Consider the following 56,227-nt stretch of genomic DNA (forward strand, 5'->3'; position numbering starts at 1 on the left):
GCGGCGCGCTGCGCGATCAATGCGGGCAGCGTGTTCACGCTGGGCCGGTTGCTGGACGAATTCCTGCAGGTCGACTTCACCGGCGTGGTGGACTTCCCCATCCCGGTGGTGATGTTCATGGGCCGGCACGACTACACCACGCCCTCGGCGCCTACCGCCGCCTGGTTGGCCCAGGTGCGTGCGCCCTACAAGCAGGGCGTGTGGTTCGAGCACGCCGCCCACATGATTCCGTGGGAGGAGCCGGGCAAGACGCTGGTGAGCCTGCTGGAGCACGTGCGGCCGCGGGCCATCGACACGCCCGCGGAGCAGGCGGTGCGGTAGGTCAGCGCACCACCGCCAGGCGCCGCGGCGGCGGCTCTTCGCGCTGGAACAGCACGCGTTCGGGACGGTGCAGGGCGTAGCCTTGGCCGTAGTCCACGCCGAGCGAGCGCAGCGCGTCGCCGATCTTCGGGCTGGCGACCCACTCGGCCACGACCTTCAAGCCCCGCTGGTGGCCGATCTGCGCGATGGCGCTGACGATGGTGCGGCTCATCGGGTCGGTTTCGAGATCGCGGATGAAGCTGCCGTCGATCTTGATGAGGTCGGCGGGCAAGTTCTTCAGGTAGCCGAACGAGGACATGCCGGCGCCGAAGTCGTCCAGGGCGATGCGGCAGCCGGCGCGGCGCAGGCGTTCGATCACCGCGACGACCTTCAGCAGGTTGCGCACGGCGACCGTCTCGGTGATCTCGAAGCACAGGGCCTGGGCCGGCACCGCGAATTCGGTGATGCGCGCCAGGATGAAGTCGGCCAGCCCCTCGTCCTCGATGCTGGCGCCGGACAGGTTGATCGCGCACGTGCCCAGCCGCATGCCCGAATGGTGCAGCTCGCCGAAATGCGCAAGCGCGTTGCGGATCACCCAGCGGTCGATGGCCGGCATCAGCCCGTAGCGTTCGGCGGCGGGAAGGAACGCGCCGGGCAGCACCACGCCGCCGTCCTCGTCGCGCAGCCTGAGCAGCAGTTCGATGCTGGGCGCGGTGTCGCGGCCGTCGAGCGGCACGATCTCCTGGTAGTCGAGCAGCAGGCGGTCCTGTTCCACCGCCCATCTCAGGCGGTTGGCCCATTCCATTTCGCCCTGGCGGCGCGTGGTCTCGTTGTCCTCGCGGTACAGGTGCACGCGGTTGCGGCCGTTCTCCTTCGCCAGGTAGCACGCCGTGTCGGCCCAGGCCAGCAGGTCCTTCAGGGTCGGTTCCTGCTGGTCGATCGCCACCACGCCGATGCTGGCGCTGACCGTGTAGGTGCGGTCCTGCCAGACGAACATCAGCGCTTCGATGCATTCGCGCAGGCGTTCGGCGAGTGCGCGCGCGCCCTCCGCGTCCACGTGGAACGCCATCAGGCCGAATTCATCGCCGCCCAGCCGCGCCAGCACATCGCCGCCGCGCAGCTGCTGGCGCATCGCCAGCGCGAGCTGCGCGAGCAGCTGGTCGCCTGCCATGTGTCCGGAGACATCGTTGATCAGCTTGAACTGGTCCAGGTCGATGTACAGCAGCGCGCACGGGTCGCACGCCGCGCGACCCTTGCGTTCGTTCAGGGCCTCCTCGATGCGGCGCTCGAACTCGCGGCGGTTGCACAGTTCGGTCAACGCATCGTGGGTAGCCTGGTAGCTCAGGCGTTCGGTCAGTTCGCGCTGCTCCGAAATGTCGGTGGCGACCATCAGCAGGTGCGCCTCGCCGTCCATGTCGACCTGCGCGATGGAGGCGCTGGCCCAGAAGGCGCCGCCGCCGGGGCTCAGCAGTACCGCTTCCAGGTTGCCCCAGTCGTTGCCGATGGCCGCGGCATCGCGCGCGCGCGCCTGCAGCTGCGGATCGGAGAACAGCGCCGACAGCGGCAGGCCGGTGGGATCTCCCAAGCGCATCCGCGCCGCCTGGTTGGCGTAGACGATGCGGCCATCGCGCACGTCGGCCAGCAGCACCAGCGCCGGCAGCAGTTCGTTGAGCGCGCGGAAGCGCAGTTCGCTCTCGCGGTAGCGCCGGCTCATCTGTTCGCCCAGCGCGACCGCGCGCCGCCGCGTGGTGGCCAGCGACCACGCCAGCGCCGCCAGCAGCAGGCTGATCACGCCGCCGCCGGCCAGGATGGCCTGCAGGCGGCCGGCGTCGAGGGGTTGCGGGCGCGGCTGCAGTTCGAGCCGCCACTGGCGGCCACCGAAATCCATGCGCCGTACCTGCGCGGGCAGGCCGGTGGCGATGGGCGTGGCGGAGTCGTAGAACGGATGCGCATCCGCGGTGGCGTCGTAGAGGCGCACGCGGAAGCCGTCCAGGACCGAGCCGGCCATCGCGGTTTCCACCAGCGGCTGCAGCCGGATGCCGATGGCCAGCGCGCCGATTTCGCGCGCACGCCGCTGGTTGGGCGTGGTCGGCGTCGGGCCGTCGGAGTACACGGGCAGGCGCAGCGTCACGCCGAGCGGGTTCTGGCCCGCCGGCGTGGTCTGGCGCAGCGGGAACGGCGCCGAGATCACTACCGTGTCGGTGTCGCGCGCGCGCAACAGGGCGGCCAGGTTGGCTTTCTGCGTGACCATGTCGAAGCCGATCAACGACGTGTTCGGCTGGTACGGAGCAACGAATTCGTAGCGGTACGAGACCTGGTCAGCCAGCGGCTGGTCGGCGGGCGAGCGGCGTGCGAACGCCACCGAGGTGTAGGCGCTGGGTGCGAGCGGGCTGCGCAGGCTGGCGTGGTACTGGCTGAAACGTGCCTGGTCCATCTGGTCGTTGGCCAGGTACACGGTCTGCATGGCGCGCAGCATCGACGCCGCCTGCTCCAGCGGTACGCGCAGTTGCGAGACCCCGGCATCGGCCAGCGCCCGGCGGTCGTCCTCCGCCCGCTGCTGCAGGTCGTCCCATTCCCGGTGGGCCACGATCGACGTGCACGCGATGCCCAGCAACAGCACAGCCGTCGCCCATACCAGCGGCGGCAGGCCGCCTCGGCGGGGGGGCGGTGCGGGCGTCGCCGGAGCGGCGCCGCGAGGGGCAAGGGTGGAATCCACCAGCGGGCCTTGATCCTGCGTGAAGGGAGGGCGGTAGGTCCCGGCCTGTTCCCGGGAGAAGCAGGCTTTGTGCCAAACCGTCCCGTTGCCGGAACACCGGATCTTCTGGCCTTCCCACGGTGCGCGGCGGTCCGTGCGCCGTCGGGAGAGACCGTATGGGTCACTATCGGCCCTGCCGGGGCGTACTTGACGTGAATGCGCGCGTCGAAAGCGGGTAAATGCGTTTAGCCAAGGGGATGGATGGGCAAGGGTTTCGGACGCCGCAGCGCGGCCGGCGTCGTCGGTACCTGCCTCCGCGCAAGTTCGTCCAGCGCCTGCTGCAGCAATGCCAAGTCCTGCAGCACGCCCAGCTGGTCGACCAGTTGGGCGACGTGCCGCAGGGTCGCGGCATCGGCTCGCCCCGGCTGCGCGTGGACCCGCAGTTTGCGCAGGGCCGACAGCTGCATCCGCAACCGGCGTGACCGTCGCCGCCAGGCATGCAGATGCTCCAGCCTGCCCGATGCCAGCGCCGCCGCCTGCGCGTTCGCCTGCCGTCGCATCGAGCGAAGCACGGCACGGCGCAGGTCGGCGGCACTCAGCTGGTGCCACGGCAACACCCGCAGCCGGTCGGCGTGGCGATGCGCCTGCGCCTGGCGCTGCATGAAACCGGGATCGTCGCGCAGTGCCGCGGCAAGGACGTGCTGCTGGCGTTCGGCCAGCAGCGGCAACAGTGCCTTCCAGCTATGTGCCTCGGCCTTGCCCTCCGCGTCGCGCGCGCATGCCCGTGCGGTGTCCTGCACGACCTGCGCGTCACGCAGGGCGGACAGGCCCTTGGCCAGCGCGCGGAGTTCGACATCGATCGGATCGATCGCGTCCTTGCCCAGCGCACGCCGCGCGAGCGCGAGCAACGAGCGCAGGCGACGGATGGCCTTGCGCGCTTCGTGCACGCCCGACGGATCGACCGGCGCGATGGCCAGCGCGGCGGCAAGGGCGCGGGCCTCCGCGACCGCCAGCAAGGCGGCGCGTTCACCCGTGCGCGGGGAGGCGGTTCGAGGAGGCATGGCATGCCGTGGCGGTGGAACACCGACAGTCTAGGTCCGCATGCCACCCCCGCTGCGTGCCGTCCCGCCTGAATGCCTGCCGCTCGTCGGCAGACGCCGGGCTTGGCAGGGCGGGGATAAAAAGGTATAAATCGTTTATACGATTTACGGGTGAGCCATGGTCAAGTCCCGCAAGACGCGCGACGCCGGCATGGCGGCGCAGGCGCCGCCGGCCAAGCTGGTGCGCGACAGCTTCACGATGCCGGCGGACGACTTCGCCCTGGTGGCCGTGCTCAAGCAGCGTGCGCTGCAGATGCAGCGGCCGGCGAAGAAGAGCGAGTTGCTGCGCGCGGGCCTGCAGGCCCTGTCCGCACTGTCGCCGCAGGCGCTGGCGAAGGCCCTGGACGCGCTGGCGCCGGTGAAGGCGGGCCGCCCGAAGAAGAAGTAACGCGCCGCGAGGTCGGCGTTCTGTCCCTGTCGCATGCGGGTGCACGCCGCGTGCGCTGTCCCTGTACTGGATGTGTTGCCGATGAACGTGTTCTCCCTGTTCCGCCGCCATCGGCTGGCGGTACTGCTGTCCCTGCTGTTGCTGGCGCCGATGCTCGTCGCCTCGTCGCATGCGCCCGTGCGGGCGGGCGATCATGTTGAGCAGCGCGCGGGCTATCGCGTACAGGACCTGGACTGGGTGGATCCCGTGCGCGGACGCGCGGTGCCTGTGAAGCTGTTCTGGCCCGACAACGCAGGCCGCGGCAAGGTGCCGCTGGTGGTGTTTTCGCATGGCATCGGCAGCGCGCGCGACGGTTACACCTACCTGGGGCGCTACTGGGCGAAGCACGGCATCGCCAGCCTCCACGTGCAGCATGTCGGCAGCGACCGCACGCTGTGGGAAGGCAATCCCTTCACGCTGGTATCCCGCTTCCAGCACGCGGCGGGCGACGCCGAAGCCATCGATCGCGTCCGCGACCAGCGCTTCGCCCTCGATCGCGTGCTCGCGGGCGAATGGGGAGCGAGCATCGATCCCGCGCGCATCATCGCGGCCGGGCATTCATACGGCGCCAACACCACGCTGATGTCCGCCGGCGCGCGGGTGGTGCGCCATGGGCAGACGATCCAGCTACGCGATCCGCGCATCCGTGCGGCGATCGTGATCTCCGCGCCGCCGTTCTATGGCGACCAGGATTTCCGCCCGATCCTGTCGGGCATCACCGTCCCCACGCTGCACGTCACCACGGCCGACGACATCATCCGCATTCCCGGCTTCGGGTCGGGCGTGGACGACCGGCTCAAGGTGTTCGACGCGATCGGCGGCGCGCACAAGGTGCTGGCGGTCTACCGGCATGGCACCCACAACGTGTTCACCGATCACCGTTATTTCGATTCGCGCGAGGTCAGCGAGGACGTGAAGCGGGCCACCGAATCGCTGTCGCTGGCCTTCATCGACGGCACGTTCGAGGATTCGCCCGTCGAGCTCGCGCAGTGGCGGGCCAGCCACCGCGCACTGCTGGCGCGCTACGAGACACGTTGACTCAGGTCGCCGACCACACGGCCAGTTCGTAGCCGTCGGGATCGGTGAACTGGAAGCGTCGTCCGCCGGGGAAGGCGAAGATCGGCTTCGTGATGCGCCCGCCGGCGGCCTGGACCTTCGCCAGGCTGTCTTCCAGCGCCGTCGAATACAGCACGACCAGCGCGCCGCCCGGCTGAGGCGCGTCGTGGGTGAATCCACCGGTCAGCCGACCATCGCGGAACTCGCAATAGTCCGGGCCGTAGTCCTGGAACGTCCAGCCGAACGCATCGCCGTAGAACGCTTTCGAGGCGGCGATGGAGGCGACGTTGAACTCGATGTAGTCGATGCGGTGGTGCTGGTCGGCGGTGCTCATGGCGGGTGTCCGTGGAGGAGGCCGTCAGTCTGGCCGAGTCGGTGCGCCCTGTCTTGGCGAAATCGGACAGTCAGCCCGCGACCTCTGCGAGCAATTGGGTGGGCGTGAGGCCGGTGAGCCGGCGCGCATCGCCCGCCAGCTGTGGGGCGTCGTAGTAGCCCGCGTCGAGCGCGGCGTCCAGCAGGTTGGCGTGGCGGTGCCGATGCTGCAGGAAGCGTTGCAGCCGCAGGATGCGCGCCAGCAGCTTCGGTCCGTAGCCGAACGCCTCGTCGCACCGTCGCAGCAGGGTGCGTTCGGTGAGGCCGAGATCGCGCGCGAGCTGGGCGACCGAGTCGGGCTGCGGGCAAGAGAGTCGCGCATGCACGGCCTGCATCGCGCGGTCGCGGAGCGGCGTGTCGACCAGGATCCGCTCGGCGAGCCAGGCCATCGCATCGCCCTCGCGCTCCGCCATGCGGTCGGCCAGCGCGCTCAGGCGCGGACGGCCGAGGTCGCGCAGGTCCACGCGCTGGTCGGCGAGGGCATGCAAGGGAACACCCATCCAGCGTGCGGCGGCGGTCGGCGCGAATCGCAGGCCCTGCAACCGTCGACTCGGCGCGACATGCGCGTACTGCGCCTGCGTATCCGGTCCGGCGATGCTCAGGCGCGCGCCATCCCACAGCAGGTCCACGCAGGCATCGGGCAGGACCAGCGCGGGCGTGGCGTGCGCGCCCTGCAGGTAGTCCCAGCGGCAGAGCAGGGGCAGGCCGGGGGCAAGGTCGTGTTGTCGGTAACGGCCGCTCATGAAGTAGGGCGTCAGCGTTCGGAATGGCCGCTCTCATCGTAATCGCGACGCTCGAACAGGTGGGGCTGGATCAGTTCGATGAAGGCACGCGCCTGTGGCGACAGGAACTTGCCCTTGCGCACCACCACACCATAGCTGCGCGACGGAAACCATTGCGCCAGCGAGCGCGCGGCGAGCCGGTCGCGGTCGGCGTCGGTCAGGCAGATCGAGGCGATGATCGAAATGCCCATGCCCATGCTGACGTACTGCTTGATCACTTCCCAGCCGCCCACCTCCAGCGCGACGGTGTAGGGCACGCGTGCCTGCTGGAACACCAGGTCCACCAGCCGGTAGGTGATCAGCCGTTTCGGCGGCAGGATCAGGCCATGGGGCGAGAGATCCTCCAGCCGCAGGTCGCGCTTCTTCGCCAGCGGATGGTCGGGCGGCGTGATCAGCATCGGCTCGAAGCGGTAGACCGGCGCGTAGCTGAGATCGGCAGGCACATCGAGCACGGAGCCCACCGCCAGGTCCACGGCATCCGAGCGCAGCAGGTCGGTGCCGTCGGCGGTGGCGGCGTTGTGCAGGGTCAGCTTCACGTCCGGGTGTTCCTGGCGGAAGTGCTCCACGATCTTCGGCAACAGGTAGAGGATGGTCGAGCTGTTGGCTGCCACGTTCAGTTCGCCGGCTTCCAGCCCGCTGACCTTTTCCCGGAAGGTCGCGTCCAGCCCGTCCAGCCCCGCCACCAGCGGCTGCGCCAGTTCGTACAGCACCTGGCCTTCCCGGCTGGGGGTCAGCCGGCGCCCGCTGCGCTCGAACAGGGTGATTCCCAGGTCCCGTTCCAGTGCCTGCAGTTGCAGGGTGATGGCGGGCTGGCTGACGAAAAGCGCCTCCGCGGCCCGCGACACCGACCCCAAACGGACCGTCTGGCAGAAGGCGCGCAGCGGCTTCAACCGGTCGGATTTGTAGGGAAATCGCGGAGTTGGCGCTTCTTTAGAGCTCACGTTCTAGTCAATTATAAGGCAGGCTTATTTAGTGCATTGACAAAACTGTTTTGTCAAATAATTCGACACGGGAGCACTGTGCGTCTCCAGCAAGACGCCAGGAGACGCCCATGTCCGCCAACGCTTTCGCTCTGCCGCCGCGCGATCCGCGCGCCGACCGCCCCACCCCCGGCATCGCCCTGACCGCCAATGTGGCGGGCCAGGACGCCCTGCTGCCGCCCGGCGCGCTGGCCCTGCTCGTCTCGCTGCACCGTGCGATCGAACCGGAGCGCCAGGCCCGGTTGGCGGCCCGTCGGTCGCGACAGGCCTTCTTCGATGCGGGCGGCCTGCCCGATTTCCGCGAGGACACCCGCGGCATCCGCGAGGGTGACTGGGCCGTCGCCCCGGTCCCGGCCGCCCTGCAGGACCGCCGGGTGGAGATCACCGGCCCGGTCGACCCGAAGATGGTCATCAACGCGCTGAACTCGGGCGCGAAGGTGTTCATGGCCGACTTCGAGGATTCCACCTCGCCGACCTGGCAGAACCTGCTGACCGGCCAGCGCGCGCTGGTCGGCGCCGTGCAGGGTGACCTGGCCTTCACCTCCGACGCCGGCAAGCACTACACGCTGAAGCCGCAGAACGAGCAGGCCGTGCTGCTGGTGCGCCCGCGTGGCTGGCACCTGGACGAAAAGCACGTGCTGATCGATGGCGCGCCGATCGCCGGTGGGTTGTTCGACATCGCCGTGTTCGCCTGGCACAACGCCCGCGCGCTGCAGGCCCGCGACCGCGGCCCGTACTTCTACCTGCCCAAGCTGCAGAGCATGGAAGAAGCCGCGCTGTGGGAAACCGCGCTGTCGCATATCGAAGCCGCACTGGGCCTGCCGCATGGGCAGATGAAGGTCACCGTGCTGATCGAGACGCTGCCGGCCGTGTTCGAGATGCACGAGATCCTGCACGCGCTGCGCGACCGCATCGTCGGCCTGAACTGCGGCCGCTGGGACTACATCTTTTCCTACCTGAAGACCTTCCGCCGCCACGCCGACAAGGTGCTGCCCGAGCGCGGCCAGGTGACGATGACGCAGCCGTTCCTGAAGGCGTATTCGGAACTGCTGATCCAGACCTGCCATCGCCGCGGCGCCCATGCGATGGGTGGCATGGCGGCGCAGATCCCGATCAGCAACGACGAGGCCGCGAACGAACAGGCGCTGGCCCGCGTGCGCGCCGACAAGTTGCGCGAAGTCACCGCCGGGCACGACGGCACGTGGGTGGCGCACCCGGCGCTGATTCCGGTCGCGAAGATGATCTTCGACGAACACATGCCGCAGCCGAACCAACGCAGCGTGCAGCGCGAGGACGTGGCGGTCACGCGCGACGACCTGATCCGTCCGTCCACCGGCACCATCACGCGTGCCGGCTTCGAGGGCAACGTGGAAGTCTGCGTGCGCTACCTGGCCGCGTGGCTCGATGGCAACGGCTGCGTGCCGATCCATTGGCTGATGGAAGACGCCGCCACCGCCGAGATCTCGCGCACGCAGATCTGGCAGTGGCTGCACACCGCGGACGTGCACCTGTGCGACGGCACCCAGATCGATTACGCGCTGCTGCAGCGCACGCTGGCCGCCTTGCCCGCGAAGCTGGGCGACCACTCGCGGCTGCCCGGTGGCGAGCGCATCTCCGAAGCCATCGCGCTGCTCGACCACCTGAGCCGCGCCGACGAGCTGGCCGACTTCCTGACCTTGCCCGCGTACGACCGCATCGACTGACGCATCGACCGACCACCCCCACCACGACGCCCCACGACGAAAGAGAGCCCGCCATGAGCACCAAGCAACAGCAGATCGACGCCATCCAGAAAGACTGGGACAGCAATCCGCGCTGGACCGGCGTGAAGCGCGACTACGCCGCCGCCGACGTCGTCCGCCTGCGCGGCAGCCTGCAGCCGGAATACACCCTGGCCCGCCGCGGCGCCGAGAGGCTGTGGAAGCTCGTCAACGGCGAAGCCAGGAAGGGCTACGTCAACGCGTTCGGCGCGATCAGCGCGGGCCAGGCGATGCAGCAGGCCAAGGCCGGCCTGGAGGCCGTCTACCTGTCCGGCTGGCAGGTGGCCGCCGACGGCAACACCTCCGAGACCATGTATCCCGACCAGTCGCTGTATGCGTACGACTCGGTGCCGACGATGGTCCGCCGCATCAACAACACGTTCCAGCGCGCCGACGAGATCCAGTGGAAGAACATCTGCGACGGCAAGGCGAACGAAGCCGATGCGATCGATTTCTTCCTGCCGATCGTCGCCGACGGCGAGGCCGGCTTCGGTGGCGTGCTGAACGCCTACGAGCTGATGAAGAACATGATCGTCGCCGGCGCCGCGGGCGTGCACTTCGAAGACCAGCTGGCCGCGGTGAAGAAGTGCGGGCACATGGGCGGCAAGGTGCTGGTGCCTACGCAGGAAGCCGTGCAGAAGCTGCAGGCCGCGCGCCTGGCCGCCGATGTGCTGGGCGTGCCAACCATCGTGCTGGCGCGCACCGATGCCGAAGCCGCCAACCTGCTGACTTCGGATTTCGATGCCAACGACCAGCCCTTCGTCACCGGCCAGCGCACCGCGGAAGGCTTCTACCGGGTGAAGAACGGCCTGGAGCAGGCGATCAGCCGCGGCATCGCCTACGCGCCGTACGCCGATCTGGTGTGGTGCGAAACCGGCACGCCGGACATCGGCTTCGCCCGCGAATTCGCCCAGGCGGTGCACGCCAGGCATCCGGGCAAGCTGCTGTCGTACAACTGCTCGCCCAGCTTCAACTGGAAGAAGAACCTGGACGATGCGCAGATCGCCCGCTTCCAGGACGAGCTGTCGGCGCTGGGCTACAAGTACCAGTTCATCACCCTGGCCGGTATCCACATTAACTGGTTCAACACCTTCAAGTTCGCGCACGACTATGCGCGCGGCGAGGGCATGAAGCATTACGTCGAGCAGGTGCAGGAAGCCGAGTTCGCCGCACGCGAGAAGGGCTACACCTTCGTCTCGCACCAGCAGGAAGTCGGCGCCGGTTACTTCGACGACGTCACCACCGTCATCCAGGGCGGCAGCTCCAGCGTCACCGCGCTGAAGGGATCCACCGAGGAAGAGCAGTTCTACGAAAAGGAAAAGGCGGCCTGATCGCCGCCCGCAGGGATGCAGACGAAGAAACGCCGGCTTGCGCCGGCGTTTCTCGTTTCTGGCAGGGCGGGAAGCCCCAGGCTTACTTCTTCACTTCCTGCGTGTGCCGCTTCAGCGCCTCGGACAGGCCGAGGACGCCATCGGCGCCGGTCGGCACGCTGATGCTGGAGCCCGTCAGGTCATTGCCGATCTGTTCGGCACGACCGCCCAGGCACTGGGCGAGGAAGCCTTCTGCCACGGCGTTGAACGCCTTGTTGTTCTCCGGCCGCGCGAAGCCGTGGCCTTCATCGGGGAACAATACGTAGGTCACCGGGATCTTCTTCGCCGTCATCGCCTTGACGATCTGGTCGCTCTCGGCCTGCTTCACGCGCGGGTCGTTCGCGCCCTGGCCGATCAGCAGCGGCTTCTTTATCTGGTCGGCACGGGTCAGCGGCGAACGTTCGGTCAGCCACGCCTTGCCGGCGTCGGTGCGCGGGTCGCCCATGCGCTTGGCGAGCTGCTCGAAGAAGCTGGCCCAATACGGCGGCACGGTGCTGAGCAGAGTGTTGAGGTTGGACGGGCCGACGATGTCCACGCCGCAGGCGAACGCGTCCGGCGTGAACGTCAGGCCGGCCAGCGTGGCGTAACCGCCGTAGCTACCGCCCATGATCGCGACCTGGTCCTGGGTGGTCACGCCCTGCTTGACCGCCCACTGCACGGCGTCGATCAGGTCGTCGTGCATCTTGCCGGCCCACTCGCCGTTGCCGGCGTTGGTGAAGTCCTTGCCGAAGCCGGTGGAGCCACGGAAGTTGACCGACAGCACCGCGTAACCGCGGTTGGCCAGCCACTGGTTGTAGCCGCCGTAGCCGTAGGAATCGCGTGCCCACGGACCGCCGTGGACCAGCAGTACCAGCGGCACCGGCGCATCGGCCTTGCCGTCGTTGTTCGCATCGGCACTGCGCGGCAGGGTCAGGTAGCTGACCAGCGTCTTGTTGTCGCGCGAGGCGATTTCCACCGGCCACTGCGGCACCAGCGGCTTGCCTTCCAGCTTCGGGCGTGCGGAGAACAGCTTGGTCAGCGTGCCGGCCGGGCGGTCGTAGCGGTAGTAGACCAGCGGGGCTTCGGCGGCGGAGTACGCGACGATCCAGGTCTTGTCGTCCAGCGTGCGGGTGTTGACGGACACATCGCCCGGGCCGATCGCTTCCAGCTTCTCCAGGTCGGCGCGGATCGAGGGATCGACGATCTTCCACTCATCGCGCAGGTAGTCCACCGACACCGCCTGTACCTTGCCCGTCGCCGGATCCGCGAGGGTGCCGCCGACGTCGGCGCGTGCGTCCTCCAGCACCAGCGAGCGCTTGCCGCTGGCCACGTCCACCGCGAACAGCGCGGCGGTATTGCGGCCGCGCGAATCGGTGAAGTACAGCGTCTTGCCGTCCAGCGTCAGGCCGCCGGGGCTGGTGGTCAGGACGTCTTCGAACGGGATGTCGTCGAACTTCTCCCACGCTCCGTTGGCGCCGCGCTTCAGCACGTCGGCGCCGCCGTCCGGGCGCGAGCGTTGTGCGTACCTGAGCGTGTAATCGGCATCGGCGATGTAGCCGGCGATCTTGGCATCGTTCTTCTCCAGCAGCGTGCGCGTACCGGTGGCGAGGTCGACCTTGTAGAGGTCGTGCCACTGCGCGTCGCGATCGTTCATGCCGACCAGGATCGTGCCTGGATGCCTGGGGCTGACGCCGGCCACCTGCGCGGTGGTCTTCGGGAAGGGCGTCAGGTCCTTCGCCTGGCCCGTCTTCAGGTCGACGGCATACAGGTGGAAGTCCTCGTCGCCGCCACTGTCGCGGAGGTACAGCAGCGTGTCGGGGTGGTATGACCAGAAATAACTGCGGATGCCGCGCGCCTTGTCTTGGGTGACGGCCTTGGCCTGCGCCGGATTGTCGGCCGGGGCGACCCAGACGTTGAGCACGCCATCGACGGCGGCGACCCAGCTGAGGTACTTGCCATCGGGGCTGATCTGCACGTTCGCGCGCTCGGGATTGCCAAACAGGGCATCGCGCGCGATCAGTTCGGTACCGGCGATGCGGTCGGCGGCGGATGGCGCCGCCTGTGCGGCAAGGGCGAGCGCGACGGTCGAGGCCAGCAGCGTGAGGCGGAATGCGGTGTGGCGCATGGGCGGACTCCAGGGTGGCAAGGAAGGGGCGGCAGACGGGACGTCCGCCGGCGACAGGTGTGACCCGAGTAGACCACACCCCATCTTCCATCGCCGTGGCCGGAGGTCATGCTGCGTTGCCGCGGTCCAGTCCCCGATAGCCCAGGGCTTCTGTCAGGTGCGCGGTGCCGATGGATCCGCTTTCCGCCAGGTCGGCGATGGTGCGCGCCACGCGCAGGATGCGGTGCAGGCTGCGTGCCGAGAGCTGCAGGCGTTCGACCGCGCGCTCCAGCAGCGCCTGGTCGCGCGCCGACAGGCGGCAGTGCGCCATCGTCTCGGCCTGGCCCATCCGCGCATTCGGCTTGCCGCAGCGCGCGTGCTGGCGAATGCGCGCTGCCACCACCCGGGACTGCACCGAGGCCGTGGTTTCGCCGTCCGGCGCATCCGGCCGCAAGTCCTGCGGCGGCAGCCGGGGGACGTGGACGTGGAGGTCGATGCGGTCCAGCAGCGGACCGGAAACGCGGCTGCGGTAGCGACGGACGAGATCCGGCCCGCAGCGGCAACGACCGCTGGCATCCCCCGCCCAGCCGCACGGACACGGATTCATGGCGGCGACGAGCTGGAAGCGCGCCGGGAATTCCGCCGTGCGCGCGGCCCGGGAGACGGTGACGGTGCCGGACTCCAGCGGTTCACGCAGTACCTCCAGCGCGGCGCGGTTCCATTCGGACTGGAACTTTCCAAAGTTAGATGTTGCATCCACTTGAGCACTACCGACCGTCGGTAATGAGCGAGCACGTGCTCTCAGGCCTAGTCTGAAACTAGTAAGGTTGCGCTGCAAGGTAGGTTGGCACCCAATCTACTTGCGAGGTTGAAACCTTTTGTGGAACTGGCAGCCGGAGGTTCCCATGAGCCAAGAGTCTACCAACTCGACAGCGAAGCTGATAGAAGCCATCCGCAGTCAAACCCAGCTGACCGAGAAGGAGCTTGCGAGGTCGCTGGACGTGTCCGTTAAGGAGCTGCGCTCCCGTCCGGACGGCGAAAAGATACGCCAAGGACTAGATCTCTGGGCAAAGACTATTGCGATTCTCCGGAGGCGATACCCTGTCAGGGACCTGACGCTGGCGTTTCACGTTCGGAACACGCCCATCTATGAGCTTTCTTGGAAAACAGTCTTAGAGCTGATGTCTGAAGGGAAGGGCCAGCAACTTGTAGACCACCTAAGAGCCAGCATAAGAGTCAGAGGGTCTGACTACGGGGGGCTTCATACGGCCAAGCCTCAGCCCTGCAGCGTCGCCGAAACTCTTCGTGACCTCTCTTTTGCTATCTCGTCACATGTTGACGATGGACTAGAACCTACAGAAGGCGAACTCGCGGAGTGGAGTCATTGGATTTCCGGCGCGGCTCCGGTTTATTGGAGGCTCGCATCCGCTTGCGAGAAGATTGTGGGTGGAGATACTTCGTCAGCTGCGCTGGAAGAGCTAAGCACGTCCTTGGCCTTTGCCCAAGGATTAAGCAACTACATCCCTGGACCACAGTGGTGATCGCTGTGGTCAGTATCTCAGTATCGATACGTAGTCGGCAGGCCTCACGACCTGATCAAAAGTACAACGCTGCTAACTCTGCGAATCCGAGACGCATCCACGACGAGTAAGCACGTCGAGGAATGCTGATGATGCGGGTAGTAGAGGTGCGAGGCATCAAGTGGCCTCTGGCGCGGAGACAGGATCGGGCGCAGCCAGCGTTGGACGGCGGGTTACGAGCAGGCGCAGTGTGACGTAGAAGACCGGTGTCAGTAGCAGCCCAAAGGCCGTTACCCCCAGCATGCCACCCAGCACGGTGACGCCCATGGCGTGACGTACCTCGGCACCCGCGCCTGAGGCGATCACCAGCGGCACAACGCCGGCGCAGAAGGCGATAGACGTCATCACGATGGGTCGCAGTCGCAGACGACAGGCTTCCAGCGCTGCTTCCACGATACCGTAGCCCTTCAGTTCAAGTTCGCGCGCGAACTCGATGATCAAGATGGAGTTCTTGCAGGCCAGTCCGATCAGAACGACCAGTCCGATCTGGACGAATACGTTGTTATCTCCACCGGTGAGCCACACGCCAAAAAGGGCGCAAAGCAGACAGATCGGGACGATCAGAATGATAGCCAAGGGCAGCGACCAGCTCTCATACAGTGCAGCCAGAACCAAGAAGACCAACAAGACCGCCAGTGGGAAGACGACCAGGGCGGTATTGCCTTGGGTAACCTGCTGATAGCTCAGATCGGTCCACTCGAACTCCATGCCCGCGGGCAACACCGTGCGGGCTAGTTCTGTAATTTTCGCAATTGCCTCTGCAGAAGACGCCTGGCGCGGATCGGTCTCACCGATGACATCAGCTGCTGGAAACCCGTTATAGCGCACCACCGGGTCGGGGCCATAGGTCTGCTGGATACTGACGACACTGCCGATGGGCACCATGTCGCCGGCTAGATTGCGTGTGCGCAAGTTGGCAATATCTTCAACCTCATCGCGAAAATCCGTCTCCGCTTGTGCGATGACGCGGAAGGTTCGGCCGAAGCGGTTGAAGTCGTTGATGTAGGCCGAGCCGAGATAGACCTGCATGGTGGTGAATAGCTCGGTCAGCGCCACGCCTTGAGCTTTGGCCTTGGTCCGGTCGACCACCGCATCCAACTGGGGAACGTTGGCCTGATAGGAACTGATGGGGGGATAGAATCCCGGCTGCTGCGCGATAGCGGCCGACATCGCCTGCATCGCGCTTTGAAGCTCGCCATATCCCGCACCACCGCGGTCCTCGATGTAGAACGAGTAGCCAGAACCTGCGCCCAAGCCAAAGACGGGCGGGGGCATGATGGCGAATGAGAACCCATCCTGGAGCCCGGAGAACTTGCTGTTGAGCTCGGCGGCGATCTCGGCTGCTGACCGCTTGCGCTCCCCGAAGGGCTTGAGAATGAAGAACACCGCCCCGGTGTTTGGGGTGTTGGTCTGCTGCAGGAAGTTGAAGCCCACAAAGCCGACCGCGCGACTGACGCCCTCGGTCTTCATCGCGATCTCGCCCAACTGTCGGGCCATGGCCTCGGTTCGATCCAACGAAGCGCCCTCGGGCAGTCGCATTCCGCCTATGAGGTAGAGCTTGTCTTGGGTGGGGATGAAGCCACCAGGGACAGCACGAAACACGATCAGCGTGCAGGCCAGCAAACCCACGTAGACCAGGAAGACTAGGCCGCGCCGTCGGATGCTGCTGCCAGCGAACGACTCGTATCGCTCACCAAAGGTGTGGAAGAAGCGGTTGAAGGGTCGAAACAGCCATCCAAAAGACAGGTCAATCAATCGCGTCAGGCGATCTTTGGGCGCCCCGTGCGGCTTGAGTAGCAGCGCGGCGAGCGCGGGCGAGAGGGTCAGAGAGTTGATGGCCGAGATGACGGTACTGATCGCAATGGTGACCGCAAACTGCTTGTAGAACTGGCCGGTCACACCGGGCAAGAAGGCCATCGGCACGAAGACCGCGCAGAGCACCAAGGCGATGGCTACGATGGGCCCACTGACCTCTTCCATGGCTTTGTGGGCGGCAGCCAGAGGCGCGAGCCCCTCCTCAATGTTGCGCTCGACGTTCTCGACAACCACGATCGCGTCATCTACCACGATGCCGATGGCGAGCACGAGACCGAACAGGGTGAGCGTGTTGATGGAGAAGCCCAGCAACAGCAGGACGGCGAAGGTGCCTACGATGGAGACGGGCACAGCGAGCAGTGGGATGATGGAGGCGCGCCAGGTCTGTAGGAACAGAATCACCACCAGGACAACGAGCGCCACAGCTTCCAGCAACGTGGTGACGACCGAGCGGATCGATTCGCGGACAAAGACTGTTGGGTCGTACACCACCTCGTACTTCAGCCCCGGCGGGAATCCCTTGGCGATCTGCTCCATGCGTGCCCGGACCTGATTGGACACCTCGATCTCATTGGCACCTGGGGAAGAGAAAATGGCAACCGCCATCGCCTGCTTGTTGTCCAGAAGGGTGCGCAGGGCGTACTCAGACGCGCCTAATTCAATCCTGGCCACATCTTTCAGTCGCGTGATCTCGCCGTCCTGCCCACTCTTCAGGACAATGGCGCCGAACTCCTCCTCGGTAACCAGCCTGCCGCGCGCATTGATCGAGAGCAGGAAATCCGCCTTCTTGCGCGAGGGAGGAGCGCCTAGCTGGCCGGCCGAGACTTGGATGTTCTGTTCGCTGATCGCGCTGGTGACATCGCTCGCAGTCAGCCCGCGGGCCGCAAGACGATTGGGATCGAGCCATATCCGCATCGCGTAGTCACCGGCGCCAAACAACGTGGCATCGCTAACGCCGGGAATGCTCGCCAGCCTGTCGCGCACATTAAGGACCGCATAGTTGCGCAGGTAAAGCGCGTCATACTGATCGTCGGTGGAGATCAGATGGACCACCATGGTGATGGCAGGCGACTGCTTAGCCGTTACCACGCCCTGGCGGCGCACCGGCTCAGGCAAACGGGCAAGAGCCTGGGCAACGCGGTTCTGTACTCGGACTTGCGCATCGTCTGGATCGGTGCCCGGCCGGAACGTGACCGTGGTAACCAGGACGCCGTCGCTGCCGGCGATGGACTTCATGTACATCAGGTTCTCGGTGCCGGTAATGGCCTCCTCGATGGGTGTGGCAACGCTGTCGGCGATCTCACGGGGGTTGGCACCCGGAAAGACCGCGCGCACTTGGACGCTGGGTGGTACGACGTTGGGATACTCGCTGATGGGCAGCAATGGGATGGCGATCAACCCCGCCAAGAAGATGATGATGGACAGGACCGCAGCCAGAATGGGGCGATCCACGAAATGGCGGGACAAGTCCATCGTTAGGTCCTTCGCTTAGTGCGCCTGCGCGGCGATACTGGTCGCCGTCATCGGCACCAGGATGGGAGTGACCGCCGATCCAGATCCCATGATCTTCTGCAGACCGTTGATGACCACCCGATCACCCTGCCGCAGGCCGGATCTGACGATGCGCAAGCCCTCTAGCTTGGCCCCCAGTTGGATGTCGCGACGTTGGACAGTTTTATCTCCCGCCAGCACGTAGACGTACTTGCGATCCTGATCCGTCACGATGGCTTTCTCGTCCACCAACAGCAGGTCGCGGGGCTCGCTAGCCATCATCTGGACACGCGCGTAGAGGCCTGGGGTGAAGCGGCCATCGGCGTTGCCAACCACAGCGCGGGCCCGAATCGTGCCGGAGCCTTCGTCCACGCGGTTGTCGACGAAATCGACATAGCCGGTGTGAGGAAATCCCTCCTCGTTAGTCAGCCCGATGCGTACAGGCGTGCGCGTGTTGCGCGGGCTTAGCTGTTCTCCGGACCGAACGCTGCTCACGTACTTCAGGTACGTACCCTCATCACCCTCGAAGTACACATGGATAGGGTCCATCGAAACGATGTTGACCAGCACCGTCTCGTCGGCAGCGGCCAGGTTTCCAGTTGTAACCAGGGCTTTGCCGGCCCGTCCGCTTACCGGCGCACGCACTTGCGTGTAGCCCAGGTTGAGTCGCGCCAAGTCCACGGCGGATTGAGCCGCTCGAATCTCTGACTGTGCTTGCCGCATGGCGGCGCTACGCTGCTCGTACATCTCGGTTGAGATGACTTGCTGCTCCGCGAGCTTGCGGGCACGTTCGGATTCGCTGGTCGCGAGCGCCGACTTGCTTCGAATTCGATCCAAGTCCGCCAAGGCGCGCTCAAGTTCGGCCTGGTAGCTGCTGGGGTCGATCTCAAACAGCACCTGTCCCGCATCGACCTCTTGGCCTTCGTGATAAGCAACCTTCTGGATGTAGCCGCCGACCCGTGGTCGGAGATCGACCGTATCGATCGCGGCGAAGCGGCCGGTGAACTCATCCCACTGCGGTGCAGTGACCGATACGACCCTGGCTACACTAACTTCGGGTGGAGCCGCCAACGGAGGTGGCGCCTTTGTGCAGGCACCAACCAACCAACCCGCAGCCATAACAGACAACATTGAAGTGGCGCGTACGAAGCTGGCCATGGTGGCTCCTGGTTGAGCGGAGCCACGTGGCATGGTGCCTGGCCCTAGCGTTGTATAGCGCGGCCGGCGATACGCTTAGAACACCGCAAAGTGCGTTCGCGGTCTCATACTTTCGAGTGAGAGCCACGTTTCGCCCGTCAGGATCAAACATCAATGGAGCCGAATGACGTCCGTTCTCGATCTGTCGCTCAACAGCGTCTCCTAACTGCGGGTGCTGGAGTGAACCGAACGCCGTACCGTGAGAGCTGGACAGGGTGCTGGCGTTGGTCGCCCCCATGACCACTATTGGCCGATAGCGGACCTGACGTCTTTCGTCCGGTATCGGCCAGTAGCAGGCAGAGCTCTATCTAAGAAGGCTGACCGATCCATCACTGTCTATGGATAGCCGACCGCCCCACTAGTTTGGGCGGTTTGCTACCATCGCCCACGACAGGCAGGCGTTGGGGAACTGCGGCCGTAGCCAAAGGGGAGCCGAAGCAAAGCAAGACATGGCGTACCAGGAGATACGCCTCCCCGGCTAAACCGTCATCCCGCGCTCCGAGAATCAAGGAATGGACTTGGGCATGGCCGAGGCAACCACCGACAAATATTCAGCTGGCGAACAGGGGCTTGGGTACATCTACCAGGGTCGACTGGCTCTGCATCAAATGCTCCAATTGCCGGAGAGCACCACGGTCTTCCTGGAAAAGGACGACGACGTGGATTTTGAGGACGGCAATGGCGGAAAATCGCTCGCCTCGCTCAAGCACAAGGCGGAAGGCGAACGCCTGACCGACCTGTCCATGGACTTCTGGAAGTCCGTGCGCATCTGGCTCGATCGATACAAACGCGACGATGGCGCCAAATCGAACCTGCGATTCTTCCTTTTCACTACCGCTAAGGTCGGCGACGATTCGTTTCTGACACGGTTCCTGTCGGGTTACGTACGCAACAGTGAAGACGACAGGACAGCGTGCGAACTTGCGGATGATGCGCTTGCTAGGTCGAAGTCGGCATCCATCGGCACCATCACCCAAGAGTTCAACGAGCTGACGAACGCCGAAAAAGAAGACTTCTTAGCACGCATCCAGATTCTCGACGGAAGTCCACGGATCGGAGACATTCCGAAGCTAGTGAAGGAAGGGCCGATGCGCATCATCCGGCCTGCGAACCGCGATGCCGTGTTCGAGCGCCTGGAAGGCTGGTGGAACGATCAGGTGATCCGGCTGCTTACCGGCGCGAGGACCGAAGGCATTCTCGGCAACGAGATTTCCGAAAAGATGTTCTCTTTGTCTGAGGAATACAAGTCGGACAACCTTCCCATCACGTTCATCGGGAAGGAGCCTGCTGAAGGAATTGACACCGACAACGACCCGCGCCCATTTGTTTGGCAACTGCGTGAGATCGGCATCTCCAAGGATCGCATCCATAGCGCAATCCTGGATTTCTATCGTGCGTTCGAGCAGCGTTCGGAGTGGGCGCGCGAGAACCTTCTAGTGCCAGGAGAGCTCGACGGGTATGAGGATCGGCTTGTTGATGAGTGGAAACGATTCAAGGACGTGGTGTTTGAGGAACTGGATGAGAACAGCGCCGAGGACGCGCTGAAGCGTGCCGGCAAGGACCTGTACAAGTGGGCAGATCTGGAAAGCGGAAAAATCCATTCACTGCGCATCCGTGAGCGCGTCACCGAGCCGTATGTCACCCGCGGTTCTTTCCATATCTTGGCCAATGCCACGCCCGCGCCCAGAATCTACTGGCACCCCCGGTTCCTCGAACGTGTCGGCAAGGCGCTGGGAGTTACCGCATGAGCCGCCTTGAGCAGCGCCTCTCCCAGATGAAACCCTGGGACCAGCGTCCCTTCGAAATACGGAACCTGTTCAACCCCGCGTTCTGCGGTTTGGTGCTGTTCCGTGCTCTGCAGGGCTACGAGGAAGACGACGCGCGCGGCATGCCCTACTCGCTGTCGCTGCTCGTGCTTCCCTTGTGTTTGCACAAGCAGTCGCGCGAAGCGCTTGCCGCCGGCTCGCGTGGCTACCTGCTGAGGGTGGCGGAGAAGAACCCTCAGGTGCAGGTGGGTTTTGCCGAAAGGGCGACCGCGATGCTGCCTTACGCTTTCGAGGGCTTCGGCCTGCTGATGGAACGAGGCTGCATAGCCATCGGTGATGACGGCCGCATCCAGACCGTCCCTAAGACGGCGCGCAAGACCGTCGACACGAACGGGACCGCTGAAACGATCTCCTGCCAGCGTGTGGCGCGTTTCGTCGGCAAGGAGTTCGCCCGTATCGCCGACCGGGTAACCGTCTACACGACCTTCGGAATCCGTCCATGAAGATCAAGTCCATCCATATCTACAGCCATGACGGGCAGCGCCGTGACCTGCAATTCAAGGTCGACGGCCTCAATGTCATCACTGGCAGGTCCTCCACCGGCAAGTCGGCCTTGTCCGAAATCATCGAATACTGCATGGGACGTTCTACGTTCAATGTCCCCGAAGGCGTCATACGCGACAAGGTGGCGTGGTTCGCGGTCATCTACCAGTTCGACGGTGAGCAGGTACTGGTCGCCAAGCCGACGCCGCGCGGTGGCGGCGCGAGCTGCGGCACCGCGATGCTGCGCCGTGGATCTGAGCTGCAGGCCCCCGCGTTCGACGAGCTTGTCGAGACCTCGGACGACGAAGCCATCGTCAGCTTGCTCTCGCGCCTGGTCGGCATCCCCGAAAACCGCACCGATGTCGCCATCGAACACAGCCGCGACAGCTTCGACGCGAACATCAAGCACACCTTCTATTACCTGTTTCAGAAGCAGGGGCTGGTCGCCAATAAGGACCAGCTATTCTACCGGCAGAACGAGCAATTCCAGCCGCAGGCGATCCGCGACACGCTGCCGATCCTGCTGGGCGTGTCGTCCCATGATCGCTACGAACTCGAAGCCAAGTTGCGTATCGCACAACGGGATCTCAGGCTCAACACGAAACAGCTCGAGCAGGCGCGGGATGCAATCAGCACGTCACACGAGAAGGCGATCAGTCTCTACTCCGAAGCCAAGACCGTAGGCGTTCTCGATGGTTCCATCGATGGCGCTGGTGCCGATGGGATCATTCAGATCTTGCGGACCGCGCTCACATGGAAACCCGAGAAGGTTCCCCAAGACGATGGCAGTCGAATTTCCGCGCTAGAACGCGAGATCGAGATCTTGCGCAAGGACCGTGGCGACGTGCAGAACCGGATCGACGCTGCACGACGTTTCTCCAAGCGCGCGAGTGGCTACGAGAACGAGGCGGCCGAACAACTGGACCGGCTGGCCTCAATCAAGGCACTGCCGAAGAACCCGAGCACCGGGGAATGGCAGTGGCCCTTCAGCGAACGGAACCTGGCGCTCGAATCCCCCGTTGCCAAGGTATTGCTCAACGAACTTGCATCGCTCGATGCGGAACTTCGCATCGCCACCGGCCAACGCCCCAAGCTCGATGCCTACCAGAAGGAACTGGACGACGAGGTGCGAGCGGTCGCCGGCACCATCAGGGAGAAGGAAACCGAACTCTCGGCGGCGATCGCCGCGAACGAGGTGATCTCCCAGATGGGTACACGAAATGCCGCGGCGGCGCGGGTTGTGGGACGAATCAGCCTGTTCTTGGAAACCCTCGCTCCGGACCAAGAGCTCGCCAGGCTCGAAGCCGATCATCGCCGCCTCAAGTCAATGGTCGAAGCCCTGCAGAATCGGATCGGTACGGACGACAGCAATGACCGACTCAGTTCCATCCTGAACATCATTTCGACGCAGGTATCCCGGTACATCCAGAAGTTCGAGGCGGAATTTGGCAATTTCCCCACGCGGTTCGACCTGACCAACGTCACGATCGTCATCGACCGCCCCGAACGGCCGGTACCGATGAGCCGCACCGGCGGTGGCGAGAACCACTTGGCCTACCACCTGTCGGCACTGCTTGCCTTGCACTTGTTCGCGGTCAAGAACAACCGTCCGATTCCGCGTTTTCTGCTGATCGACCAGCCGACCCAAGTGTATTTCCCTTCCGAGCAGGTCTACCACGAGGCCGACGGTTCGATTCAGAAGACGGAAGCCGATGCCGACCTCGTGGCCGTCCGGCGTCTGTTCGACTTGCTGTACAGGTTCACGCAGGAGGACGCGCCCGGCTTCCAGCTGATCGTCACTGAACACGCGAATCTGCGCGAGCAGTGGTTTCAGGACGCCTTGGTTGAACAGCCGTGGACCAAGCCGCCGGCACTAGTCCCCGAGGAGTGGCCACTGGAGAAGGCAAACTGACAGTGCCACCGGAATCCGCACCTAACCAATGCTTCCTGCAAAGCGCTCCGCTAGCTTCTGGCTGTGGAATACCTCAGTCACGTAGTCGATGAACGCCCGTGTCTTGGCGGGAAGCAGGGTTCGACTGGCGTAGTAGAGCGAGATGGGGCCAGCGTCGGCATACCACTTCGGCACGAGTCGAATTAGCTCGCCTCGTTCCAGGAAGGGCAATGCATCAGGCACCGCGATCATCGTGACGCCCAGTCCCAGTACCGCCGCGCGGGTCATTGCAGCTGGATCATTGAATACGAGCGTGTGGCGTAGCTCAGCAGCTTGGGTCTCACCGGCGGCGTTGCGTACGGTCCATTGCCGGATGCGGCCCGTTCGCGCCGAGCGCATCACGATCCCATCCAGTTCCGCCAACGCTTCAGGCGTGGCGGGCTTACGCCGACCCTTCATATAGTCCGGTGATGCCACCGCGATGACGTGCGCGGGTGCCAGTGTCCGGGCGACCACGCCCTGCGCCAGCTCGAACCCACCGCCAATCGCGGCATCGAACCCCTCGGCGACCAGATCCACCTGACGGTTGTCGAACTGCCAGTCGATCCGCACTTGCGGGTAGCGCTGCATGAAGACCGGCAACATCGGCAGCAGGTACTCCATGCCGAAGGCCAGCGCGACGCTCACTTTCAGGACACCGGCCGGCTCGCCACGATCGCTGGCTACATCCGAGATGGCCGCCTGTAGCCCTTCCAGATGCTCACGGACTCCCAGCAGGAAGCGCTCGCCGGACTCGGTGAGCGTGAGCTTGCGCGTGCTGCGATGGAACAGGCGTGTGCCCAGGTTCTTTTCCAGCAACGCCACGTTGCGGCTCACCGCTGCGGGGGTCAGGCCCAGCTGACGGGCCGCGGCCGAGAAGCCGCCCAGCTCCGCGCTGCGGGTAAAGGACTCCAGATTGGCCAAGGTCTCCATCGCGCAACCTTCAAGTCAGACTTGAAACTCATTCTAACCATTACTGGCTACCCGGAGGGGAGTGGCAAGCGCATTGTTCGCTCCACGCAGTCCCCTTCCTTCCCACACCGGAGCCTCACCATGAACACCCAGACCAATACCTCTGCCCTTCCCCTGAGCGGCAAGATCGCCCTCGTCACCGGCGGTTCGCGCTCCATCGGCGCGGCCATCGTCAAGCGCCTGGCCGCCGATGGCGCCAAGGTCGCCTTCACCTACGTGGGCTCGCCCCAGCAGGCCGAAGAGACGGCCAGCGCCGTCCAGGATGCCGGCGGTATCGCCCTGCCGATCCTGGCCGACTCGGGTGACCCGAGCGCTGTTCGCGCGGCCATCGCCCAGGTCGTGTCGACCTACGGCGCGCTGGACATCTTGGTCAACAACGCCGGCATCGCGCTGGGCGGTGGCCCGGTCGACCAGATCGGCTTCGACGACTACCAGCGCATGCTGGCGGTGAATGTCACCGGCGTGTTCGTTGCCACGCAGGAAGCCGTGCGCCACATGGGCCAGGGTGGCCGCATCGTGCACATCGGCAGCTCGATGACCCGCTACGCCAACTTCCCGGGCGCCTCGCTGTACACGCTGACCAAGGGTGCCGTGACCGGCTTCAACCGCAGCCTGGCACGTGACCTGGGCCCGCGCGGCATCACCGTCAACACCGTGCACCCCGGCCCGACCGATACCGACATGAACCCGGCTGATGGCGAAGTCGCCAAGCTCGTGGGTCCTGGCATGGCCATCGGTCGCTACGGCCAGCCGGCCGAGATCGCCAACGTGGTGGCCTTCCTGGCCAGCCCTGGCGCCTCGTTCGTCACCGGTGCCGACGTGGTCGCCGACGGCGGCTTCACCGCCTAACCCCAACGACAGTCATCGAGGACAAGACCATGAAGAGCATCGGCATCATTGGTGCAGGCAACATCGGCGCGGCATTTGCCCGCGCCCTGGGCAAGCACAACATCCCGGCGGTGATCGCCAACCGCCGCGGCCCCGAGTCGCTGGCATCCCTGGTGCAGACGCTCGGTCCGACCATTCGCGCCGGAACGCGCGAGGAGGCGGCTGCCCAGGACATCGTCCTGGTGGCCGTGAACTGGTCCAAGCTCCCGGCCGCGCTGGCCGGCCTGCCGGACTGGAATAGCCGCATCGTGATCGATGCGAACAACCCGATCGAAGCGCCGCTGTTCCAGCCTGCCGATCTGGGTGGTCGCGTCTCCAGCGAAGTATTCGCTGAGTTGGTCCCCGGGGCGCGTGTGGTGAAAGCCTTCAATCACCTGCAGCCGCAGCTGGTGTCGGGCAATCCGCAGTCCGAGGGCGGTCAGCGTGTGCTGTTCTACTCCGGTGACGATGCGCGTGCCAAATCCGAGGTCGGTGGTCTGATCGAGCAACTGGGCTTCTTTGGCATCGATCTGGGTTCACTCGCCATCGGTGGCCAGTTGGTGCAGTTCCCCGGCGGCCCGCTGCCGGCGCTGAACCTGGTCAAGTTCAACTAAAGGTCCTCTCCCCCTTCGCACCGCGACCGGCTTACCACCGGTCGCGGCTGCGTTTGGCGACCCTTGAATCGGAATCTCCCCCATGTCTGCTCCAATCTCCACTGGGGCCTCCGCCCCTGTTGCCGCCGCCCCTTGGACGGCGGTCGCCGCCGTCGCGATCGGGGCGTTCGCCCTGGTAACGTCAGAGTTTCTTCCTGTTGGCCTGTTGCCGCAGATCGCACGTGATCTGCAGATCACCGAAGGCCAAGCAGGCTTGATGGTCACGTTGCCTGGATTCCTGGCAGCGTTGGCAGCGCCATTGACCATCGGCGTCACCGGCCGCTTTGATCGCCGCCACGTGCTGATGTTCTTGCTGGGCCTGCTTGTGGTCTCCAATGCCATGGTCGCGCTGGCCCATCACGTTGCCGTCCTGCTCGCCGGGCGGATCCTGTTGGGCGTGGCGGTGGGCGGCTTCTGGACCATTGGCGGTTCGCTTGGCCCGCGATTGCGGCCGGGCGCGGAAGGGGTGCGCGCCACCTCCGTCATCTTCTCTGGCGTTTCCGTGGGCACAGTCGCCGGCGTGCCAGCAGGCGCCTTGGTGGGTGAGTTGATCGGCTGGCGTTGGTCGTTCGCCGCCGCTTCCGTCATGGCGCTGATCGTCCTCGGTGGGCTGGCAGCCTGGTTGCCGTCGATCAAGGCCGAGGCCTCCAACGGTCTGAAGCAGATCCCGGCGGTACTGAAGATGCGCACAGCGCAGATTGGATTGCTAGCCGCCATCCTCATTTTTATCGGTCAATTCGCGACCTACACCTACATCACGCCGTTCCTCAATCAAGTGAGTCACATTGATGCGGGTACCGTCAGTGCGGTGCTGTTGGGTTATGGCATCACCGGCTTTGCCGGCAACCTTATTGGTGGCTGGGCGGCTGGTAAGAATGTGCGTCTGACCTTGGCCGGTACGGCGCTACTTATCGGTGCACCGGTGTTGCTGCTCGCTCTGACTGGGGCCAGCGCATGGGCCGCTGTGGCATGGGTGCTTTTGTGGGGGCTTGGGTTTGGCATGCTGCCGATCGCAATGCAGACATGGCTGTTCAGCGCTGCTCCAGACCGTCTGGAGAGCATGGCAGCGTTGTTCGTTTCCATTGCGCAGGCTGCCATCGGTGCCGGCGCGCTGCTTGGCGGCCTGACCGTGGACGGCTTTGGTGTCGTGGCCACCATGTGGCTGGGCGGCGTGCTGGCCATCGCGACCGCTGCGCTGATCCATAGATCTTCCCACGGGCGTCCGGCGTCGGTAGCGCTTGAAGCGGCCTAAGCCATAGAGGACTCCTCAGTCTGATGAGGAGTCCTCGACCAGGATGCGGATAACCTCGGCAATAGCTTCGGGACTCTCGTGGACATTGTGCCCCGAACGCACGACCAGCGTGGACTGCGCGCCGGCCAACTCTGCGCTGGAAACGGGAACCACGCCATCGCTTGCCACGTCCGGTGACTTTGAGCCCGCGATGGTGTGGAAGCGAATGTCGGACGCGGGGACGAGTCGCTGGCCTGCTGCACTCACAGGTTGTGATGCCTGAAGTGTCGATATGCTGTTGATACGCCCCTTCAGGTAAGCCTCTTTCAGTTCGGGTTGGATGGCTGCCTCATTCCGCCGCGCAACCTTGAGAAGCGTTGCCACCTCGTCATTTCGCTTGCCGACGAGTGCGCGCGCCACCCTACCAAACCATCGTGTCGCGCTGGGGCTTCCTCGATGTGGTGAGGCAATGAACACCGCACGCTTTACGCCAGGATACCGGTGGAAATAGAAGATCTCTTCCATCAATGCCCGCTCAGACGCGTCAGCCTCAAGCGAGTCCAGCGGCGCGCTGAATGCCGCGTGCCACAAGCTAGGCCCGGAATCCACGCACAGCATGCGCGCTATTACACCGCCCAGGCTGTGGCCAACGAGCACGATGTGTGACCGGGCCGGATCGTCGCCCTCCGGATCAAGAATCTTCCACGCTGCGTCCAGGTACTGTTGGACGCGTCTTCGCTGTACCAGGAGCGGAGCATCTGTCTGATAGACCACGTGCCAGATCTGGTAGTTCTGGCGCAACGTAGCGTCGCTCCACACTGCATTACTCAGTTTCTCCCAGATCAGCGGGCTGCTTCCCAAGCCGTGAATCATCACCAAGGGGCGCTTGGTCGGATCATAGTCATCAAGCAGGTACATGCCGGCTCGCCGTCCGACCTCGCGCCCGCCGATCAAGCCCCATACCCCGAGACGATGGAGCTTTGAGGTGCGAACGCCCCGTGAGTAGGCCGCATCAAAATCCGTTCGAAGCGGCACTGTAAGTCCGCCCAATCGGACATGCGATTGTGCATCTCCCGCAACCACCAGACGAACCAGCCCTTGATCCTGGCTGTGCTTCTCTATCCATGCCGTGGCACCACGAAATATCCCCTCCGGTGGGAAGAGCTGGCAGCGTTCCTCGCCGACACAACGATCGCCGATGAGCACGACCGGAACACCCCACTGCGCCGAAGTGGCCCTTTGGACTGGACCCTCAGCCACGTGCAGCTTCACCACGTCTGCGAGGTTGAGGGAAAGTCGCTGTGTACTGACGATGAGGTTCACGCCGCCTGCCTCGACGGGCGTCGTGTCTGATCGAGTAGGAAGGCGTCCCATGCCCTCCAGATACTTGCGTGTACAACGCTCCGCAATGATGGAAGCGGCGGGCAGCAGTCGGGCATCGCTCGCGGCCACGTATGCATCCCCAGCGCATTGCGTCCACGCGTCCGGGGTGCTGGACACCAGCGCCGTCCGTTCCCAACGCTGGGCGGACTGCAGCGCTTGTTCGACCGTCGTCGGAGCCGATGCAGGGGGCAGGCTCTGACAGCCGGTCAGCAGAAGGCAAAGCAGACCAAGCCGGCCCAGCCGAAGCCACGCCGACTTAAGACCAAAAGCCAGACACGCTTCTTCCGCCGGCTGCCCCATACATCCCTTTGCCAGGACGCTGGGTGCTACTGCCTGGCGTCGACACTGTACGGCCCGGCCCCGTTCGCGGCCAATACCAGAAGTCCGCCGGCAATGGAGAGATTCTTGAGCAACATGACCAGCTGAATCTGGTCGGCGATGTTGGCATGGAAAAGCAGTGCAGAAATGATGGAAAAGCCTGCCAACAGTATCGCGACGAACTTGGTCTTCCAGCCCACGAACAACAGCAGCGCGCCAACCACTTCCAGAATGATGACTGCGGGTAGCAACGTGAAGGGTACTCCCATGGCCTGCATGTATCCCTCAGTCGCGTCGTAGGCGGCGATCTTGCCAGCCCCGGACACCAGGAATAGGACACCCAGGAGAAGTCGGCCCGACAGTTCCAGTGCACCTGTCAGTGCCTGACCACGGCCGCGCGTGCGACGGGGGGAGGGGGTGTCGTGTGCGGCGGTGGACATGGGCTTCTCCTGGGTGTTGAGAGAGGAACGCGTCCCTGCGATGAACGCGCTCAGGGCCTACGCATGCCAGCAAAGGCTGCGCGCACCTCACGCGAGAACAGTTCTGGTTGCTCGAAGGCAGCGAAGTGTCCGCCCCGGTCCACCTGGTTCCAGTAAACGAGCTTGGGATATGCCTGCTCTGACCAACTACGCGGCGCCTGGTAAATCTCCTTCGGAAAGACGGTCACACCCACAGGGATGTCGATGCCTACGACGAAGAACGCCAGATCCGAGTTCTCCCAATAGAACCTTGCTGACGATGCACCGCTGTTGGTGAGCCAGTACAGCATGATGTCGTCCAGCATCTTGTCGTAACCCAGCACTTTCTCAGGCTGTCCACCGCTGTCGGACCATGCGGCAAGCTTCTCGTAAATCCAGGCGGCTTGGCCCACGGGCGAATCGGCCAGCGCGTATCCAATGGTCTGGGGACGAGAGGCCTGAATCTGAGCGTAGCCAGCGCCCTTGCCAAAGAAGGCGTTGAGCGAATCCATGGCGGCTTGCTCATCGGCACTGAGCTTGGCGGGCAACGTGCGCGGCACGACGGCCGGCATATTGATATGGATCGCAAGCAAACCAAGAGGTGCTTGGTGGCCCATCTCCTGAGTCACCACTGCCCCCCAATCGCCGCCTTGGGCAACGTAGCGCGAGTAACCCAGTCGCTTCATGAGCGTGTCCCATGCCTTGGCCACTCGCGCACGCCCCCACCCTGGTTCTGTGGGCTTGCCGGAGAATCCGTACCCGGGCAGCGAGGGCAATACCAGATCGAATGCATCCTCCGGCTTGCCGCCATAAGCGGTAGGATCGGTGAGTGGGCCGATGACATCGAGTAGTTCCACGATCGAACCCGGCCAACCGTGGGTCATGATCAACGGCAACGCATTCTTGTGCTTGGACTTGATGTGCAGGAAGTGGATATCTACGCCATCGATGGTGGTCACGAACTGCGGGTAGGCATTGATGCGGGCCTCAACCTTGCGCCAGTCGTACTCATGTCGCCAGTAGTGCGCCAAGGCTTTGACCTTAGCGAGCTGCGCCCCCTGGGTGTCATTGGCAACCGGTTCCGCCTCGGGCCATCGTGTTGCATCCAGACGACGGTTCAGGTCGTCGAGTTGGCTTTGCGGGATGTCGATACGGTAAGGACGAATGGACGGGTCGTCAGCCGCATGCGCATGCAGGGGAGCGAGCAGTACAAAGGCAAGTAGTGCTAACACCACGAATGGACAACGCAGAATGAGCTTTTGCATCTGATCGATCCTCAGGGAGTGTCAGTAGGCGGCAACGGGGCGCCGCTCTGATCGATGCGGGTGACGCCGAGTTGCTGGTAGAGGACCAGCACATTGGGAACACCCCAGTGCGCGGTAATTTGGCCGTGGCGCACCTCTACGATGTCCATGATGGGAATGGCGATCTCCCGCCCGGTGGGTTCCAATCCCATGAAGGTTCCCAAATGTGTGCCGCGATAAGTCTTGAACGAGGTGACCCGTCCGTTCTCTACGACCTGGAGGTGCACTTCGGCACGAAAGTCGGGGAAGCCAGTGCGGAACGTCTTGTAGATGGCTCGTGCGCCATCCTTGTCGGGGCTGTAGCCAGGGAATGGCGTGTGGTCGATAAAGGCGGGGGCAAACAACTGCTCAAATAGGGCGAAGTCACCGCCGCTTTGAACTTCCGTGATCAATCGGTTCACCACCTGGCGAGCTTCGTCGTCCTGCCGGGCGCTATCCTGCGCGCAGGCGCTGGTCGAGAAGGCTGCAAGCGTAAGCACGAGAGGTGCCAGCGCTCTCTTTCTCGCAAAACGAAGTGCCTGGATGGTCATGGTTAGGGGCACTCCGAAATCAGGCAGGCGGTTGGGTGGCCAGCAGTTGCAATTCCCAGGCGAAGGCCACGCCCGAGCCGCCGCCGTGCGCGGCGAGAACTTCGGCTACCGCGGGAACGCTTTCTTCGCGCGCCCAATCTCGTTGCCATTCCCCCATGACGGCCATCCAGTTGATGGGCGTGATACCAGCGGCGACCATGCGTCGTACCGCCATGTCGTGTGCCTCGGCCGTGACGCCACCGGAGGCGTCGGTCACCGCATAGACCTCCCAGCCTTCACCGGCCGCCTGAATCGCGGGCATGGCCAGACAGATCTCGGTCCACAGCGCCGCGATCACCAGTTGCTTGCGACCTGTTGCCTTGACGGCATCAACGACGCGCGCGTCCTGCCACGTGTTGATGTAGGTGCGATCGATGGGCTTCTGGTCGGGGAAGACGGCCTGTAGGCCGGGGATTAGGTAGCCGCCTCGCGCCTCCAGCACCGTGGTCAGAATCGTTGGAACACCAAAGGCCTTGGCGGTCTTGGCCAGCCCCACCACGTTGTTCACGACCATGGTGGGTTCATGGCTGTGCAAGTTGGCGAACTGGAACGGCTGGTGATCGATCAGCAGCAGAACGCTGTCTTCGGGCCGGAGTAAGGCGGACAAGCCATTGAGCGGCATACAGGAGTCCTTTGATGCGCAGGGGGAGTGGAACTACGGGTACAAGTCGGGCACATGCGGCTTGCGATTCGCACTACGCAGACCGATCCACTGGATAGCGACCGCGACCAGATAGACAAGAAAAGTCGCGCCAATAGCGCTTTTGACCAGTGGGTCCTGAGGGCCCTGGGCAAGAGGGTTCCCTACCGGGATGCGGGTCAGGGTCTCGGTAAAGCCGGGAATGAAATGGAAGAACAGGGCCAAGGAGTAAAGCGCCACCGAAACGTAAGCGGCCCAGCGACGGATCGTTATCCGTTCCAGCCAGAAGGCGGCCGCCAAGGTCAGCAGTGTCAGCGCGCCAAGCGCATGTGCTTCATTGAAGGTCCCCTTGCTGAGAATGAAGAAGCCCGTGATGCAGCTGGCCACCGTCAGCCAAATGAAGAGCTTGCCGGCCGTCGTGTATTGGCTGATGCGCCCGGACAGCAAAAGAGCGGCCAGGCCAAAGAGCAGTCCGCCCACACTGAGCACGGTATGGATCCATCCGAAAGCAGTGATACCGAGCATGGGAACGCTCCCGTTGAGGTAGCTTCACACTGCCCGCTCGGCCGGAGGGGCGAAACACACTCCGGTCGGGCGGGAGCTCCACACTTTTGAGTGAGTCGCGGCCGGCAATGGAGCGGTAGGGTTCCGGGCGAGCCCCCCGGTGCACAATGGTGGCGGGCCAGAATCGGGATCGGCGGCCACCATGGGTGAGGTGCGGGACTACCAAAGGAAGCTGCGCGGCCTGAAACAGTGGGCTGTAATCGTCCTTTTGTCCGTCGTGTGGACCAGCCAGTCCTTCGCCCAGAAGACCGACAGCCTGCCCGGCTACCACCGCACCCTTTGGCGCACGAATGAGGGTGCCCCGATCGAGGTCAGGGGCATCGTGCCCGCCGCTGACGGGTTTCTCTGGGTGGGTAGCTACACCGGCCTATACCGTTTCGATGGCAGCCGTTTCGAGCGATTCGAGGCGCCGTGGGGCCAGGCTCTGCCCTCTAACGCCATCACCGCCATGACTGGCGAAGCGCCGGATGTCTTGTGGTTGGCTGCTTCTGGGGGACACATCGTCAAGCTCAAGGCGAACCGCATTGCCGAGCAGTACGAGTTGCCGGAGGAGGCGGGGCATATTTCTCGCCTGCTCATTCGGGGCTCGCAGCGATATGCGATCACCTCCGCTGGGCTGTTTCAGGCTGGCGCCAAAGGTTGGCGCCTGGTCGAGGTGCGTGCCGGCGAGGCGCCGCTACGGTTATTCGATGCGGCCTTGCTTGCCGATGGCGACCTCTGGTTGTCCTCGACCGAAGGCTTCTTTGTTCGGCCGCAGGGCGGATCGGCATTCTCCAAGGTGAACGCTCCAGTTGGAGGCACGGGCCGGTTCTCGCTTGGTCGCCAAGGCGATATTTGGTATTGCGGTGAAATCGGGGGGCTGCGCCGCTTCACGCTCGCCTCGGGGCGTACTGAAGCCAACCCGCAGGTCCGCTGCTACCAGTTCTACATCGATCGCGAGGGCATGGCTTGGATAGAGGGCCCGCAGGGTGCTGGGCGGATCGATCCCTATATCGCGCTCAATGATCGGCAAGGTGTCGCCCAAAAAAGTTTCGGCCCTGAGGTCTTCGGCGATGCCTCTGTCACCCGCTCCATTGTCCAAGGCTTGGATGGTTCGATCTGGATAGGGACTACAAGCGGGCTGAGCCAGTTCCATCCTCATCGACTCACTCAGCCAGCGTTTCCGGGTGGGTATGGTGGCTTGGCTCCAGCCAGTGATGGGGGCATGTGGCTAGTCAGCTTTTCGCGGGGGCTGATCAAGATTGGCGCCAATGCGGGAGCGCGGCCAAGCGCTGGTGAGCGACTAACGCATGTGTGGCGTGATGCGCAGGGCACCGTCTGGATCGGAGGGCAGCGACGTTCGGAAATCTTGCAGATCGATGGTGAGGCGATCAGCCGGATCCGGTTTGATCCAGGCGGGCAAGAAGTATTCGTTTCCGGGATAGCCAAAGACGCGGGTGGAGCCTTGTGGGTTCTCACGTCCCCCAGGCCGCAGGGGCGGGTGTATCGCTGGACCGGAGAGCGATGGCTCGCAGATGGCGGCTTCAAGGCGCTGGAAGGGATGACGGCCAGTGGACTGTCGTCAGACTCGCGTGGCCGGATATGGCTTGGCTTCACCGATAGCCGTGTATCGATGATCGACGGCCACTCCGTCAGATTCTTCGAACAAGCAGCCACTCTACATCTTGGCACCATTCGCAAGTTCGCTGAGTATCGTGGCGCGACGTTGATCGCCGGCGATGAAGGACTCGCGATCCTGTTGGGGGATACGCTCCATCCGATCACGCTTCAGTCGCCGATGCGCGTGCTGGGACCGTTAGGGGTATTCACCGCCCGCAATGGCGATGTATGGATCAACCAGGCGAGCAACCTGTTGCGCATCCCTGCAGGTCAGATGCAGCGCGTTATGCAGGATCCCCGCGCGATACTCGGCGCGGAAATCTACGACTATCGAGACGGCCGGCAAGGGGCCCCAGCGGCAGGCGCACCGCACCCGACTATTGCTCAGCAGGCGGACGGTACGTTGTGGTTTGCGGCGAACAACCTGACAACGCTCAAATCCGCAGTCACGGTGCCGATCACTCAGCCTCACCGCGCGAGCATCACGGAAGTGGCTGCAGACGGTAACCCTGCTACGCAGTCTGAGCAGGGGGCATTCCTTATTCTCCCTGGTACTGAGGAGTTCTCGCTCGCGTACACGGCCACCGATCTGCTGACGCCGGATCGCCTACAAATGCGCTTTCAACTCGAAGGCGTGGACAGCGATTGGCGGACGGGCGGTAAGGATCGGGCGGTTACTTACAAGCGACCGCCTCCCGGGGACTACGTATTCAAGGTAGCCACCTCCAATGAGCTTGGTCTTTGGAACGACGAAGAAACCCGAGTGAAGGTCTCTGTGCTTCCTGCATTTCATGAGACCACTTGGTTCCGAACTGTCCTGGTGGCCTTCGTGGTCGTCCTGTGTGGTTTGGTTATCTGGGCTCGCTCCACTTGGATCACCCTGCGCATCAGGGAGAAGCTTCGCGAGCGCGCACGTGAGCGCGAGCGCATTGCGCGCGAGTTGCACGACACCCTGCTGCAGGGAATCCAGGGATTGATGTTGCATGTGCAGACTGTGGCCAATGATCTCCCCGATGGGGAACAGAACAAACAGCTGATGAGCCGGGCCTTGGACAGGGCGGATGCACTCATCGCCGAGGGACGGCAGAGGGTCAGCGACCTGCGACTTCAAGAGGAGGGTGCCCCCTTGGGTGCGAGCTTGCAGCGCTATCTACTTGAAAGCGGCGTACACAGCCGCACACGCATATCGGTGCGAGAGGTGGGTCTGGCACGAGAGATCCAGCCCACGGCGCGCCTGGAAATCCTCAGGATCGGTGCCGAAGCCGCAGCAAACTCGGTTCTGCATTCCGGCTGCAAGCGGGTGCGCATCATCGTCCGCTATGATCGCGATGCGCTTCGCGTGCGGGTGCGCGATGATGGATGTGGCATGGAGGGTTCCATGGCTAAGACAGGGAAACCAGGGCACTGGGGAATCCGCGGCATGCACGAGAGGGCAGTAGCCATCCGTGCAAAGTTCAGGCTTGCGCGGTCAAAGGCGGGCGGTACCTCGATGGACCTGGTGGTGCCAGCGGTGATCGCCTACGGCGACCGCCGAGCACGTTGGCTCAAGCGCATGTTCGGCCCTGGCCGCTCCGGCACTGTAAGGGAATCGGCATGACATCTTCCCTGCCGCCCACCACGAAAGACGGCACGCAAATCTCGGTGCTGATTGTTGATGATCACCCGCTGTTTCGGGATGGAGTGGCCGCGCTGTTGAGCAAGCAGGACGATATCTGTGTCCTGGGTGAAGCCAGCAATGGCAATGAGGCTTTGGAAGTCGCGCTTGAGCTCAGGCCCGATGTCATCCTGATGGACTTGCAGATGCCGGGTCTCAATGGAACAGAGGCGACCCGACTTATCCTGCAAGCGCTTCCTAGCGCCAAGGTGCTGATGTTGACCACGTACAAGGGAGACGTTCGCGCGAACGAAGCGCTTTCCGCTGGCGCGGCTGGCTATGCCCTGAAGGATACGGTCCGCAAGGATCTGGTGAACATCATCCGTGATATCTATGAGGGTCGAAAAGTTGTCCCGCCTGAAGTGGCAATAGATTTGGCGGCACATCTGAATGACGAAAAACTCACCCAGCGCGAACTGGATGTGCTGAGGTTTGTGGCGCTAGGACAGTCGAATCGGGCCGTGGCCAAGGCGCTCGGCATTACCGAAGATACGGTGAAGTCGCACATGCGAAACGTTCTGGCAAAACTGATGGCGAACGATAGGACACACGCGGTACTGATCGCGGTGCGTCGCGGTATTCTGACAATCTAAGGTAGAGACTATCTTCCGCTCTGTGACGTCTGTTTCGTCGCGTGAGTTTGCTACACAGCCCATCGCCAGGTAGAGCCGTGGATACGGCGATCTCCTTGCTGGCTCCAGCGATAGGATTTCCACATCAACTGCCTGGGTGATCCACCAAATTTGGCCTCATCTGTCAGCCGTTTGAACGCCTCATCCGTCACCCACGTTCTTTCTTGCAAGTTCAAGTCCGTGAGCTTCGCCGCATAGTTCGCTGCACGTCCAACCCATACAATGTCATTTCCACCACGTACCCCAGTACGCGCAGCGCGGATCGTGCTTGTGTCGATGCCGACCACCTGCTTCACCTCGCCCGTCCATCCTGGGTACTGCGCGCGTAACGCGGGATTGACGATCTTCTGGACGGCGTAATTGATCTTCAATCCAGCAATGGCGGCCGGTGTGGTCTGACGATCACCGACCCAGATCCCCATCACCCGATCGCCGTCATAGGACGTAATCTTCCCGCCCTCGTTCCGAATGATCGTGGCGGCGCAATACAAGAAGGCCTTATATACCTCGGCACTGAACTGCCAGTTTTCCGAGTCGACCATGCTCGTTGAGCCTTGCAGGTCCGCGTAAAGCACCGTGGCTCGATCGAACTCCACCGCGTCGTTGCCGAGCCGTAGGTCTTCCGGCTCGGGAACGATCCGCCCCTGTCGCGTCGTCCAGGCACTGCGTGCGATGTCTGAGACGGCTGCCTTCATGTCGTCCAGTAATGGCATCGTCAGTCCCTCGGGCCTGCCTCGAGTATTCGGGCTCGGATTTGCTCGCATGCCGGCGCGAGGTACGCCCTGGCGTCTGGGCCTTTGACGTAGCGATAAGGCACCGTGGTCAACCCCTGGAGGTCGCTCGGAAGCTTCAACTTGTCCTCGCGCGGCTCCATCAGGAACGCGCGCCGTCGCCCTAGGAAGCCAATGAACATACCCAGCTCGAAGACCACGTTGTCGCGCATCGCCGGCCACTCGTCGCCTCGGCTAATCACCATGTCATCCGCGTGCGCCACGGCGATGGCAAAGTCGGCCTGTTCCAACTGACGTTCTAGGTCGTCCAGCGTGTAGTTCGATGCCCGGAAGACGCCCTGGTCCCATACGACGGTCAAGAAGGGATCATGTTCGAAATGCTGGACGAGTAGCCGAGTCACGGGCAAGGCTTCCACGGAGGACATCACGAATACCCGAACTTCTTCCCGCGCCTTCGTGATAGTGGAATTGCGCTCCATCAGCCGCCTGGATAGCGTGGCCGCCAAGCGACGCCACATCGTGGGGTGGGCATCGGCCACGGCGATGAAATCGCCTTCAGAGATCCTCAGCAAGACGCAGGGCTCTCTCGCCGTGATCGACGCCGATCGCAGCTGTGCCGGCTCAATGGCAGCCATCTCTCCCACATGGTCGCCAGCCCGCCGGGTGTTGACCACTTTGCCGTTGACGACAACGTCGGCGACGCCGGCCACGATAAAGAACACGTCGGTTTCCGGTCCGCCTTGGGTAATGAAGGACTCCCCAGCCCCAACTTCCACCAGCTGGCCCACCTCGGCTAGGCGTGCTGGAACGTCGCTCAATCCCGCCAACAAACGAAATTCGGATAACGCCGTCACCAGCCTTTTGCCGCCATCAGCAGCAAACCTCTCGACCATCCCTGTCCCCACGAAAACCCCCTTGAAAGTGTGAAGTCCTTCCCAAATATACGCCGGAAGTGCCCCCCAGTTCACCCGGCCGGCACCTGGGCAAAGGGCGCTGCGACCCGCTCTGGTCCACCACCACGTGGCCGCAAGGAGAGCGTTTATGGGACACAGCTGGAACGAGGAACGCGCCAAGAAGCGCATCGCAACGCATTATGAAGATGTACGAGAAGTAGAAATTCGCGAGTACAAGCGCGACACGTCGCTTGAGAGCATTCCCGTCAGCCGGGCCTATCGCGTCCATGGTGCGCACGTCTACATCGACATTGTGAACCTGCGGGACATCTTGGGCTGCACCGACGTGGAAGGCGAAACCTGCCACAAGCGCACGCTGCGCTTCCTCAACCAGCATTACCGGGCCGTGCACCGGATCCTGCAAGAGAGCGACGCCATCCGCGTCGATTTTCATAACCAGCGGCTCCATGCGGTGGTAACCAAGCCCTATGGCGACAGCGATGAACGCGCGCGAGTCGCCCGGGCTGTGGCAATCGCCAAGCTCACTATCGACGTGCTGGCGCAGACCGGCGATGCCGATGAGCAGATCCCCAATGCGCAGGTCCGCGTCGGCATCGACAGCGGACTGGCGCTGGCAGTCAACAACGGGCGCCGGGCCAGTCGGGAGCCGCTCTTCCTGGGTGCGCCCGCCAATCACGCAGCCAAATGCGCGGGCCACGACAGCGCGGAAGGCATCTACCTCACCCACCACGCGCGCGCCGTCATGGGTTTTACGGCCCTGACCGGTGATGAGGACCGCACCACGCCTCTGACCGAGGAACAGATCGCCACCTGTGTGGAGGAGGCCGACCTAGGTGTTTCGGCAGAACGCATCATAAAGTTGTGGAAGGAAGAGCAGGACGAATCGCCCATTGGCGAGTTTTCCTTCAGCCGTCCCACGCCCCCGCTGTCCGATTTGGACTTCTCTTTGCTGAGCGCGGCCAAGTCCAAGCGCTTCGAGGGTGTTTCGCTCTACGCCGATATCGACGCGTTCACCGATTTCGTCGACACTCACCTGGAAGACAACCCGGAAAATCTGGTGCGTACGCTCCACGTGCTGCGTTCAGAGCTGGATGCGGTCGTACACAAGGACTTTGCGGGGCGGCGCGTGCGATTCATTGGCGACTGCTTGCACGGTACGCTGCTGGAGGGCACGGCTCATACCACCGATGAGGAAGCCACCGTCAGCACGGCCACCCAGTGCGCCGGCGCGCTCCGCAGCAGCTTTGCCAAGGCCATCGAGCACTTGAATGCTGAAGGTGCCGATACCGACGATCTAGGACTGGCCATTGGGTTTGAACTGGGGTGGCTTGCACTTTCGCGTCTGGGCATGAAGGGCAGCCTGCTGCGGTGCGCCACCGGACGTGCGGTATTGGCTTCCGAGGACGAACAGCGACGTTGCGATGGCATCGAGACGGCCATCGGTGCCGCCGCGTATGCGGCCGGGACTGAGGCCGTGCGCAAGGTGTTCGGCAAGCAACGAAAGGCCACGAACTTGGACTACGCCGCCGCGGTTGACGAACTGGCCGCGTCTGGCGACAAGGTCGCCAAGGCGGTCCAGGCCGAGTATTACGCGACAGCTGCGCCGGCCATTGTCCCCGAGTTGGCCCAACCGTTTCGTCCCCACAGCCGTCGCATCTGATGGTCGATGCGTGCGGTTTGCTGCAAAGCGTGGCGCCTGATTATGGCGCCACGCTCCATGCTGTCCCCGAGGGTGCTCAGGCCGTCATGACGGTTAAACGTCCCGGCGGCTCGAAGCACACCTTTCGCCTTGCCCTGAGCTTTGTCGCAGAGCATGTATCGGTGCGCGAACTCCCGGGGCATACCATGCTTCCGACGTTCTGCCCGGACCGGCACATCAATGGGGACGGCAGCTTTTGCCTGGGATGGGGCGGGGACAATCCCAGCACCATTGCCGATGAAGCCACTGCGCGACGCTGGTGGGCGGCGGTCTACCAATTCCTCGCCCGTCAGGCGGGGGCCAACGCCCGCGGAGTCTTTCCGGGCACAGATCACGGGCGGGCGCATGGTGACGCCGCTGTGCACCAGGCAAAGGCCGAGCAGGCCGCCGCGCAGTTGGGTCCAGCCTTCGCCGAACGCGCTGCGGATGGGAAATTCGTCGTCCGCCCGGATCCGCGCCCGGGTCAACATCGCCTGGAGCTTTGGTGTGGGACCGAGCGGCTTGCACGGGTATCCACACGGTCCAAGGTCCTGGTGGGTGGCCGCACGATTTGTCCCTGCGGCGAAACGCCGGAGCGGGATGTCACTGCTTGCGGGGATCACTCCCAAGCCTTGGCCACCTTCATTCTGGAACATCACGCCTGTAAGGTCGCCGACAAAAGTTATCTAGATGCCTGCGCCGCCGCAGGTTACGCCTGCTGCGACACCCTGCAGACGTGTGGACTTCGACAGGCAATCAAACGAAAACAGACCGCAGCCCTAGCCAAAGGAAAGTCCCATGGCCGACGCTCCAAATACTGGATGCCTCCCGCCAAGTCAAAGCGACCGCGTTAGCGCGGCGTGGCAACAATTGCACTTGGTGCTGGGCTTCTTTCCGCGCGTGGACACGAAGCTGTCGGTAGTGCTAGGCATCAACCTTGGCATCTTGGCCATGTTAGCAACGCGGGTGCCAAAGGCTGACGGCCTTACCCCGCTTATCATGGTGCTGGGAGTTCTCTTTCTTGCTCCCATGACGACAAGCTTCTGGCACATCTGGCACGGATACTTTCCTGACCTTCGCGGTGGAACGGCGTCACTCATCTTCTTTCATCCGATATCCAAAATGAGTGAGAGCGAATTTCGGCATGCGTGCATGGCGCGAGGGCTAGGTGAACTTGAAGGTGACATCCTTAACCAGTGTTGGCGCAATTCAAAAATCCTCACTTGCAAGTTCTATTCACTGCGTCATTCCTATCTGGCCACTCTGATCGCTATTGCTCCGTGGATGGCGCTCATCGCGGTGCTACCCGCGACAGGCAAGTAGCCAACATCCCGACGTGGAGAAGACGCCAATCCACGTGCGCAACACCAAAGGGGTTGACAATGGGCAGGGTTAAAGACGATTGGATTGAAGCGCAGCAACGAGGCTGGGTCGAGATCGACAAATCCGTCTGCGAGCAGTGCCTGGAAGAGCCCGAGCTCTGGAAAGAGGTCGCACGCGGATCTGAGCCAGGTCACTGTGATTACTGCGATACCGAACGAGTGCCGGTAGTTCCCGTCTCGGCTGTGCAGGAAGTGCTCTACGCTGTCATGGATTCCTACTATGCTGAACCGGCCGAAGCGGGAACTCCCTATGTCGAGGGGGCCTATGCAATCGACATTCTGTACACCGATGAGGTCCTCGGCCGCCTTGGGTTTGGCCCTGCAGCTGAACTACTAGAGGACATCCTCGGCGCAGATCTCGTAGGGGCATGGGTGCCTGCGGCCAATGGCTCCTGGGCAGATGCTCAAGAGCATGAGGTGTTGCTTTATTCATGGACAAGCTTCTCGCATGCAGTTAAGCATCAGACGAGATTTCACTTTCAGCGACTTGAACGCGACCCTCACGATCGAGAGGTCCAAGTCTCCGACATGTTGGACGTGGTAGAGCGATCTCTCGCTCCCTTAGTTCGAACCGTTGAGGCGGGAACAAGAGTATTCCGGGCACGCCACTTGTCACAGCAGGACAGGGATCGCGCGCAGGCACACATGTTTGGCGCCCCCCCCAAAGAAAAGGCCACTGCGGGCCGCATGAACCCGGCCGGTATTCCGTATTTCTACTCAGCTATGGATGCTGCGACCGCCATAGCCGAGATCGGAACGCCACCGGCAGGTCGAACTCCGGTGGCCGCAGAGTTCGTGATCAATCGCTCGCTGCGTGTGGTCGATTTCACCCAGCTTCCCAGCGAGCCCTCCATCTTCGCCCTAGATCGCAAACAGGAACGGGAGCAGGTGCTGTTCTTGTCGGGCTTCGTGCAGTCGATTACCCAACCTGTCACCAAGGATGGTCGCGAGCACATTGATTATGTTCCATCACAAGTTGTGTGCGAGTACCTGGCACAAGTGGCTTTTCGGGATAACGGTGAGCCATTGGACGCCGTCATATTTCCAAGTTCTGTGCGGGACGAAGGAACCAATTTCGTCATCTTCCCTTCGGGAGAATGGTTCCAGCCCGATCGATTTCCTGAAATCGAGTTCGTTGGTCTGGCTTGAGAACTGCTGGCCCTAGGTACTCCCTTACGAAGGGCGCGGTAGGTATCCTGTGTAGACCGATGGCGCGAAGAACATGATCTTCCGCACCCGCGTCATGGCCTTGAGTCTTCTCTCAAGCCTTCGTGCGGCAGTAGCGTCGCCGACGACCCGCCAAGCAACCAGATGATCGACGCCGCGACTTCTGACAAATTTTGAACCGATTCCGCGGCAATGCTCTCGGAAGCGCCGGTCAACATCCATTGTGATGCCGACATAGAGCGTGCCATCACGACAGCAGAGCAGGTAGGCATACCAGGTTGTCATTTCCGCCGTGCGCGCTGGGAAGACATGACGCTCTTGGCCATTTTCGCTTCCTGGACGCCAAGTGCCTCCGCATACTTGCTGGTGGTGGCGCGCGAGACACCCAATGCTTCAATGATCACAGCATGGGTGTTCAAGCTGCTCGAGATCCAGCCAGCCAAGCTGGTCGCCATCAGGGAGCGTACGCTGGCTCCACGTCCGTTCTTCTGAAGCCACTTATGGAACGATTGTGCGTCTGCATGCGAACCGGCGTACTTTCCGGGGAATAGATAGTCGCTGGTACCGGTTCGTTCAAAGGCCGACCACTCGCGCCGTTCCATAGCCAGCCAGCGCGATAGGACCGCTGAAGTGACGGTGTCCAACTCAAGCCAGACGTTCGTAAAGTTGACTTCATGCCCGCCACCTTGGATTTCTCGAACTTGAGATAGGTGCATCCGCACAATGCGAGGCATCGGCTGAGCGTAGACAAGCGTGAACAGCGCGGCCAAGGCCCAGTGGACGTCCACTCGCTCCGTGGCTTTCCCAAAGTGTTCGATGAGATCAGCACGTCTTGCGTCCGTCAGCAGTCCGCGCAAGTTGATGGCATTGTTGCGCGAGGGAATGTGCAGCTTCTTGAACAGGGTCTCGTGCTTGTTCAGATAGCGAACGAAGCTGGCGCAGGAGAGGCGGTAGCGCTGACTCACGCCGAGCAGCAAATCCAAGTGGTCTTGAGAGAGTTCGTTGACAGCCTGTACCTGATGCGACTCCGCAAGATTCAGTAGCGCGAGGGCACTACGCACGGCCGACTCGATGGACTTGGGTCGAGTGGGGGCGCGATGTCGCTTGGACAGATCATCGACCCTGTCACGAACATGGAGAAGATGGGCCAGGAATCGTTTTAGCACCGCTTCAACCCACGGGCTTTGCCCCTCCATGATTCGCCTGATGCGGCTCAGATAGAGCTCAAGCTCATAGTCAGGGTCATCGTAAGTATCGACGATGTTGCGGGTGTTCAGAAACGAGATGGCCCGTTCATGGCGACGGATCATCTCGTGTCCCAAGCGGCGGATGATCAGCAGGCCGGTCAGTTCGCTCTTGTTTCCGAAGTTCATCGACAGTGCCGAAAAGAACGCCACGTCGCGCCGGAGGCGTTCGCTTAGAAAACCGTGCCTCATCCTCGTTTGCTGCATCAGGCGGTAGAAATCTTCGAACAACTCGCGCGCCCAAAGATCTCGAATCTGCGGGAGCAGCTTTCGCATTTCGCGCGCGTGTACGCGAGCCCATGCGCAGTCCTCGCAGCGACCCGCGCCAAAGTGGTACTTGCGTTGATGGCAATCAACGCATTCGATGACCGGAGGATGGCCCGTAGGCAGGCAGGCTGCGCAGAATCCCTTTCCATCGCGTTCTCCAGCGATCACCCGTGGTCGATGACAGCCGCCACACTGGCGCGCGCTCCCGAGTTTGTGTGCGCACTTTCCACATGCTGGCTCAAGTATCCCTAGAGTGAGATTTCGACCGACGACATAGAACATGTCTTTACAGTAGTGGCACTCCTGTTTTGGTTTGAAGTACTTGGCACAGGCAGCGCAACTGATGGTGCCGTCGGGTAGGCAGCGGCCGTACCGGCCCAGCATGCGATTGCAGCGCGAACAGGCTTTCCCCGACCACAGGAGTTGCTTGGCACAGACATGGCAAGTGACGCCGCCATCATTGGGAGCGCGTCGGTATGGCCGGGAGCATCGCTGACACGCTCTGCGTTGGAATACTTTGGGCACGCACTTGCCGCACCAATGCAGACCCTCATGTGTCCTGTACGGCTCTTGCGAGAGGGTTCGTTGGCAAGACGAGCATGTGTACGGTTTAATTTCAGTCATCGTTATCGCCCAGCATCGTGCGGCGGAGTTGGAAGCTGGGGCCAACCAACTGCTTGATGTCGGTGATCGTCACCGTCACCTTCCGCTTGTCGCGCCGTGGACGCCGGAACTCTGCCATGTCGATCGGCTCAAGGCTGAGTAACTGACCGGGCGTGCAGTCAAGGACGGTGCACAAGCTCAGTAGCAGATGCGTGTTCAATCGAAGAGGCAGTTCTTTGACCGTGCGCGCCAGTTGAACCTGAGAGATCAGGATGCCGCGCTCTTTCAGCGCACGGTGCAGACTGGCCGTGCTCCGAATGCCTTTTCTTAACATCAGCGCGTGAAGATGCCAGTGCAGGATAAGGGGGCTCATTTCGGACCCTCCCTGCCTTTGACTACGGCCGAAACCAGTCTCCTGGCCGTCTCCCGGATGTACTGCTCGGGAAGATGGGTGTATTGCTGAGTGGTGGAGGCGTGGGCGTGGCCATGGCGTTGCTGGGTGAAGTGCAAGGACACATCGGCTTCAGCTTCATGGGAGACCGACATATGGCGCAGGCCATGGATGGAGATATCGGCGCGGTCGTAGCCGGCGATTTCCACCAGCAGCTTGAAGCGGTGATCGATGGACGATCGCGCCAGCCGGCCGCCGTGCTCGGACAGCCACATGGCGTTTTCTTCATCGGCCGGCTGATACAGCGGACGCACGATGTCCAAATACCACTCCAGCACAGGCCGGATGTCGGGAAGGATCGACGGTACCGACCGAAACCTGGGACCGCTGCCATTGGTGCCTTTTCCGTACACATGGGCAAAGCCGAACTGCCCCAGTTCCGGGATGTCCGGGTTCGGACGGAAACTGCCGATGTCCAGACCATGGCCTTCTGCCAGGCGCAGGCCGTAGGTGTAATAGGTCAGGAACATCGCCTTGTCGCGCATGAAGGCGCGCGCGCGCCGCGGCGCTTCCTGTGCGGCGATCTCGATGGCCGCATCCTGGATGCGCAAGAGGATCTGGAATTCTTCACTGGTCAGGTGTCTGCGCATGCGTGCGTGATTCTTGTCGGTGGTGTGGATGATTCGGTTCTCGCTGTGACCAATCTCCTGCAGGCGGCCGCCCATCTTCAGCGCTGCGTTTTGGAAGCCCTGGTGGTGAACCAGATAGCGCATGAACGTGCAGACGGCGCCTTGCATGCGGCGCTGGGTCGCGGGCGCCATCCCTCTCGTAATGCCCATATGGGCACTCCAGACTTCAAAGTCGTTCTCGGTGAGCAGCCATAGCGGCTGCCCGATGAACGCCAGCAGGTGGTTGACCGCTTTCAGGTCGGTGTCGATGGAGGCCTTGGAATGATTGCGGGCCGGTCGACGACCGTTGAAGTAGGCCTCGAACATGCGGTGCTGAAGTTCGGCTTCTTCGGCCGTGAGTTCGCGCGGCGGGCGCGCTGGGGTAGGCGTGCTCAGCGGCTGCTTGCGGCGGCGGGACTTATGGGTCTTGGTGGCGGGGCCGGTGCCCAGCGAGGCGGTCAGTTCGCCCGGGTCGGCCGGGGCCGTCGCCGGGTCGACGATTTTCAGTGCGCGGCCACCGGGGAAGGGGAGAATCGGGCCGCTCATGGGCGGCCTCGCAGTACCGGTTGGCACGGTGCGGGGGTGGAAAAGAACCCTGGCGTGGCCAGGGGGCGGTCGGTAGGAGTGGGCGTCTTCATTCCCCCTACGCTGCGGGGCGCGCGCCTCCAGACATTGGGGTGCGAACTTCTTGCATTTCCGCGCGCACTTCGGGGCACCGCCCGTCGGAGCTTCATCTGATGAAGCTTTCGCCACGTGTAATCGGCACCGCTAAGGACACAAAAAACAAATAAAAACAGATGGTTATGAGGCGCGCGCGCAAATCTCCCCGGGACGGGGCCTACATTAGAAGGTAGGCAGTTCGTCGAGGAAGAGCACGCCATGGTGCGCCAGCGAAATCTCGCCGGGACGCGGCTGTGCACCGCCCCCGACGAGCGCCACCGCGCTGGCGGTGTGGTGGGGGGCGCGATAAGGACGTTGCCGCCAGCGCGCCGGGTCCAGTCCGCGACCGCTGACCGAGGCAATGGCGGCGCTTTCCATGGCTTCGCTGTCGCTCGCCTCGGGCAGCAGGCCGGGCAGGCGTGACGCCAGCAGGGTCTTGCCGCATCCGGGAGACCCGATCAGCAGCAGGTGGTGTCCCCCTGCGGCAGCGACCTCGAGCGCACGCCGCGCGTGGGCTTGGCCGCGCACATCCGCCATGTCCGGAATCGTCGGAGGCAGCGTCGGGGGTGCCACGGCGCTCGGCAGCGTCTTGCGGCCTTCGAGCAGGGCGCAGACTTCGAGCAAGGTTCGGCCCGTGAGCGCGCGTCCTTCCTGGACCAGGGCGGCTTCGGCGCCACTGGGTTCCGGTACTACCAGCGTGCGCCCGCTGGCGGCGACCGCCAGGGCTGCCGGCAGGACGCCATCCACCGCGCGCAGTTCGCCGGTCAGGCTCAACTCGCCAAGGAATTCGTAGTCCGCCAGCGCCTCGCGCCGGATCTGTCCGCTTGCGGCGAGGATGCCCAGGGCGATCGGGAGATCGAATCGTCCGCCGTCCTTCGGCAGGTCGGCCGGCGCCAGGTTCACCGTGATCCGCCGCGTCGGGAATTCGAACTGCGCACAGAGGATCGCCGCGCGCACGCGGTCGCGCGCCTCGCGCACGGCGGCTTCCGGCAGGCCGACGATCTGCGTGGACGGCAATCCGCCGGACAGGTGGACTTCCACGCGCACGGGTGGCGCGGACACGCCCGCCCGTGCCCGGCTGTGCACCAGGGCCAGACTCATCGCGGCGGGGTCAGGACTGGGCGGGCTTGTCGGCCAGCTGGGCTTCCAGCGTGGCGACGGTGCGCTCGAGCGTTTCCAGCTTCTCGCGGGTGCGCAGCAGCACGGCCTGCTGCACGTCGAATTCCTCGCGCGTCACCAGATCCAGCTTCGCCAGCCCTGCCTGCAGGGTGGCCTTGAAGGTCTGCTGCAACTCTTCCTGCGATTCCCGCAGTCCGGGCGGCACCAGTTGGCTGAGGCGGCGGGCGAGGTCGTCGATGTGGTTGAAGTCGATCATGTGGGGTCTCCGGCAGTGCATCGAGCATGCGAGGCGGGCGGGTCGGTGCGCCATCGGGGTTCGCTGCGCAGCGCTGTCGGAAATGTCCGGGCGGCGAGGCGGTCATTGAACCGCGAGAGGGGCCACCGCCGCAACCGCGCGCGGCGCCGGCACGCTATCCTGAGGCCAGCATCCTAGGGAGAATCCTGCATGAAAATGGTCATGGCCATCATCAAGCCGTTCAAGCTGGACGACGTGCGCGAAGCACTGGCCGACGCCGGCATCGCCGGCATCACGGTCACCGAGGTGAAGGGCTTCGGGCGCCAGAAGGGCCATACCGAGCTCTATCGCGGCGCCGAGTACGTGGTCGATTTCCTGCCGAAGGTGAAGCTGGAAGTCGCCGTCACCGACGAGCAGGCCGAGCAGGTGGTCGAAGCCATCGTGAAGGCCGCCGGCACCGGCAAGATCGGCGACGGCAAGGTGTTCGTCTACGACTTGGAGCGGGTGGTGCGGATCCGCACCGGCGAACTCGACGCCGACGCGCTGTGACGCCTCATGGCTGATCCCGCATTCGACACCCGCCTGCAGCAGGCGCTGTCGTTCATCGAGTCGAAGGGCATTCGGCGCAGCACGGCGGCGCCGCCGCTGTATCGCCTGCTCTGGAAGATGGGACTGAAGGTGCCGCCACCGCTGATGGCCGGTTTCTTTTCCATCGCGCTCCTGATGGGAAGTTTCTTCGGCGTGTTCTGGGGCCTCGTGATGTGGCTCCTGATCTGGAACCGCACCCACATGCCGTCGGCCATTGCCGCGCTGCTGGCGCTGATGGCGGGCGTCCTGTTCGGTCTGATCATGGCGGCCGTGCTGCGCATGCAGGCACGTGGCAAGCGGATTCCGGTGTGGAAGGAGTTTTCCCCGTAGCGAAGCCCTTCGATCCGCACAGCCAAGAAAAAGGCCCCGCACGAGCGGGGCCTTTCTGTTTGCCTCGTATGGTGCGCCTTACTCGCCGAGCGCCTTCGCCACGAACGGCGGCGCCACCAGCACGCCCGTATGCAGGTGCGCGGTGTAGTACAGCGTGTCGAACGGCTTGGCGGCGGCATCTGCTTCACGGAACGCAAAGTCGAAGCCGGCCTGCTTGCTGGCGAGGGTCACGCTCCACCAGCCGGTCGGGTAGCACGGCTGCGGGAACGGCAGCGTCTTGAACGACTGGAAGCCGGCCTTGCCCATCTCCGCGCGCATGTCCTTGATCAGGTCCAGCAGCGCCAGCGGAGACTCCGACTGCTGCACCAGCAGGCCGTCCGGCTTCAGTGCGCGGTAGCAGCTTTCGAAGAACGCCTTGTTGAACAGGCCTTCGGCCGGGCCGACGGGATCGGTCGAGTCGACGATGACCACGTCCACGCTGCCGGGTTCGCAGTTGGCCATGTAGGCCACGCCGTCGTCGAACAGCAGTTCGGCGCGCGGATCGTTGTTGGACTCGCACAGCTCGGGGAAATACTTCTCCGCCATGCGCGTGACCTGCTCATCGATGTCGCACTGCGTGGCCTTTTCCACGCCCGGGTGCTTCAGCACCTCGCGCAGCGTGCCGCAGTCGCCGCCGCCGATGATCACCACGCGCCTGGGTGCGGCGTGGGTGAACAGCACCGGGTGGCTGATCATCTCGTGGTAGAAGAAGTTGTCGCGCGTGGTCAGCATCATCGCGCCGTCGATCACCATCAACTTGCCCCAGTCGGTGCTGTCGTAGATCTCGATCTTCTGGAACGGCGACTGCACTTCATCCAGCTTGCCCGTGGTGCGGAAGCCGATGGCGGAGCCGGTGTGCGAGAAGTGTTCGATGAACCAGGTGTCGTTGGCGGTCATGGGGCTGTCCTGCATGAAGGGAATGGCAACGGCGATGGGGCCTGCCGCTGCGGCGGCGCATTGTAACGGACCCATGTGACCGCAGCCTGTAGAATGCGCGTCCGCTCGCCCTACCCTGGAAAACGCCATGTCCTGGTCCACCGACCACGCCCGCAAGACCTACTCCGTCCCGCACTGGGCCGAAGGGTATTTCGACGTGGACGCCGCCGGCCGCATCGTGGTGTCACCCAAGGGCGCGCCGGGTCCGGTGATCCCGCTGCCCGAAGTGGTGGACGCCGCGCGCGCCCAGGGTGCGCAATTGCCGTTGCTGGTGCGCTTCCCCGACATCCTCGGCGACCGCCTGGGCAAGCTGCAGGCCGCGTTCGCGCAGGCGCAGGCCGACTGGGACTACAAGGGCGGCTACACGGCGGTCTACCCGATCAAGGTCAACCAGCATCGTGGCGTCGCCGGCACGCTCGCCTCGCATGCAGGCGAAGGTTTCGGCCTGGAAGCCGGCAGCAAGCCCGAGCTGATGGCGGTACTGGCGCTGTCGCGCCCGGGCGGGCTGATCGTCTGCAATGGCTACAAGGACCGCGAGTACATCCGCCTGGCGCTGATCGGCCGCAAGCTGGGCCTGCAGACGTTCATCGTCATCGAGAAGCCGTCCGAGCTGGCGCTGGTCATCGAAGAGTCCTGCAAGCTGGGCGTGAAGCCCGGCCTGGGCGTGCGCATGCGGCTGGCCACGCTGGGCGCGGGCAAGTGGCAGAACAGCGGCGGCGACAAGGCCAAGTTCGGCCTGTCCCCGCGCCAGGTGCTCGACCTGTGGAAGCAGTTGCGCGAGGCGGGTCTTCAGGACACGCTGGGCCTGCTGCATTTCCACATGGGTTCGCAGATCAGCAACGTGCGCGACATCGCCAACGGCATGCGCGAAGCGACCCGCTATTTCGTCGAGCTGTCGAAGCTGGGCGCGACCATCAGCCACGTCGATGTCGGTGGTGGCCTCGGCATCGACTACGAAGGCACGCGTTCACGCAGCTACTGCTCAATCAACTACGGCATCGGCCAGTACGCCAGCAACATCGTGCAGCCGCTGGCGGAAGCCTGCGAACAGCATGGCCTGACGCCGCCGCGCATCGTCACCGAGTGCGGGCGCGCGATGACCGCGCACCACGCGGTGCTGGTGGTCAACGTGTCGGAAGTGGAGCAGGCGCCGGAAGGCCGCGTGCCGCCGTCGCACGACGACGAACCGTCGGTGATCCGCCACCTTCGCGAGATCCACGGCGAGCTCGACACGCGCCCGGCCGTCGAGCTGTTCCACGAAGCGCAGCACCACCATAGCGAAGGCCTGTCGCTGTATGCACTGGGCCAGATCGACCTGGTGCACCGGGCGCGCATCGATGACCTGTTCTACGCCATCGCGCATGCCGTGCGCGCGCGCCTGAGCAGCGACGAGCGCAGCCATCGCGACCTGCTGGATGAATTGAACGAGCGGCTGGTCGACAAGTACTTCGTGAATTTCAGCGTGTTCGAATCGATTCCCGACGTATGGGCGATCGACCAGGTCTTCCCGATCGTGCCGATCGAACGCCTGGACGAAGCGCCGGCGCGGCGCGGCATCATCGCCGACATGACCTGCGATTCCGACGGCATGGTCAAGACCTACGTCGAGAACGAGGGCCTGGATTCCTCGCTGCCGCTGCACGCGATGAAGCCCGGTGAGAGTTACCGGCTGGGCATCTTCCTGGTTGGCGCGTACCAGGAAATCCTCGGCGACATCCACAACCTGTTCGGCGATACCGACGCGGTGGAAGTCAGTGCCGACGCGGGCGCCGGCTACCTGATCACCCAGCAGCGTCGCGGCGACACCACCGACGTGATGCTGGACTACGTGGGGTACAGGCTGGACGACCTGCGTGCGGTGTATCGCCAGCGCGTGGAAAAGGCTGGCCTGCCCGCCGCCGAATCCAGGCTGCTGTCCGACGCGCTGGAGGCGGGTCTCACCGGCTACACCTATCTATCAGACGAACCGCTGGCGTAGCGTGCGCCGTGCGCCGTGCGCCGTGCGCACGACCGCGCGATGCCTGATCGCACGTGACGCATGAAAGCTGCACGCGCCTGCAACTACATACCGGCTTTGTCTTGCCTGAGCAGCGCCAGTTGCAACTCCATGCGCTTGAGCTCCCGCAGCATGCGGTTGGCTTCCATGTGGCTGCCCAGGAACGACTTCATGATCATCGTGAACTGGAACAGCACGATCGCCAGCACGCCCCATTGCACGGCCGCCAGGACTTCGGTGGCATGCCAGCTCCGCCATAGCGAAACACCGAAGCCCGCGAAGGCGGCGATGCCGCAGAGGTAGGCCACCCACACCACCCAACCCAGCGTGCCGCGGAACAGCCCGAACGCCTGGGAGAAATAGCCGGGTTCGCCATGCCGCGACAACAGGTCGCGATCCTCGGCCGAGAGGGTCTGCTTGATCAGGTCATCAGTCTTGTTCATCGGTGCTTCCTTCCAGTCGCGCGCGGATCTTGCGCCGCGCATGCATCAGCCGGGTCTTGACCGTTCCCGGGGGCACGTCGAGCGCGACGGAGATCTCCGCCACGCTCAGGTCTTCCAGATAGAAAAGTGACAGCGCCGCGCGCTGGGGCGCGGGCAGGGCCTGCATCTCCGCCCTGACGATGGCCAGCTCCGCCGCGCGTTCGCCCGCCGCGTCCTGTTCGCCAAGCATCACCGCTTCAGGCTCGATCTCGACGAGGTGGGTGCGCTCGAATTGCCGTCCGCGGAGCGCGCGTGTGCAACGGCGGGTGACGATGCGAAAGGCCCAGGCCGGGAACGCCGCCACATCGTCCAGCCGGTGGAGTCCGCGCAGGATCTCGACCCAGGCTTCCTGGACCATGTCGCGCGCAAGGTCGGGATGACCCGTGAATCGCCATGCGTGCCGCAGCAGGCGCGGCTGCCAGCGCGCGACCAGACGCTCCCACGCGGGGCGATCGCCGGTGCGGGCCGCCGCGGCGAGGTACTCGTCCAGTATCCGTTCCGTGTCCCGCTGCACGCGCCTGCCCCCGTCTCTGTCTGTCGGGAATCAAGGTGCCGGATTCGAGGAAAACGGTTCAATCCGGTGGAAAGACATTGCCGAACGACCGGCGCCGACGTCCGCCCTAGACGCCCCGATGGACCTGGAATCCCGCGAACGACTGCGTCACCGGCATGATCTCCAGCCGGTTGATGTTGAGGTGCGGTGGCAGGGTGGCGACGTAGAAGATCTGCTCGGCGATGTCATCGGCCGTCATCGGCTGCGCCCCCGCGTAGAGCTTGTCCGACGCGGCCTGGTCGCCGTGCGTGCGGACCAGGGTGAACTCGGTTTCGGCCATGCCGGGTTCGATGTCGGTCACCCGCACGCCGGTGCCGTGCAGGTCGCTGCGCAGTCCCAGCGAAAACTGGCGAACGAAAGCCTTGGTGCCGCCATACGTGTTGCCGCCCGGATACGGGTAGCTGCCGGCGATCGAGCCGATGTTGATGATGGCGCCCTTGCGCTCCACCAGCAGCGGCAGCAACCGGCGGGTGACGGTGACCAGCGCCAGCACGTTGGTTTCGATCATCGTGCGCCAATCGTCCAGCGACGCCTGCTGCGCAGGTGCCGTGCCCAGCGCCAGTCCGGCGTTGTTGACCAGCAGGTCGATGTCGCGGAAGGCCGCGGGCAACGCGTCGAGGGCTGCGTCCAGGGCCGTTTCGTCGCGGATGTCGAATGCGGCGGCGTGCACTTTGTCCGCCCCGAGCTCGTCCACCAGTGCCTGCAAGCGATCGGCGCGGCGTCCGGTGGCGATGACGCGCCAGCCGGCGGCCACGAAGCGGCGGACGGCAGCGGCACCGAAGCCTGACGTGGCGCCAGTGATGAGGGCGGTGCGGGTCATGGGGATTCCTTCGCGCGGGAAAGCGGTTCGCAGTCAGCGACGTGCACGCCAGACGGCGCCCAGCCACGTACCGAGCGCAGCGGCGGCGACGGACAGGAGTGCGCTGAGGGCGTTGGTGCGCAGCAGGAAGCCGAGCGGGTAGGCGACGTCCGATGCTGCGCCGGCGATGCCGGCCAGCACCGCCAGGGTCGCGATCCACACCGCCAGCGTCAGGCCGATGGCGACGATCAGGAAGCGATGGCCGGCCAGCGCGCCGCCCAGCCCCATGCAGACGGCCGTCACGACGTAGCTGAGCGGCGCCAGGAATCCCCAGCGCGTCTGCACGACCTCCTGCCAGTGCGCGGGCAGGACGACGCCGACCAGCCACGAGGCGACCAGCAGCGCCCCCATCGCTGCGGCCGTCGCCGCGAGCAGGCGACGCAGCGTCGGCCGCGCGGCGCTCACTGCGCCTTGACCGCCATCGCGGGCAACCCGCTGCCGGCGAGCTTCTGCTTGGCTTCGGCCAGCTCGCTGGCGGTGCCGTACGGCCCCATGCGCACGCGGTACACGGTCTTGCCGTTGATCTGCGCCGACTCCACCCGCGCGCTCAGGCCCAGCATCGCGATCTTGGCCTTCGTCGCCTCGGCATCGCCCGATGCGCCGAACGCACCCGCCTGCAGGATGTAGCGGGCGCCCGTGTCGGCGCTGGCCACGGTCGCCTGCCTGGGCGTCGGTGCGGGCGCGGTCTCCGCCGTGCGCGGCACGTCGGCGACGCGCGCAGGCGCGGTTTCGTTGATCGGGGTGGGCTGGGCGGGCACAGCAGCCTCGGCCGGCGTGGTGGCGACCGGCGTGGGCGCCTGTCCGTTGAGTGCGGCGCGCGCCTTGCGGGCATCTTCCTCGCGCGCGCTGGCCGCCAGTTCCGCGTCGGACATCTGCACTTCCTTGCCGGGCAGCAGGGTGTAGAAGTCGTACTGCGTTTCTTTCGCCGCGCTTTCGTCGGTCGCCGCGGCCGTGGCCGGCGTATCAGTGACGGGCGCATCTGGCACCACCGACTCCACGTCGGCACTGTCGATGGGCGCCGGCTGCGCATCCGGGTTGGGCTGCGGGCGGAAGAAACCGTCGCCGTCCTTCTTGCCGAGGCCGGGCACGATGAAATACACCGCCAGGCCGATCAGCAGGCCGAGCACCAGCCAGACCCACGCGGGCGTGGCGTGGCTGGAATTACGGGTGGCCTGGTTCTTGCCGCGCCTTGCTGCCATCTACTGCTCTCCGCTCACATCTTCTCGGGCGCGCTGACGCCCAACAGGTCAAGTCCGTTCGCCAGCGCCTGGCGAACCGCCACCGCCAGCGCAAGCCGCGCGTTCCGCTGGGTGGCATCGTCGACGAGGATCGGCTCGCCGTCGTACCAAGCCTGGAAAGCATAGGCGAGTTCGCGCAGGTATTGCGCGATGGCGTGGGGTTCCAGCGATGCGCCGGCCGCTTCCACGATTTCCGGATAACGCGACAGTTCCACCATCAAGGCCAGCGAGCCGTCGTCGGTGAGTGCGGGCAACCCGGCGATGCCGGCCGCCTCGTCGTACGCCGCGAAGCCCTTCTCCGTCACGCGGCGCAGCAGGCTGCAGACGCGGGCATGGGCGTACTGCACGTAGAAGACGGGATTGTCCTTGCTCTGCTCGCGCGCCAGGTCGATGTCGAACGTGAGTTGCGAATCCGGCTTGCGCGCGATCAGGAACCAGCGCGTCGCGTCGGCGCCCGCTTCTTCGATGAGGTCGCGCAGCGTCAGGTAGCTGCCGGCGCGCTTGGACAGCTTCACCTCTTCGCCGCCGCGCATCACGGTGACCATCTGGTGCAGCACGTATTCCGGATAGCCCGGCGGAATGCCTTCGCCCAGCGCCTGCAGGCCGGCCTTCACCCGGGCCAGCGACCCATGATGGTCGGCGCCCAGCTCTGTGATCGCGCGCTCGTAGCCGCGCTGCCACTTGCTCAGGTGATAGGCCACGTCCGGCACGAAGTAGGTGTAGGTGCCGTCGGACTTGCGCATCACGCGGTCCTTGTCGTCGCCGAAGTCGGTCGACCTCAGCCACAGCGCGCCGCCTTCCTCGTAGGTATGGCCCGAGGCGACCAGCTTGCGCACGGTTTCCTCGACCTTCTGGTCGGCGTACAGCGAACTCTCGAGGAAGTAGCGGTCGAACGACACGCCGAACGCGGCCAGGTCCAGGTTCTGTTCGCGGCGCAGGTAGGCCACGGCGAAGCGGCGGATGGCGTCGAGGTCCTGCGGATCCCCGGCACCGGTGACCACATGGCCTTCGACCTCGACCGAATCGCCATTGAGATAGGCCTGCGCCACGTCGGCGATGTAATCACCGCGGTAGCCGTCTTCCGGCCAGCCGTCGCTGTCCGGCCCCAGGCCGAGGGCGCGGGCCTGCGTGGACTTGGCCAGGTTGTCGATCTGCACGCCGGCATCGTTGTAATAGAACTCGCGCCTGGCGTCCCAGCCGTTGGCGGCAAGCACCCGCGCGATGCAGTCGCCGATCACGCCTGCCCGCCCGTGGCCGACGTGGAGCGGGCCGGTCGGATTGGCCGATACGTATTCCACGCCCACCGTCTTGCCCCGACCACTGTCGTTGCGGCCATAGGCGGCGCCCTGGGCGAGCGCGGTGGTGACTTCGCGCTGGTAGGCACCGGGGCTCAGGTGGAAATTGATGAAGCCCGGGCCGGCGATTTCGACCTTGGCGACGTCGTCGCTGGCCGGCAGCGCGGCGACCAGGGCGGTGGCGATCGCACGCGGGTTGCTGCGCGCCGCCTTGGCCAGCAGCATGGCGGCGTTGGTGGCGAAGTCGCCGTGCTCGCGGGTCTTGGGTCGCTCGACCACGAACTCGGGCGTGGCGGTGTCGGCGGGCAGGGTGCCGGCGGAGCGCAGGGCATCGATGCCCTGGGCGATCAAGGCGCGGAGGGAAGCTTTCACGGAGGACCGTCGTGTTGCGTGGGAACCCCCTATTCTAGTTTTTCCCGCTCCCTGCGGGGGATCGGCGCGGTTCAGCCAGCGCGCCCTCAGGCCCAGCCGCGAGCCGCCATCGATTGCGGCGGTCCGTCGCCGATGACGAAATGGTCCAGCAGGCGCACGTCGACCAGCGCAAGCGCCTGTTTCAGGCGCTGCGTCACCGCACGGTCGGCGGCCGAGGGCTCGGCGCATCCGGACGGATGGTTGTGGCCGACGATGAGGGCCGTGGCATTGAGCGCCAACGCGCGCCGCGCGACCTCGCGCGGATGGACCTCGGCGCTGTCCACCGAGCCCTGGAACAGCTCCTCGAAGGCCAGCACCCGGTGGCGCGTGTCCAGGAACAGCGCGGCGAA

General features: G+C 64.1%; 51 protein-coding genes and 2 pseudogenes (2 of these 53 only partly in view). 21 read left to right on the top strand and 32 right to left on the bottom strand.

Annotated elements, in window-relative coordinates; translation table 11 throughout:
* Positions 1-321 carry the end of an alpha/beta hydrolase gene (locus tag Q0907_RS09725; protein WP_296281027.1) on the top strand. 810 nt of this gene lie to the left of the window's left edge, so only the last 321 of its 1,131 coding nucleotides appear in the window; its start codon lies beyond the left edge, outside the window; the stop codon is at positions 319-321.
* Between the two features lies 1 nt (position 322).
* On the opposite strand, the gene Q0907_RS09730 is transcribed toward Q0907_RS09725, so the two are convergent.
* Together Q0907_RS09730 and Q0907_RS09735 are read right to left on the bottom strand one after the other, a co-directional pair.
* The gene (locus Q0907_RS09730) at positions 323-3,016 is read right to left on the bottom strand and encodes an EAL domain-containing protein (RefSeq protein ID WP_299343998.1); all 2,694 of its coding nucleotides are present in this window, start codon (positions 3,014-3,016) and stop codon (positions 323-325) included.
* A 224-nt stretch (positions 3,017-3,240) separates the two neighbouring features.
* On the bottom strand, positions 3,241-4,056 hold the full coding sequence (locus Q0907_RS09735; protein WP_299344000.1) for a CHAD domain-containing protein: 816 nt from the start codon (positions 4,054-4,056) through the stop codon (positions 3,241-3,243).
* Between the two features lie 157 nt (positions 4,057-4,213).
* On the opposite strand from Q0907_RS09735, the gene Q0907_RS09740 reads away from it, so the two are divergent.
* Positions 4,214-4,483: a hypothetical protein gene (locus tag Q0907_RS09740; protein WP_296281031.1), complete on the top strand. Its 270-nt coding sequence runs from the start codon at positions 4,214-4,216 to the stop codon at positions 4,481-4,483.
* 81 nt (positions 4,484-4,564) lie between these two features.
* The gene (locus Q0907_RS09745) at positions 4,565-5,560 is read left to right on the top strand and encodes a hypothetical protein (protein WP_299344002.1); all 996 of its coding nucleotides are present in this window, start codon (positions 4,565-4,567) and stop codon (positions 5,558-5,560) included.
* A gap of 1 nt (position 5,561) precedes the next feature.
* Here Q0907_RS09745 and Q0907_RS09750 read toward each other — a convergent pair whose 3' ends face one another.
* From Q0907_RS09750 to Q0907_RS09760, 3 genes are all read right to left on the bottom strand, one after another.
* Entirely contained in the window at positions 5,562-5,912 is a 351-nt protein-coding gene (locus tag Q0907_RS09750; RefSeq protein WP_299344004.1) for a VOC family protein, read from the bottom strand.
* Positions 5,913-5,982: 70 nt separating this feature from the next.
* Positions 5,983-6,693, bottom strand: coding sequence for a helix-turn-helix domain-containing protein (locus tag Q0907_RS09755; protein WP_299344007.1), 711 nt, complete (start codon positions 6,691-6,693; stop codon positions 5,983-5,985).
* Positions 6,694-6,704: 11 nt separating this feature from the next.
* Complete coding sequence (locus tag Q0907_RS09760) at positions 6,705-7,673, bottom strand: LysR family transcriptional regulator (RefSeq protein ID WP_296281039.1); 969 nt, start codon at positions 7,671-7,673, stop codon at positions 6,705-6,707.
* Positions 7,674-7,783: 110 nt separating this feature from the next.
* Here Q0907_RS09760 and aceB point away from each other — a divergent pair, with 110 nt between their 5' ends.
* Positions 7,784-9,415 (top strand): malate synthase A, encoded by a 1,632-nt coding sequence (gene aceB / locus Q0907_RS09765; protein WP_299344009.1) that lies wholly within the window; start codon positions 7,784-7,786, stop codon positions 9,413-9,415.
* Positions 9,416-9,468: 53 nt separating this feature from the next.
* Positions 9,469-10,803: an isocitrate lyase gene (gene aceA / locus Q0907_RS09770; RefSeq protein ID WP_299344012.1), complete on the top strand. Its 1,335-nt coding sequence runs from the start codon at positions 9,469-9,471 to the stop codon at positions 10,801-10,803.
* Between the two features lie 82 nt (positions 10,804-10,885).
* On the opposite strand, the gene Q0907_RS09775 is transcribed toward aceA, so the two are convergent.
* Together Q0907_RS09775 and Q0907_RS09780 are read right to left on the bottom strand one after the other, a co-directional pair.
* A complete protein-coding gene (locus Q0907_RS09775) occupies positions 10,886-12,946 on the bottom strand; it encodes a S9 family peptidase (protein ID WP_299344015.1) in 2,061 nt (686 codons plus the stop codon).
* A gap of 106 nt (positions 12,947-13,052) precedes the next feature.
* Positions 13,053-13,649, bottom strand: a pseudogene (locus Q0907_RS09780) (ATP-binding protein); the annotation flags it as partial.
* 181 nt (positions 13,650-13,830) lie between these two features.
* On the opposite strand from Q0907_RS09780, the gene Q0907_RS09785 reads away from it, so the two are divergent.
* Complete coding sequence (locus tag Q0907_RS09785; RefSeq protein WP_299344017.1) at positions 13,831-14,466, top strand: hypothetical protein; 636 nt, start codon at positions 13,831-13,833, stop codon at positions 14,464-14,466.
* Between the two features lie 156 nt (positions 14,467-14,622).
* Here Q0907_RS09785 and Q0907_RS09790 read toward each other — a convergent pair whose 3' ends face one another.
* A complete protein-coding gene (locus Q0907_RS09790) occupies positions 14,623-17,793 on the bottom strand; it encodes a multidrug efflux RND transporter permease subunit (protein ID WP_299344020.1) in 3,171 nt (1,056 codons plus the stop codon).
* A gap of 15 nt (positions 17,794-17,808) precedes the next feature.
* Positions 17,809-18,969, bottom strand: coding sequence for an efflux RND transporter periplasmic adaptor subunit (locus tag Q0907_RS09795; protein WP_299344023.1), 1,161 nt, complete (start codon positions 18,967-18,969; stop codon positions 17,809-17,811).
* Positions 18,970-19,532: 563 nt separating this feature from the next.
* On the opposite strand from Q0907_RS09795, the gene Q0907_RS09800 reads away from it, so the two are divergent.
* The 3 genes from Q0907_RS09800 to Q0907_RS09810 are packed head-to-tail and all read left to right on the top strand — an operon-like array spanning position 19,533 to position 23,229.
* Positions 19,533-20,756, top strand: a complete 1,224-nt coding sequence (locus tag Q0907_RS09800) for an ABC-three component system protein (protein ID WP_299344025.1) — start codon at positions 19,533-19,535, stop codon at positions 20,754-20,756.
* The gene (locus tag Q0907_RS09805; protein ID WP_299344028.1) at positions 20,753-21,277 is read left to right on the top strand and encodes a three component ABC system middle component; all 525 of its coding nucleotides are present in this window, start codon (positions 20,753-20,755) and stop codon (positions 21,275-21,277) included. Before Q0907_RS09800 ends, Q0907_RS09805 begins: the two co-directional genes overlap by 4 nt.
* Complete coding sequence (locus tag Q0907_RS09810; RefSeq protein WP_299344031.1) at positions 21,274-23,229, top strand: DUF3732 domain-containing protein; 1,956 nt, start codon at positions 21,274-21,276, stop codon at positions 23,227-23,229. Before Q0907_RS09805 ends, Q0907_RS09810 begins: the two co-directional genes overlap by 4 nt.
* A 21-nt stretch (positions 23,230-23,250) precedes the next feature.
* Here the strand turns inward: Q0907_RS09810 and Q0907_RS09815 are convergent, their stop codons facing one another.
* Entirely contained in the window at positions 23,251-24,180 is a 930-nt protein-coding gene (locus Q0907_RS09815) for a LysR family transcriptional regulator (protein ID WP_299344033.1), read from the bottom strand.
* 120 nt (positions 24,181-24,300) lie between these two features.
* On the opposite strand from Q0907_RS09815, the gene Q0907_RS09820 reads away from it, so the two are divergent.
* From Q0907_RS09820 to Q0907_RS09830, 3 genes are all read left to right on the top strand, one after another.
* Positions 24,301-25,068 carry a 3-oxoacyl-ACP reductase family protein gene (locus tag Q0907_RS09820; protein WP_299344035.1) on the top strand — a complete coding sequence of 256 codons (768 nt, stop codon included), beginning with the start codon at positions 24,301-24,303 and terminating at the stop codon, positions 25,066-25,068.
* A gap of 29 nt (positions 25,069-25,097) precedes the next feature.
* Complete coding sequence (locus tag Q0907_RS09825; RefSeq protein ID WP_299344037.1) at positions 25,098-25,700, top strand: NAD(P)-binding domain-containing protein; 603 nt, start codon at positions 25,098-25,100, stop codon at positions 25,698-25,700.
* An 82-nt stretch (positions 25,701-25,782) separates the two neighbouring features.
* Positions 25,783-26,991, top strand: coding sequence for an MFS transporter (locus tag Q0907_RS09830; RefSeq protein WP_299344040.1), 1,209 nt, complete (start codon positions 25,783-25,785; stop codon positions 26,989-26,991).
* Positions 26,992-27,006: 15 nt separating this feature from the next.
* Here the strand turns inward: Q0907_RS09830 and Q0907_RS09835 are convergent, their stop codons facing one another.
* From Q0907_RS09835 to Q0907_RS09860, 6 genes are all read right to left on the bottom strand, one after another.
* A complete protein-coding gene (locus Q0907_RS09835) occupies positions 27,007-28,422 on the bottom strand; it encodes an alpha/beta hydrolase (protein WP_299344043.1) in 1,416 nt (471 codons plus the stop codon).
* 257 nt (positions 28,423-28,679) lie between these two features.
* The gene (locus Q0907_RS09840) at positions 28,680-29,111 is read right to left on the bottom strand and encodes a DoxX family protein (protein WP_299344046.1); all 432 of its coding nucleotides are present in this window, start codon (positions 29,109-29,111) and stop codon (positions 28,680-28,682) included.
* A gap of 50 nt (positions 29,112-29,161) precedes the next feature.
* A complete protein-coding gene (locus Q0907_RS09845; protein WP_299344049.1) occupies positions 29,162-30,394 on the bottom strand; it encodes an epoxide hydrolase in 1,233 nt (410 codons plus the stop codon).
* 11 nt (positions 30,395-30,405) lie between these two features.
* Entirely contained in the window at positions 30,406-30,963 is a 558-nt protein-coding gene (locus Q0907_RS09850; RefSeq protein ID WP_299344051.1) for an ester cyclase, read from the bottom strand.
* A 19-nt stretch (positions 30,964-30,982) separates the two neighbouring features.
* Positions 30,983-31,624: a hydrolase gene (locus Q0907_RS09855; RefSeq protein ID WP_299344054.1), complete on the bottom strand. Its 642-nt coding sequence runs from the start codon at positions 31,622-31,624 to the stop codon at positions 30,983-30,985.
* A 33-nt stretch (positions 31,625-31,657) separates the two neighbouring features.
* The gene (locus tag Q0907_RS09860) at positions 31,658-32,167 is read right to left on the bottom strand and encodes a hypothetical protein (protein WP_299344056.1); all 510 of its coding nucleotides are present in this window, start codon (positions 32,165-32,167) and stop codon (positions 31,658-31,660) included.
* 181 nt (positions 32,168-32,348) lie between these two features.
* Between Q0907_RS09860 and Q0907_RS09865 the strand changes: the two genes are divergently transcribed.
* A complete protein-coding gene (locus tag Q0907_RS09865; RefSeq protein ID WP_299344059.1) occupies positions 32,349-35,402 on the top strand; it encodes a sensor histidine kinase in 3,054 nt (1,017 codons plus the stop codon).
* Positions 35,399-36,052, top strand: a complete 654-nt coding sequence (locus tag Q0907_RS09870; protein WP_299344060.1) for a response regulator transcription factor — start codon at positions 35,399-35,401, stop codon at positions 36,050-36,052. The genes Q0907_RS09865 and Q0907_RS09870 overlap by 4 nt, the downstream gene beginning before the upstream one ends.
* Before the next feature lie 50 nt (positions 36,053-36,102).
* On the opposite strand, the gene Q0907_RS09875 is transcribed toward Q0907_RS09870, so the two are convergent.
* Together Q0907_RS09875 and Q0907_RS09880 are read right to left on the bottom strand one after the other, a co-directional pair.
* Entirely contained in the window at positions 36,103-36,786 is a 684-nt protein-coding gene (locus Q0907_RS09875; RefSeq protein WP_299344063.1) for an adenylate/guanylate cyclase domain-containing protein, read from the bottom strand.
* Positions 36,787-36,806: 20 nt separating this feature from the next.
* Positions 36,807-37,715, bottom strand: coding sequence for a TIR domain-containing protein (locus tag Q0907_RS09880; RefSeq protein WP_299344066.1), 909 nt, complete (start codon positions 37,713-37,715; stop codon positions 36,807-36,809).
* A gap of 148 nt (positions 37,716-37,863) precedes the next feature.
* Between Q0907_RS09880 and Q0907_RS09885 the strand changes: the two genes are divergently transcribed.
* Genes Q0907_RS09885 through Q0907_RS09900 form a run of 4 tightly spaced genes read left to right on the top strand, consistent with a single transcriptional unit; the run spans position 37,864 to position 41,945 of the window.
* Positions 37,864-39,396, top strand: coding sequence for an adenylate/guanylate cyclase domain-containing protein (locus Q0907_RS09885; RefSeq protein WP_299344069.1), 1,533 nt, complete (start codon positions 37,864-37,866; stop codon positions 39,394-39,396).
* Positions 39,396-40,268 carry an E2 domain-containing protein gene (locus Q0907_RS09890; protein ID WP_299344072.1) on the top strand — a complete coding sequence of 291 codons (873 nt, stop codon included), beginning with the start codon at positions 39,396-39,398 and terminating at the stop codon, positions 40,266-40,268. Before Q0907_RS09885 ends, Q0907_RS09890 begins: the two co-directional genes overlap by 1 nt.
* A 25-nt stretch (positions 40,269-40,293) precedes the next feature.
* The gene (locus tag Q0907_RS09895; RefSeq protein ID WP_299344523.1) at positions 40,294-40,737 is read left to right on the top strand and encodes a Pycsar system effector family protein; all 444 of its coding nucleotides are present in this window, start codon (positions 40,294-40,296) and stop codon (positions 40,735-40,737) included.
* A 59-nt stretch (positions 40,738-40,796) separates the two neighbouring features.
* The gene (locus tag Q0907_RS09900; protein ID WP_299344074.1) at positions 40,797-41,945 is read left to right on the top strand and encodes a HEPN-associated N-terminal domain-containing protein; all 1,149 of its coding nucleotides are present in this window, start codon (positions 40,797-40,799) and stop codon (positions 41,943-41,945) included.
* A 24-nt stretch (positions 41,946-41,969) separates the two neighbouring features.
* Here the strand turns inward: Q0907_RS09900 and Q0907_RS09905 are convergent, their stop codons facing one another.
* The 6 genes and pseudogenes from Q0907_RS09905 to Q0907_RS09930 all read right to left on the bottom strand — a co-directional run bounded on the left by Q0907_RS09905 (position 41,970) and on the right by Q0907_RS09930 (position 47,171).
* Complete coding sequence (locus Q0907_RS09905) at positions 41,970-42,248, bottom strand: GIY-YIG nuclease family protein (protein WP_299344077.1); 279 nt, start codon at positions 42,246-42,248, stop codon at positions 41,970-41,972.
* Positions 42,245-43,483, bottom strand: a complete 1,239-nt coding sequence (locus Q0907_RS09910; RefSeq protein WP_299344080.1) for a hypothetical protein — start codon at positions 43,481-43,483, stop codon at positions 42,245-42,247. Before Q0907_RS09910 ends, Q0907_RS09905 begins: the two co-directional genes overlap by 4 nt.
* Positions 43,484-44,090: 607 nt before the next feature.
* Entirely contained in the window at positions 44,091-44,450 is a 360-nt protein-coding gene (locus Q0907_RS09915) for a helix-turn-helix transcriptional regulator (protein ID WP_299344083.1), read from the bottom strand.
* A complete protein-coding gene (locus Q0907_RS09920; RefSeq protein WP_299344086.1) occupies positions 44,447-45,682 on the bottom strand; it encodes a tyrosine-type recombinase/integrase in 1,236 nt (411 codons plus the stop codon). The genes Q0907_RS09915 and Q0907_RS09920 overlap by 4 nt, the downstream gene beginning before the upstream one ends.
* Before the next feature lie 306 nt (positions 45,683-45,988).
* Positions 45,989-46,897: pseudogene (locus tag Q0907_RS09925) on the bottom strand (YifB family Mg chelatase-like AAA ATPase); the annotation flags it as partial.
* A gap of 10 nt (positions 46,898-46,907) precedes the next feature.
* Positions 46,908-47,171: an accessory factor UbiK family protein gene (locus Q0907_RS09930; protein WP_296281049.1), complete on the bottom strand. Its 264-nt coding sequence runs from the start codon at positions 47,169-47,171 to the stop codon at positions 46,908-46,910.
* 189 nt (positions 47,172-47,360) lie between these two features.
* On the opposite strand from Q0907_RS09930, the gene Q0907_RS09935 reads away from it, so the two are divergent.
* Both Q0907_RS09935 and Q0907_RS09940 read left to right on the top strand, forming a co-directional pair.
* Positions 47,361-47,699, top strand: coding sequence for a P-II family nitrogen regulator (locus tag Q0907_RS09935; protein ID WP_299344090.1), 339 nt, complete (start codon positions 47,361-47,363; stop codon positions 47,697-47,699).
* Positions 47,700-47,705: 6 nt separating this feature from the next.
* Positions 47,706-48,068, top strand: a complete 363-nt coding sequence (locus Q0907_RS09940) for a DUF6404 family protein (RefSeq protein WP_299344092.1) — start codon at positions 47,706-47,708, stop codon at positions 48,066-48,068.
* 78 nt (positions 48,069-48,146) lie between these two features.
* Here Q0907_RS09940 and speE read toward each other — a convergent pair whose 3' ends face one another.
* The gene (gene speE / locus Q0907_RS09945; protein ID WP_299344094.1) at positions 48,147-49,004 is read right to left on the bottom strand and encodes a polyamine aminopropyltransferase; all 858 of its coding nucleotides are present in this window, start codon (positions 49,002-49,004) and stop codon (positions 48,147-48,149) included.
* Positions 49,005-49,131: 127 nt separating this feature from the next.
* On the opposite strand from speE, the gene speA reads away from it, so the two are divergent.
* On the top strand, positions 49,132-51,021 hold the full coding sequence (speA, locus tag Q0907_RS09950; RefSeq protein ID WP_299344097.1) for an arginine decarboxylase: 1,890 nt from the start codon (positions 49,132-49,134) through the stop codon (positions 51,019-51,021).
* A gap of 83 nt (positions 51,022-51,104) precedes the next feature.
* Here the strand turns inward: speA and Q0907_RS09955 are convergent, their stop codons facing one another.
* The 7 genes from Q0907_RS09955 to radC all read right to left on the bottom strand — a co-directional run.
* A complete protein-coding gene (locus Q0907_RS09955) occupies positions 51,105-51,482 on the bottom strand; it encodes a DUF6768 family protein (protein WP_299344100.1) in 378 nt (125 codons plus the stop codon).
* A complete protein-coding gene (locus tag Q0907_RS09960) occupies positions 51,469-52,035 on the bottom strand; it encodes a sigma-70 family RNA polymerase sigma factor (RefSeq protein WP_299344103.1) in 567 nt (188 codons plus the stop codon). The genes Q0907_RS09955 and Q0907_RS09960 overlap by 14 nt, the downstream gene beginning before the upstream one ends.
* A 106-nt stretch (positions 52,036-52,141) precedes the next feature.
* A complete protein-coding gene (locus tag Q0907_RS09965; RefSeq protein WP_299344106.1) occupies positions 52,142-52,894 on the bottom strand; it encodes an SDR family NAD(P)-dependent oxidoreductase in 753 nt (250 codons plus the stop codon).
* Between the two features lie 33 nt (positions 52,895-52,927).
* Positions 52,928-53,338 (bottom strand): hypothetical protein, encoded by a 411-nt coding sequence (locus tag Q0907_RS09970; protein ID WP_299344109.1) that lies wholly within the window; start codon positions 53,336-53,338, stop codon positions 52,928-52,930.
* Complete coding sequence (locus Q0907_RS09975; RefSeq protein ID WP_299344111.1) at positions 53,335-54,132, bottom strand: SPOR domain-containing protein; 798 nt, start codon at positions 54,130-54,132, stop codon at positions 53,335-53,337. The genes Q0907_RS09970 and Q0907_RS09975 overlap by 4 nt, the downstream gene beginning before the upstream one ends.
* Positions 54,133-54,146: 14 nt before the next feature.
* Complete coding sequence (gene argS / locus Q0907_RS09980) at positions 54,147-55,838, bottom strand: arginine--tRNA ligase (protein ID WP_299344114.1); 1,692 nt, start codon at positions 55,836-55,838, stop codon at positions 54,147-54,149.
* A gap of 86 nt (positions 55,839-55,924) precedes the next feature.
* On the bottom strand, positions 55,925-56,227 hold the 3' portion of the coding sequence (gene radC, locus Q0907_RS09985; RefSeq protein ID WP_299344117.1) for a DNA repair protein RadC. It continues 372 nt past the right edge of the window; only the last 303 of its 675 coding nucleotides appear in the window; the start codon falls outside the window, past its right edge; it ends in the stop codon at positions 55,925-55,927.

The sequence above is a fragment of the uncultured Pseudoxanthomonas sp. genome, from assembly GCF_947498795.1.
Classification (GTDB): Bacteria; Pseudomonadota; Gammaproteobacteria; order Xanthomonadales; family Xanthomonadaceae; genus Pseudoxanthomonas_A.

What these genes read in the sequence shown, in the direction of transcription:
- Q0907_RS09735 (WP_299344000.1), bottom strand. Translation starts at nt 4,056, where the DNA reads ATGCCTCCTCGAACCGCCTCCCCGCGCACGGGTGAACGCGCCGCCTTG.
- Q0907_RS09740 (WP_296281031.1), top strand. Translation starts at nt 4,214, where the DNA reads ATGGTCAAGTCCCGCAAGACGCGCGACGCCGGCATGGCGGCGCAGGCG.
- Q0907_RS09745 (WP_299344002.1), top strand. Translation starts at nt 4,565, where the DNA reads ATGAACGTGTTCTCCCTGTTCCGCCGCCATCGGCTGGCGGTACTGCTG.
- Q0907_RS09750 (WP_299344004.1), bottom strand. Translation starts at nt 5,912, where the DNA reads ATGAGCACCGCCGACCAGCACCACCGCATCGACTACATCGAGTTCAAC.
- Q0907_RS09755 (WP_299344007.1), bottom strand. Translation starts at nt 6,693, where the DNA reads ATGAGCGGCCGTTACCGACAACACGACCTTGCCCCCGGCCTGCCCCTG.
- aceB (WP_299344009.1), top strand. Translation starts at nt 7,784, where the DNA reads ATGTCCGCCAACGCTTTCGCTCTGCCGCCGCGCGATCCGCGCGCCGAC.
- aceA (WP_299344012.1), top strand. Translation starts at nt 9,469, where the DNA reads ATGAGCACCAAGCAACAGCAGATCGACGCCATCCAGAAAGACTGGGAC.
- Q0907_RS09775 (WP_299344015.1), bottom strand. Translation starts at nt 12,946, where the DNA reads ATGCGCCACACCGCATTCCGCCTCACGCTGCTGGCCTCGACCGTCGCG.
- Q0907_RS09785 (WP_299344017.1), top strand. Translation starts at nt 13,831, where the DNA reads ATGAGCCAAGAGTCTACCAACTCGACAGCGAAGCTGATAGAAGCCATC.
- Q0907_RS09790 (WP_299344020.1), bottom strand. Translation starts at nt 17,793, where the DNA reads ATGGACTTGTCCCGCCATTTCGTGGATCGCCCCATTCTGGCTGCGGTC.
- Q0907_RS09795 (WP_299344023.1), bottom strand. Translation starts at nt 18,969, where the DNA reads ATGGCCAGCTTCGTACGCGCCACTTCAATGTTGTCTGTTATGGCTGCG.
- Q0907_RS09800 (WP_299344025.1), top strand. Translation starts at nt 19,533, where the DNA reads ATGGCCGAGGCAACCACCGACAAATATTCAGCTGGCGAACAGGGGCTT.
- Q0907_RS09805 (WP_299344028.1), top strand. Translation starts at nt 20,753, where the DNA reads ATGAGCCGCCTTGAGCAGCGCCTCTCCCAGATGAAACCCTGGGACCAG.
- Q0907_RS09810 (WP_299344031.1), top strand. Translation starts at nt 21,274, where the DNA reads ATGAAGATCAAGTCCATCCATATCTACAGCCATGACGGGCAGCGCCGT.
- Q0907_RS09815 (WP_299344033.1), bottom strand. Translation starts at nt 24,180, where the DNA reads ATGGAGACCTTGGCCAATCTGGAGTCCTTTACCCGCAGCGCGGAGCTG.
- Q0907_RS09820 (WP_299344035.1), top strand. Translation starts at nt 24,301, where the DNA reads ATGAACACCCAGACCAATACCTCTGCCCTTCCCCTGAGCGGCAAGATC.
- Q0907_RS09825 (WP_299344037.1), top strand. Translation starts at nt 25,098, where the DNA reads ATGAAGAGCATCGGCATCATTGGTGCAGGCAACATCGGCGCGGCATTT.
- Q0907_RS09830 (WP_299344040.1), top strand. Translation starts at nt 25,783, where the DNA reads ATGTCTGCTCCAATCTCCACTGGGGCCTCCGCCCCTGTTGCCGCCGCC.
- Q0907_RS09840 (WP_299344046.1), bottom strand. Translation starts at nt 29,111, where the DNA reads ATGTCCACCGCCGCACACGACACCCCCTCCCCCCGTCGCACGCGCGGC.
- Q0907_RS09845 (WP_299344049.1), bottom strand. Translation starts at nt 30,394, where the DNA reads ATGCAAAAGCTCATTCTGCGTTGTCCATTCGTGGTGTTAGCACTACTT.
- Q0907_RS09850 (WP_299344051.1), bottom strand. Translation starts at nt 30,963, where the DNA reads ATGACCATCCAGGCACTTCGTTTTGCGAGAAAGAGAGCGCTGGCACCT.
- Q0907_RS09855 (WP_299344054.1), bottom strand. Translation starts at nt 31,624, where the DNA reads ATGCCGCTCAATGGCTTGTCCGCCTTACTCCGGCCCGAAGACAGCGTT.
- Q0907_RS09860 (WP_299344056.1), bottom strand. Translation starts at nt 32,167, where the DNA reads ATGCTCGGTATCACTGCTTTCGGATGGATCCATACCGTGCTCAGTGTG.
- Q0907_RS09865 (WP_299344059.1), top strand. Translation starts at nt 32,349, where the DNA reads ATGGGTGAGGTGCGGGACTACCAAAGGAAGCTGCGCGGCCTGAAACAG.
- Q0907_RS09870 (WP_299344060.1), top strand. Translation starts at nt 35,399, where the DNA reads ATGACATCTTCCCTGCCGCCCACCACGAAAGACGGCACGCAAATCTCG.
- Q0907_RS09875 (WP_299344063.1), bottom strand. Translation starts at nt 36,786, where the DNA reads ATGAAGGCAGCCGTCTCAGACATCGCACGCAGTGCCTGGACGACGCGA.
- Q0907_RS09880 (WP_299344066.1), bottom strand. Translation starts at nt 37,715, where the DNA reads ATGGTCGAGAGGTTTGCTGCTGATGGCGGCAAAAGGCTGGTGACGGCG.
- Q0907_RS09885 (WP_299344069.1), top strand. Translation starts at nt 37,864, where the DNA reads ATGGGACACAGCTGGAACGAGGAACGCGCCAAGAAGCGCATCGCAACG.
- Q0907_RS09890 (WP_299344072.1), top strand. Translation starts at nt 39,396, where the DNA reads ATGGTCGATGCGTGCGGTTTGCTGCAAAGCGTGGCGCCTGATTATGGC.
- Q0907_RS09900 (WP_299344074.1), top strand. Translation starts at nt 40,797, where the DNA reads ATGGGCAGGGTTAAAGACGATTGGATTGAAGCGCAGCAACGAGGCTGG.
- Q0907_RS09905 (WP_299344077.1), bottom strand. Translation starts at nt 42,248, where the DNA reads ATGACAACCTGGTATGCCTACCTGCTCTGCTGTCGTGATGGCACGCTC.
- Q0907_RS09910 (WP_299344080.1), bottom strand. Translation starts at nt 43,483, where the DNA reads ATGCGAAAGCTGCTCCCGCAGATTCGAGATCTTTGGGCGCGCGAGTTG.
- Q0907_RS09915 (WP_299344083.1), bottom strand. Translation starts at nt 44,450, where the DNA reads ATGAGCCCCCTTATCCTGCACTGGCATCTTCACGCGCTGATGTTAAGA.
- Q0907_RS09920 (WP_299344086.1), bottom strand. Translation starts at nt 45,682, where the DNA reads ATGAGCGGCCCGATTCTCCCCTTCCCCGGTGGCCGCGCACTGAAAATC.
- Q0907_RS09930 (WP_296281049.1), bottom strand. Translation starts at nt 47,171, where the DNA reads ATGATCGACTTCAACCACATCGACGACCTCGCCCGCCGCCTCAGCCAA.
- Q0907_RS09935 (WP_299344090.1), top strand. Translation starts at nt 47,361, where the DNA reads ATGAAAATGGTCATGGCCATCATCAAGCCGTTCAAGCTGGACGACGTG.
- Q0907_RS09940 (WP_299344092.1), top strand. Translation starts at nt 47,706, where the DNA reads ATGGCTGATCCCGCATTCGACACCCGCCTGCAGCAGGCGCTGTCGTTC.
- speE (WP_299344094.1), bottom strand. Translation starts at nt 49,004, where the DNA reads ATGACCGCCAACGACACCTGGTTCATCGAACACTTCTCGCACACCGGC.
- speA (WP_299344097.1), top strand. Translation starts at nt 49,132, where the DNA reads ATGTCCTGGTCCACCGACCACGCCCGCAAGACCTACTCCGTCCCGCAC.
- Q0907_RS09955 (WP_299344100.1), bottom strand. Translation starts at nt 51,482, where the DNA reads ATGAACAAGACTGATGACCTGATCAAGCAGACCCTCTCGGCCGAGGAT.
- Q0907_RS09965 (WP_299344106.1), bottom strand. Translation starts at nt 52,894, where the DNA reads ATGACCCGCACCGCCCTCATCACTGGCGCCACGTCAGGCTTCGGTGCC.
- Q0907_RS09975 (WP_299344111.1), bottom strand. Translation starts at nt 54,132, where the DNA reads ATGGCAGCAAGGCGCGGCAAGAACCAGGCCACCCGTAATTCCAGCCAC.